At 58.9% G+C, this 57243-nt stretch carries 51 protein-coding genes (2 of these 51 only partly in view); 15 read left to right on the top strand and 36 right to left on the bottom strand.

The window, feature by feature from the left end; translation table 11 throughout:
- Positions 1–1021, bottom strand: the 5' portion of a protein-coding gene (locus tag GJU83_RS08630) for an alpha/beta hydrolase (RefSeq protein ID WP_228715160.1). Its footprint begins 92 nt before the window's first position; 1021 of the gene's 1113 nt are visible here — the first part of the coding sequence; it begins with the start codon at positions 1019–1021; its stop codon lies beyond the left edge, outside the window.
- A 244-nt stretch (positions 1022–1265) separates the two neighbouring features.
- On the opposite strand from GJU83_RS08630, the gene GJU83_RS08625 reads away from it, so the two are divergent.
- Positions 1266–1937, top strand: coding sequence for a haloacid dehalogenase type II (locus GJU83_RS08625; RefSeq protein WP_069182309.1), 672 nt, complete (start codon positions 1266–1268; stop codon positions 1935–1937).
- Positions 1938–2085: 148 nt separating this feature from the next.
- Here the strand turns inward: GJU83_RS08625 and GJU83_RS08620 are convergent, their stop codons facing one another.
- On the bottom strand, positions 2086–3237 hold the full coding sequence (locus GJU83_RS08620) for an alpha/beta fold hydrolase (protein WP_069182308.1): 1152 nt from the start codon (positions 3235–3237) through the stop codon (positions 2086–2088).
- A 219-nt stretch (positions 3238–3456) separates the two neighbouring features.
- Between GJU83_RS08620 and GJU83_RS08615 the strand changes: the two genes are divergently transcribed.
- A complete protein-coding gene (locus tag GJU83_RS08615) occupies positions 3457–4350 on the top strand; it encodes a 1-acylglycerol-3-phosphate O-acyltransferase, YihG family (RefSeq protein WP_069182307.1) in 894 nt (297 codons plus the stop codon).
- On the opposite strand, the gene GJU83_RS08610 is transcribed toward GJU83_RS08615, so the two are convergent.
- The 17 genes from GJU83_RS08610 to folE form a co-directional block, all read right to left on the bottom strand.
- Entirely contained in the window at positions 4344–5204 is an 861-nt protein-coding gene (locus GJU83_RS08610) for a S41 family peptidase (RefSeq protein WP_069182306.1), read from the bottom strand. The genes GJU83_RS08615 and GJU83_RS08610 overlap by 7 nt on opposite strands.
- Positions 5205–5245: 41 nt before the next feature.
- Positions 5246–6058 (bottom strand): hypothetical protein, encoded by an 813-nt coding sequence (locus tag GJU83_RS08605; protein WP_069182305.1) that lies wholly within the window; start codon positions 6056–6058, stop codon positions 5246–5248.
- Positions 6058–6519, bottom strand: coding sequence for a YcfL family putative periplasmic lipoprotein (locus tag GJU83_RS08600; protein WP_069182304.1), 462 nt, complete (start codon positions 6517–6519; stop codon positions 6058–6060). Before GJU83_RS08600 ends, GJU83_RS08605 begins: the two co-directional genes overlap by 1 nt.
- Entirely contained in the window at positions 6516–7760 is a 1245-nt protein-coding gene (locus GJU83_RS08595; RefSeq protein WP_069182303.1) for a COG3014 family protein, read from the bottom strand. The genes GJU83_RS08600 and GJU83_RS08595 overlap by 4 nt, the downstream gene beginning before the upstream one ends.
- Positions 7744–8385 carry an LpoB-related protein gene (locus tag GJU83_RS08590; protein WP_069182302.1) on the bottom strand — a complete coding sequence of 214 codons (642 nt, stop codon included), beginning with the start codon at positions 8383–8385 and terminating at the stop codon, positions 7744–7746. Before GJU83_RS08590 ends, GJU83_RS08595 begins: the two co-directional genes overlap by 17 nt.
- Before the next feature lie 17 nt (positions 8386–8402).
- The gene (locus GJU83_RS08585; protein WP_227514429.1) at positions 8403–9800 is read right to left on the bottom strand and encodes a hypothetical protein; all 1398 of its coding nucleotides are present in this window, start codon (positions 9798–9800) and stop codon (positions 8403–8405) included.
- Between the two features lie 385 nt (positions 9801–10185).
- Positions 10186–10386 (bottom strand): hypothetical protein, encoded by a 201-nt coding sequence (locus GJU83_RS08580; RefSeq protein ID WP_069182301.1) that lies wholly within the window; start codon positions 10384–10386, stop codon positions 10186–10188.
- A gap of 61 nt (positions 10387–10447) precedes the next feature.
- Positions 10448–12433 carry a ribonuclease R family protein gene (locus GJU83_RS08575; protein WP_153634098.1) on the bottom strand — a complete coding sequence of 662 codons (1986 nt, stop codon included), beginning with the start codon at positions 12431–12433 and terminating at the stop codon, positions 10448–10450.
- Positions 12434–12506: 73 nt separating this feature from the next.
- Positions 12507–14225, bottom strand: coding sequence for a GGDEF domain-containing protein (locus tag GJU83_RS08570; protein WP_069182299.1), 1719 nt, complete (start codon positions 14223–14225; stop codon positions 12507–12509).
- A gap of 155 nt (positions 14226–14380) precedes the next feature.
- A complete protein-coding gene (locus tag GJU83_RS08565) occupies positions 14381–14830 on the bottom strand; it encodes a DUF411 domain-containing protein (protein ID WP_069182298.1) in 450 nt (149 codons plus the stop codon).
- Positions 14831–14956: 126 nt separating this feature from the next.
- The gene (locus GJU83_RS08560; RefSeq protein ID WP_069182297.1) at positions 14957–17578 is read right to left on the bottom strand and encodes a heavy metal translocating P-type ATPase; all 2622 of its coding nucleotides are present in this window, start codon (positions 17576–17578) and stop codon (positions 14957–14959) included.
- Positions 17579–17584: 6 nt separating this feature from the next.
- The gene (locus tag GJU83_RS08555) at positions 17585–18028 is read right to left on the bottom strand and encodes a MerR family transcriptional regulator (protein ID WP_069182296.1); all 444 of its coding nucleotides are present in this window, start codon (positions 18026–18028) and stop codon (positions 17585–17587) included.
- Between the two features lie 261 nt (positions 18029–18289).
- The gene (locus tag GJU83_RS08550) at positions 18290–18601 is read right to left on the bottom strand and encodes a hypothetical protein (RefSeq protein ID WP_069182295.1); all 312 of its coding nucleotides are present in this window, start codon (positions 18599–18601) and stop codon (positions 18290–18292) included.
- Positions 18602–18651: 50 nt separating this feature from the next.
- Positions 18652–20919, bottom strand: a complete 2268-nt coding sequence (locus tag GJU83_RS08545) for a putative bifunctional diguanylate cyclase/phosphodiesterase (RefSeq protein ID WP_069182294.1) — start codon at positions 20917–20919, stop codon at positions 18652–18654.
- 267 nt (positions 20920–21186) lie between these two features.
- Positions 21187–21624: a CoA-binding protein gene (locus GJU83_RS08540; protein ID WP_069182293.1), complete on the bottom strand. Its 438-nt coding sequence runs from the start codon at positions 21622–21624 to the stop codon at positions 21187–21189.
- Between the two features lie 23 nt (positions 21625–21647).
- A complete protein-coding gene (gene folX, locus GJU83_RS08535; RefSeq protein WP_064229586.1) occupies positions 21648–22022 on the bottom strand; it encodes a dihydroneopterin triphosphate 2'-epimerase in 375 nt (124 codons plus the stop codon).
- A gap of 24 nt (positions 22023–22046) precedes the next feature.
- Positions 22047–22622, bottom strand: a complete 576-nt coding sequence (folE, locus tag GJU83_RS08530) for a GTP cyclohydrolase I FolE (RefSeq protein WP_227514428.1) — start codon at positions 22620–22622, stop codon at positions 22047–22049.
- A 189-nt stretch (positions 22623–22811) separates the two neighbouring features.
- Between folE and GJU83_RS08525 the strand changes: the two genes are divergently transcribed.
- Positions 22812–23732 (top strand): alpha/beta fold hydrolase, encoded by a 921-nt coding sequence (locus tag GJU83_RS08525; RefSeq protein WP_153634097.1) that lies wholly within the window; start codon positions 22812–22814, stop codon positions 23730–23732.
- A 24-nt stretch (positions 23733–23756) separates the two neighbouring features.
- On the opposite strand, the gene GJU83_RS08520 is transcribed toward GJU83_RS08525, so the two are convergent.
- Positions 23757–24824, bottom strand: a complete 1068-nt coding sequence (locus GJU83_RS08520; protein ID WP_069182291.1) for a GGDEF domain-containing protein — start codon at positions 24822–24824, stop codon at positions 23757–23759.
- 195 nt (positions 24825–25019) lie between these two features.
- Between GJU83_RS08520 and GJU83_RS08515 the strand changes: the two genes are divergently transcribed.
- On the top strand, positions 25020–26102 hold the full coding sequence (locus GJU83_RS08515; RefSeq protein WP_153634096.1) for a patatin-like phospholipase family protein: 1083 nt from the start codon (positions 25020–25022) through the stop codon (positions 26100–26102).
- Positions 26103–26165: 63 nt separating this feature from the next.
- The gene (locus tag GJU83_RS08510) at positions 26166–26414 is read left to right on the top strand and encodes a CDGSH iron-sulfur domain-containing protein (RefSeq protein WP_153634095.1); all 249 of its coding nucleotides are present in this window, start codon (positions 26166–26168) and stop codon (positions 26412–26414) included.
- On the opposite strand, the gene GJU83_RS08505 is transcribed toward GJU83_RS08510, so the two are convergent.
- The 12 genes from GJU83_RS08505 to pilG form a co-directional block, all read right to left on the bottom strand.
- Positions 26411–27418 (bottom strand): PAS domain-containing protein, encoded by a 1008-nt coding sequence (locus GJU83_RS08505; protein WP_153634094.1) that lies wholly within the window; start codon positions 27416–27418, stop codon positions 26411–26413. The genes GJU83_RS08510 and GJU83_RS08505 overlap by 4 nt on opposite strands.
- A gap of 91 nt (positions 27419–27509) precedes the next feature.
- Positions 27510–28322: a metal ABC transporter permease gene (locus GJU83_RS08500; RefSeq protein ID WP_069182287.1), complete on the bottom strand. Its 813-nt coding sequence runs from the start codon at positions 28320–28322 to the stop codon at positions 27510–27512.
- On the bottom strand, positions 28309–29106 hold the full coding sequence (gene znuC, locus GJU83_RS08495) for a zinc ABC transporter ATP-binding protein ZnuC (RefSeq protein WP_153634093.1): 798 nt from the start codon (positions 29104–29106) through the stop codon (positions 28309–28311). Before znuC ends, GJU83_RS08500 begins: the two co-directional genes overlap by 14 nt.
- Positions 29099–29590, bottom strand: coding sequence for a Fur family transcriptional regulator (locus GJU83_RS08490; protein WP_069182285.1), 492 nt, complete (start codon positions 29588–29590; stop codon positions 29099–29101). Before GJU83_RS08490 ends, znuC begins: the two co-directional genes overlap by 8 nt.
- A gap of 80 nt (positions 29591–29670) precedes the next feature.
- Complete coding sequence (locus GJU83_RS08485) at positions 29671–30132, bottom strand: chemotaxis protein CheW (protein WP_153634092.1); 462 nt, start codon at positions 30130–30132, stop codon at positions 29671–29673.
- Between the two features lie 11 nt (positions 30133–30143).
- Complete coding sequence (locus GJU83_RS08480; protein ID WP_153634091.1) at positions 30144–31196, bottom strand: chemotaxis protein CheB; 1053 nt, start codon at positions 31194–31196, stop codon at positions 30144–30146.
- Entirely contained in the window at positions 31196–38791 is a 7596-nt protein-coding gene (locus GJU83_RS08475; RefSeq protein ID WP_153634090.1) for an Hpt domain-containing protein, read from the bottom strand. The genes GJU83_RS08480 and GJU83_RS08475 overlap by 1 nt, the downstream gene beginning before the upstream one ends.
- An 11-nt stretch (positions 38792–38802) precedes the next feature.
- A complete protein-coding gene (locus tag GJU83_RS08470) occupies positions 38803–39702 on the bottom strand; it encodes a CheR family methyltransferase (protein ID WP_069182281.1) in 900 nt (299 codons plus the stop codon).
- 27 nt (positions 39703–39729) lie between these two features.
- Positions 39730–41805 carry a methyl-accepting chemotaxis protein gene (locus tag GJU83_RS08465; RefSeq protein ID WP_167516391.1) on the bottom strand — a complete coding sequence of 692 codons (2076 nt, stop codon included), beginning with the start codon at positions 41803–41805 and terminating at the stop codon, positions 39730–39732.
- Between the two features lie 91 nt (positions 41806–41896).
- The gene (locus GJU83_RS08460) at positions 41897–42442 is read right to left on the bottom strand and encodes a chemotaxis protein CheW (protein ID WP_069182279.1); all 546 of its coding nucleotides are present in this window, start codon (positions 42440–42442) and stop codon (positions 41897–41899) included.
- Positions 42443–42462: 20 nt separating this feature from the next.
- Positions 42463–42825, bottom strand: coding sequence for a twitching motility response regulator PilH (gene pilH / locus GJU83_RS08455; RefSeq protein ID WP_008939836.1), 363 nt, complete (start codon positions 42823–42825; stop codon positions 42463–42465).
- Between the two features lie 32 nt (positions 42826–42857).
- A complete protein-coding gene (gene pilG, locus GJU83_RS08450) occupies positions 42858–43250 on the bottom strand; it encodes a twitching motility response regulator PilG (protein WP_008175635.1) in 393 nt (130 codons plus the stop codon).
- A 297-nt stretch (positions 43251–43547) separates the two neighbouring features.
- Here pilG and gshB point away from each other — a divergent pair, with 297 nt between their 5' ends.
- The 8 genes from gshB (at position 43548) to GJU83_RS08410 (ending at position 50504) form a co-directional block, all read left to right on the top strand.
- On the top strand, positions 43548–44501 hold the full coding sequence (gshB, locus tag GJU83_RS08445; RefSeq protein WP_153634089.1) for a glutathione synthase: 954 nt from the start codon (positions 43548–43550) through the stop codon (positions 44499–44501).
- Positions 44502–44549: 48 nt separating this feature from the next.
- Positions 44550–45416: an energy transducer TonB gene (locus tag GJU83_RS08440; protein ID WP_069182278.1), complete on the top strand. Its 867-nt coding sequence runs from the start codon at positions 44550–44552 to the stop codon at positions 45414–45416.
- Positions 45413–45979: a YqgE/AlgH family protein gene (locus tag GJU83_RS08435; protein WP_174805020.1), complete on the top strand. Its 567-nt coding sequence runs from the start codon at positions 45413–45415 to the stop codon at positions 45977–45979. Before GJU83_RS08440 ends, GJU83_RS08435 begins: the two co-directional genes overlap by 4 nt.
- A complete protein-coding gene (ruvX, locus tag GJU83_RS08430; protein WP_153634088.1) occupies positions 45972–46394 on the top strand; it encodes a Holliday junction resolvase RuvX in 423 nt (140 codons plus the stop codon). The genes GJU83_RS08435 and ruvX overlap by 8 nt, the downstream gene beginning before the upstream one ends.
- 7 nt (positions 46395–46401) lie before the next feature.
- Positions 46402–46911 (top strand): bifunctional pyr operon transcriptional regulator/uracil phosphoribosyltransferase PyrR, encoded by a 510-nt coding sequence (gene pyrR, locus GJU83_RS08425; protein WP_136630896.1) that lies wholly within the window; start codon positions 46402–46404, stop codon positions 46909–46911.
- 27 nt (positions 46912–46938) lie between these two features.
- On the top strand, positions 46939–47952 hold the full coding sequence (locus GJU83_RS08420; RefSeq protein ID WP_069182274.1) for an aspartate carbamoyltransferase catalytic subunit: 1014 nt from the start codon (positions 46939–46941) through the stop codon (positions 47950–47952).
- Positions 47949–49253: a dihydroorotase gene (locus GJU83_RS08415; RefSeq protein ID WP_153634087.1), complete on the top strand. Its 1305-nt coding sequence runs from the start codon at positions 47949–47951 to the stop codon at positions 49251–49253. The genes GJU83_RS08420 and GJU83_RS08415 overlap by 4 nt, the downstream gene beginning before the upstream one ends.
- A 285-nt stretch (positions 49254–49538) precedes the next feature.
- Positions 49539–50504, top strand: coding sequence for a putative solute-binding protein (locus GJU83_RS08410; RefSeq protein WP_370686081.1), 966 nt, complete (start codon positions 49539–49541; stop codon positions 50502–50504).
- A gap of 42 nt (positions 50505–50546) precedes the next feature.
- Here the strand turns inward: GJU83_RS08410 and GJU83_RS08405 are convergent, their stop codons facing one another.
- Complete coding sequence (locus GJU83_RS08405; protein ID WP_064229608.1) at positions 50547–50819, bottom strand: HU family DNA-binding protein; 273 nt, start codon at positions 50817–50819, stop codon at positions 50547–50549.
- Positions 50820–51114: 295 nt separating this feature from the next.
- Between GJU83_RS08405 and GJU83_RS08400 the strand changes: the two genes are divergently transcribed.
- The gene (locus tag GJU83_RS08400; RefSeq protein WP_153634085.1) at positions 51115–52179 is read left to right on the top strand and encodes a hypothetical protein; all 1065 of its coding nucleotides are present in this window, start codon (positions 51115–51117) and stop codon (positions 52177–52179) included.
- A 26-nt stretch (positions 52180–52205) separates the two neighbouring features.
- A complete protein-coding gene (locus GJU83_RS08395; protein ID WP_153634084.1) occupies positions 52206–54269 on the top strand; it encodes a TRAP transporter large permease subunit in 2064 nt (687 codons plus the stop codon).
- A 23-nt stretch (positions 54270–54292) separates the two neighbouring features.
- Here GJU83_RS08395 and GJU83_RS08390 read toward each other — a convergent pair whose 3' ends face one another.
- The 3 genes from GJU83_RS08390 to GJU83_RS08380 all read right to left on the bottom strand — a co-directional run.
- Positions 54293–55327, bottom strand: a complete 1035-nt coding sequence (locus GJU83_RS08390; RefSeq protein ID WP_153634083.1) for a DUF2157 domain-containing protein — start codon at positions 55325–55327, stop codon at positions 54293–54295.
- A gap of 46 nt (positions 55328–55373) precedes the next feature.
- A complete protein-coding gene (locus GJU83_RS08385) occupies positions 55374–55652 on the bottom strand; it encodes a hypothetical protein (protein WP_153634082.1) in 279 nt (92 codons plus the stop codon).
- An 86-nt stretch (positions 55653–55738) separates the two neighbouring features.
- A protein-coding gene (locus GJU83_RS08380; RefSeq protein WP_069182268.1) for a phosphoenolpyruvate carboxykinase crosses the window boundary here: on the bottom strand, positions 55739–57243 show its 3' portion. The gene runs 31 nt beyond the window's last position; 1505 of the gene's 1536 nt are visible here — the last part of the coding sequence; the start codon falls outside the window, past its right edge; it ends in the stop codon at positions 55739–55741.

Genomic DNA, 57243 nt, shown 5'->3' with positions numbered 1-57243 from the left:
TGTATACCGGGCGTTCCGTGTCGTGCCAGGCACTGAACCAGAGGTCTTGCTCCGGCAGCTGGCGGCAACCCTCGAGGGAAATATTGTTCGGTTCCAGGCAGCGTTGCAGCGGCGCCCCCAGACCATAGAGCTCATTGTCAGGCGAGATCAGCAGGGATTGATGAGAGAATTCCAGAATATTGGCATCAGGCAGGTAGCTGTTCATAAACCGGATGCGTTCATCAGCCTGTGCGTCGGGCCAGGGGGTTCGGCTATCCCGAAAAATCATCATGGCGTTCCCGGGCTGGCGGAACCGTTCCCGGAACTGCGTGACCAGATAATCGAGGTTGATCACCGAGTCGGCCTCTGTCGCAGCCAGGAACAACGGCATATCAATATTTTCCTGTTGGACGATGCGGCCCTGAGCTGACGAGATAACATCGCCGATCTGACTGCCGGCGTTAAACGAAAACGACTCGTATTTTACCGGGTTCAGCTCCGGCTCTTTCTCCACAAAGTCACCAAACACGTCGGCAATTGGCGCCAACCAGAGGTAGTCCCGAAGACCGTTGAGCTGCCAGGCGGGTGCGACCGCAACCAGGCCCTCCGGTCTGGGCCCGGTTTTCGAAAGGGCATAATCCGTGGCCAGAGCACCACCCAGTGAAAAGCCCCCAATAAACGCCAGGTCCACCTCCTTCGACAGGGCGACGAAGTGATTGCGCACCTGCTCACGCCACACATCGGCACTGGCCGTCACCATATCGCCGGGCCGTGTACCGTGCCCCTGCAGCAACAGGGTCCGCACCTCAATGCATTCATCAGCCAGGTAACGGCTCAGATCCCGGAACACAAAGGGCGAATCGCTCAGGCCGTGAATCAACAACAGCCCGGTGCGATCGCCCGAACTACAGTTTGCCCCCGGTTTCATCCGGTAGGGCAGATTCCACAGCACCTGCTGCTCCCGATCAAACCCCTCCACCGGAACCAGATTGGTATCGACATAGGCATTGGCAGATTCGACATAGCGGTCGAAATCGGACATGGGTTCGGCTCCCAATGTTGAGGGCCCGGGGGTATAGAATTGAGTGCTGGTGGCACAGGCCGCGGTGGTGCCCAGCACCAGTAAAACGAGCAGATTCCTGAGGATAGTCATAGCTGCCGAGTCAGATTCGCTCTTTTCGTTTAAACCGTCGTCATTGCTGGCTGTGTTGAGTGATCGTTCAAATCCCGATACTGTGACCTCAGTATACGACCCCGAACCCCCTTCCGGATGAGGAGCCCCACTGATGAGCATGACCCTCGCTTTCGACGTTTACGGAACCCTGGTCGACCCCATGGGCATGTCCCGCCTCCTGGCGGAGGACGCCGGCGACAGGGCAGAAGCCGTAGCCGCACTGTGGCGGGAGAAACAGCTGGAATTCTCATTCCGAAAGGGCCTGATGAAAGTCTACGAAGACTTCGGTGTCTGCACCCGCCAAGCCCTGCGCTACGCGATGGCAACCCACAAACTGACCCTGTCCGAAGAACGCGAAAACGCCCTGATGGCAGCATACCTCTCCCTGCCCGCCTTCGACGACGCGTTACCGGCATTGAAGAGCCTGAAAGGGCAGTATCCGCTGTTCGCGTTTTCCAATGGAAGTTATCCGGCGCTGGAAAAGGTCCTGGGACATAACGAACTGCTGGAGCAGTTCGAAGGTCTGGTATCGGTAGACGATATCAAGAGTTTCAAACCTGATCCTGCCGTTTACACCTATGCGCGGCGTGCAACCGGTTCCTGGGAAAAGCCCCTGTGCCTTGTCTCCAGTAACGCCTGGGATGTAATTGGTGCCCGGGCAGCAGGATTGCTCGCAATCTGGGTAAAGAGGGATCCGGAAAAGGTTTTTGAAGACTGGGATATTCAGCCGTCAGCAGTGATCAAAAGTCTTTCAGAACTGGAGGCAACTCTGAAAAACCTCTGAAGCCAAAGGAGGCAGGTGTTGAGGTAGGCTTTCCAAAACTGTCTGTCGCCATGGATGGCGACAGTCAAGCGTCACATGGACGTGCCGCAAGGAGCGCGTTTTGGAAAGCCTACCTCAACACCTGCCGGCAAACTTCAAATCAAGACAATCAGTCTGACCGAGAAGCAAGCCACTCCGCCAACTCCAGCCAACTCTGACGAGGCGCCTTGCTCCCCGCAAGAATGCCCATATGCCCACCCGGAACGACCCTGAACGTCTTGTCCGTAGAGCTCACATGATCCATCACCCGCTTGGCCGCACCCGGCGTCACGAGCGTATCGTCGCCACCTGCGATAGCCAGTAAGTTGGCACTTACATTTTCCAGCCTGGCGATATCCTCCCCAATCTGGATCTCACCTTTCGACAGCTGATTGTCTATCCACACCCGCACCACCGTGTCCTGAATGATCCCGCCGGGATAGGCCACCATGCGGTCCAGAAACGCCGACGTGGTCGCGTGACTGGTGACAAACTCACGGTCACCCAGGCGGATAATCAGCTCCCAGTAGCTCATTACGCTGGCAATCGGATTGGTCAGCTTGAATCCGATGGTGTTCGCCCAGCCCGGGGTATGAAACCAGTGCGGTTTCACATCGTGAAGACGGAACCCGGTGCGCTTGCGGACAAAGCCGGCCACATCCGCCATACGCTGGTTCAAAAGCCCTAGAATCCCCGACGCGTGACTGTCAATCGGCGATCCCAGCACAATGGCGTTGCGCACGTGCTGATCGTTGCTGAGCGCCGAATAGAACAACGTAAACATGCCACCCATGCTCCAGCCATGCAGCGACAGCTCCTGCTCACTGCTGTGCTCCCGAACCCGGTTAAGGTACGCCGGTAACAGCTCCGCCACATAGGTATGCAGGTTGTAATGACTGTGCTCCCGCGTTGGTATGCCCCAGTCAATCAGATAGACCTCGAACCCTTTGGCGCGAAGAAATCGGATCAGACTGCGCTGGGGAAACAGATCGTAAATCAGCATGTTTACCGCCAGTGGCGGCACGATCACAATCGGGGTCTTGTGGGCTGTCCGCTCCACCGCAATGGTTTCACCGTCCAGCTCGATGAAATCCTCGGCCAGCGGCGGATAGTAGCGCAGGCTGACCAGGCCATCGGTATGGAGCGTCTCAAACGGCGTCTGTCCGGCCTGGACCAGACTGGCGGCTCGGAAGATACGGTCGAAGGCATTGCCGGCATAGAGGGCCGTTTGCCGGGTAACGCCCGCCGCGCGGTCAGCAGCTGATTTGAAGAGATTGGGCATGGGGGTGTCCATGGAGAATTTGAAGCACACTTTACTGATTTCTGAAGACCTGGTCTTGCAGGTTGCAAACCGGGATTATCCATGGTGAGGCGGAAATCACCATGGCAGAAGTGTCCAAAGCGAAGGGCAAACCGGTCACTTCAGGCCACTGCCCAAGGGGCCCCGGGGTTGCTATCATTAGCTCCCATTTGCAAAGAATAACCAGAAAACAGGATCGCCATGCTCAGCTTTCTACCCGCCCCCGTGATTGGTGTCATCAATTCCATCCTGCTGGGAATCAACACCCTGTTCTGGTGCATCCTGCTTTACATCCCGGCCATCCTGAAACTGATTATTCCTATCACCGGCTTCCGGGTGTTGTGCACCAAGGTGATTATCTGGATTGCCGAGGCCTGGGTGGCCTGCAACACCGGTTGGATGAAGCTGACCCATGGCACGAAATGGGATGTGAAAGGCGCGGAGAATCTCAAGCGGGAAAGCTGGTATTTGGTGCTGGCCAACCACCAGAGCTGGGTGGATATCTTTGCCATGCAGCGGGTGTTCAACCACCGGGCGCCGTTTCTCAAATTTTTCCTCAAGCAGCAGCTAATCTGGGTACCGGTAATCGGTCTTGCCTGGTGGGGCCTCGATTTCCCCTTCATGAAGCGCTACACCCGGGAATATCTGATCAAGCACCCGGAGAAGCGGGGCGAGGACCTTCGTTCAACCCGCCGGGCCTGTGAGAAGTTCCGCTATACCCCGGTGAGCGTCATGAACTTCGTGGAAGGCACACGGTTCACCCAGGCCAAACACGACAAGCAAAAGTCGCCCTACAAGCACCTGCTGATACCCAAGGCCGGCGGTGCCGCCTTCGTACTCGACGCCATGGGGGAATCTATCCAGACCCTGGTGGATGTGACCATCGCCTATCCGGGTGGCGCACCCACCTTCTGGGAGTTTATCTGTGGCCGGGTGAAGGAAGTGAAACTGGAAATCCACACCGTTGATATCCCGGACCACCTGAAAGGCCGGGATTACTCAACGGATGCGGAGCACCGCCGAAACGTGAAGAACTGGCTCGGAGAGATCTGGACGGCAAAGGATGAACGTCTATCCGCAATGCTGCGTCAATAATTGGCGAGCGCGTCTGATAATTCTGGATAAACCTGCGCTGCGGCCGCCATTGCCTCGTTAAAAGTGGGCTCATTGCCGTGAGTCAGTTTCAGATAGCGGGCCATGTCCGCCAGAGAGCGAAAGCTCTGATCGGAGGTCGAACGAATGTAATCCCAGCCTCCCGAAGCTTCGATGGCTGCCTCGCGACCGACCGACTTGCCAAGGCTTGACCCGATCATGCCGCCAATGAATCCACCGAATGGGACAGAATCGAGTGCTTGCTCGGCGGCATAGGCGCCGGCTGCGGCGCCAACGCCTGATCCAACGGTTGAGCCGATGTTCGCGTTAATCGCCTTGTTGACCCATTCTGCGGTGACGCCATCACTGGTATAGGGGCTCATAAAGTTCCCGCTGGTGCCTTCTATCACCAAAGATCCGGCGGTCAGCTGCGCTTCGGCCCTTTGCTGCATTGCGGGCTGGGCCGTTTCCCGGGAGCCAAATCGCGCCCGTGTGATTGTCACCTTCCGGGTGATCTCGCTGTTGGCTGGTTTGATCACCAGATCGACGGCCGTGCCCGGTTCTCCCGTAATTCTGGAGGCCAGCTCGTTGAGCGACATACCGTTTACCGGTTGCGGCTCATCCCTCAATTCGGCAACCGCGACCAAAAGGTCCCCTTCGCTTAATTGACCTGTTCGATAGACAGCGCCGTTCTCAATCACCTTGGCGACAAACCACTGACCACCTCTATCTTCCAAATGTATACCGATTCGTCCATCACCGATCTGAGGTCCGAACGAGGCGCAACCCAGAAGCATCAGTGTGCAGACTGAAATGAGATTGAACGGCAGAAAATGCTTGAAAACGCGGTTTATCATGTGAGTCCCTACGGTGGTTGCGCAGTTACGGGCCAGGGTTTTTACAGCGCCTCAAGGGTTTGAAGCGCCAGCTCCTGGCCTACATCCTTCAACGATACGCGCCTCTCACGCTTCTCAAAGCCGCGGTCGGTGGCGACCCAGCGGCGATCTTCCTCGGTTTCGGGCGGCATGCCATTGGAGCTGACCAGAGCGGCCACCGAGCCGTCTTTGACGCTGAGTACGCGAATCTGGAACTGATCAGCGGCCACTTCGCTGAGCACCAGAAGATAATCGGCGTGCTGATCCAGCGCGCGCATTTCGAGGCGGGCCTGGTCCGGTGACAGTCGTTCGAAGGTGCCGTCTTCGAGCGCGTTATCGGTGATGCGCATGATCGCGTTTCGGTCGACGACTCTGACGCCTGCGCGGCTCAACTGGGAGACGAAGCCGCTTTGCAAATCAAAGGCTGGTGCAGCAGGCCCCGAGCTGCGCCCGGAGCGGGTTTCACTTTGCACCGCCGCGCGGGATTCGCCGTCCAGGTTCAGATCCCCCTCCGGTACTTCGCCACGCACGCTGCCGGTGCCGGATACCACCACCCGGCGGCGGCTAGCCCAGTCACTGACCTGGTCGTTGAACGCCCGGTTCCAGAAGATGGCAATTCGGGGGTTGGTCTGTCCCAGGCCCGCAGTGAAACGGTCGAGGATCGTTTTGGCCGATTCCGAACGTTGAGGCGCGTTCGCCTCATTGACGAGATCGTCCGCGGTCAACGGCTTCTGGGCCGGCGCCATCATCGGCGCAGCCTCATGGGTCTGGCCGGCGGCCAGGGCAAAACCTGGCGCCAGCAAAGGCACGCAGAGTGCCAGGGCAAATCGCTTCATCAGTTGAGCTCCCGGACTTCCACGCGGTATTGCAGAGGTTGCGTGGTGGTAGACAGTTCACGATAGGTAGCGATGCTGTTGGCCGGGATGGTCGAGCGCTGCCAGGTCGGTTTCACATCGGTGGGTACGCCGTCCTGATCGAAGAACTGGGTGCGGGCTTCGATCCGGTAATCGTAATCCGTGTGGTTGCGCAGGACCACGTAGACCTCTGTGGTTCCGGTTGCCGTCGGCCGCTGGCCGTGCTGGACCAATGACAGTCGATAGCGTTCGCCGTCCTCCAGTTGGCCAAAACCGCGGGTGTAGGTGCGCTTCAGGTTGTAGTCGGTGAATGCCACGGAGTTCATGGTGATGGGCGCGGTGCGCTCAATCAGGTCCGTGCTGCTGGCGGATTTAGCGGCACAGCCAGACAGCAGACCAAGACAGATCGCCGCTGTGGCCATGGATTTAATCAGTGTTTTCATTGGGTTCCTCCGGAATCCGGACGGCGGGACGTGGCAAAGGCCAGGCCGGCCCCGCGACCATCAAATTTGAATTCGGTAGTGTCGGCAAGGCCTGGCACAGGCTGACCGTTTTTATCCAGGAAGCGGACAGTGACCGGATCGCCCTCGGCGGCCGTCACGGGCAACAGGTGTATGGTGTCGGGCAGGCCCTCCCAGTACCGGATGTCTGCCCGGGTGTTGGCGGACGCTGACATACCCTCGGCCGCGACGCTGATCAGACTGATGGCAGCGTATCCGGCGCCAACGGCACCGCCGGCCGCACTACTGAAGCCGGCGAGCATGCTGTCCTGGCTGACGCTGCTGAGGGTTGAACCGACGGCCCGGGTGTTTTCCTTGAACTGGATCTGGCCCTCTACAATCCGATCGATAGCCCGGCCCCCGCGAGTGGAGGCCTGGAAGAAGATGTCTTCCATGGGGTACAGGGCGGACCATTCTTCACCGTTGCGGACTTCGGCAGCCACATCCTGGAAGTTCTTGCCACGCCGATAGACCAGTTGGTAGTGCCCGACACCGTCACCCAGTTTCCTGGGGGACTTGCCGGTTTCCACGATCAAAAGCGCGTTGTCGTCGGCTTCCGGGATGGGGGCGTCCGGCCGATAGAGTTTCAGCTCTTCGAAATGCTCCCGTGCGAGCTGGTCACTGCCCATCTGCATGGCGGACCAGCCAGCCAGGTACAGCAGCAGTGCGAAGTCGGTACTGTTCTGCTCCTCCTCGGCAAACGCGTCTTGCAGCAATCCAGCCAGGAAGCTGGCTCGTGCGTTGCCGTAGTCGCCTTCTTCCAGGTAAATCAGGCCCAGATACAGGTAGACCATGGCGCGCTCATAGGGCTCGCCCTTGAAGTCCTTTTCGGCTTCTTCGTACCAGATGCTTCGCGCCTTGCGCGCGGCGTCACTGTCAGCATAAACATTCTCGATCTCCAGGCGTGCCTGGGTCAGCGTGTTCTTTGCTTCCTGTCGATAGCCGGCACGGTATGCCTTGACCCCGATCTCCATCAGGTTCAGGACCTTGTTCCGTTGGCCTTCCTCGAAGAGGTTCTGGAAGTCGGCCTGAAGAACCGCGGGTTTGCTCTCTATCAGCGATTGTTCGGCCGGTGCCAGTGCTGCCCGATCGTAGACTTTCGGGCCGCTGGCGCAGCCGGCCAGTGTGCCGGCAATCGCTGTCGCCAGCACCGGCTTTAGCCAGGTTTTATCGGTAAACCACATTGTCACGGGCCGCCTTTCTCATTTCATAGAGTCCGCTCCAGACGATGGTGCCCAGCTCAAGATCGACCATCTCGAAGGTGACCTGGCTGTACCGGGACTGGGTTCCGGTGTTTCGATCGATGGCATCCAGTGACGAGATGCGGCCCCCAAGGCGGAAATCAGCACCTGCCTGGGCCGCAGTCTGACGAATGGTGCCGCCATCGACCGCGCCATCCCGCTTGAGATCCCGCTCTTTCTGGACCATGTCGGAGAAGTGACGACCCACGAAGATCATCCGACCGTTGGCGGCGCGATTCAGTTCGATGCGCAGGCGATCAGTCAGCATGTTGGTGTTGATCACGGAGGTGCTTTCGTTCTTGATGTATTCGTTATCGATAATGATCCGGGGAGGTGTTGAGCGGCCGGTGAGCATCGGGTTGGCCAGCATGTCGCGCATCATCTGGTCGGTCATCGCGACCACGTCCTGGCTCTCGATACCGACGCCGCCCACGCTGCCTGTGGTGGATACGTCCTCATAGACGCTGGGCTTGCCCTGTACGTTTTCGATCTTGCTGGCACAGCCGGAAAGGACCAGGGAAGTCAGTACCAGAGCGCAGGCCGGTTTAAAGGTGTTTTTGCTGAACATGTATATCTCCAATTAGGTTAGTAGGCACGCGCGAGGGCTTCTGCCAATTCCGGGTAGATCTGTCGTGTGGCTTTCATGGCATCGGCAAAGTTGCCGGTGTGGCCGTATTTTGCCTTCAGGTAGCGAGCCATGGAATGAATGTCATCAAAGCTGCGGTCTGAGGAGGCGCGAATGGCTTCCCAGCCACCTGAGGCGCTGATCGCCGTTTCCCGGCCAACAGACTTGCCGATTTCAGCCCCCACGGCACCGCCCAGGAAGCCACCAACGAAAGGTATTTGCTCCAGGGCTTTCTCTCCTGCATAGGCGCCTGCCGCAGCTCCGAGTCCTGTGCCAACCGTTGCGCCAATGTTGGCATTGATTGCGGAGTTCACCCACTCAGCCAGAACATCATCGCTGGTATAAGGGCTCATGTATTTGCCGAGATTGTCCTGGCGCACCAGCTGTTCAAGCAGTTCTTCTTCGGTGGGAATCCGGATGTTGCCATCCTTGTCGCGAAGTTTACCGGTTTTCGCGGCGGCCAACAGCTGGGCGGAGGGCGCTTCATTGGTCATGCGATCGACGAGTCCGTCGGGCAGGCCCGCTTCTTTCAGCAACTCCCGATGCGCCCGGGTCATGCCGGTGTAATAACCGGACTGAATGTCGCCAGTCTGTTCCGGATAGGCATTAAGCATGCGTACCAGAAGTTGATCGGCATCGACACCGTTGGCGAGTTGTGTCTTCAAATCAATGCCGCGCAGACCCTCCGGACCAATCAACCAGGCCTGGTAGCGGGCAGGCAGCAGCTCGACGTAGCCCGGTACCTGGCTGTTTGCGGCGTGGTAGGAAAGCGTGTCGGTTTCAGGGGCCAGTTCAATCAACCTGAGGACAGCCGAGGGGCGATAGACTGAATTGGCTCCTCCCGCCTTCAGATAGGCCGCAATGTCGGCGGCAGTTTGCGGGTTTGCCTGCTCGAAGTCCCTGCGTTGCTGATCGATCGTTGCCAGGACGCTGTCCTTGTGGTGATCGGTGATGAAGTCTCGTGCCACCGCCTGTTCGGCCGCTTCATCATTCAGTGACCCCATGAACATCATGGGCGTCGGGAAATACAGGGACAGGTAGGAGTCAATGGAATAGGTCACCCGGCTTTCCAGCAAGGTCTCACCTTGCCAGCTCAGTGCGTAGACGTCCTCGTACTGCACCTCATCGTAGTAGGGAATCAGTGACAGGGTGACCATGTAGCCGAGGAAGCTGGCGCCATTGAAGCCCGTCGATCCCTTGGTTTCTGTGGTCCGGCTGACGACTACCTGGGGAGCTGTGGGGGATTCCGGAACAAGCCAGTCAGGACGCTCATCTCCGACAATGGTGAAAGGGACTGTCCCTGTATCGTAGGAGCCTGTGCTGTTGGCGCTCACGCTGCTCCGGTCAAACTGGTACACCTGACATCCTGCCAGTAAAAAGACCGTCGCAAGGCTGACAAGCGCTTTCCCGACGGCGGAGGCCGCTATGGCTTTTTTCAGTAAGGTTTGAAAACGACTGAACTTCATTTTGATACCCAAATTCCACTGGTTGTAATGAGTCCGGTACAGCGACACTCCGGAATTCGGGTAAATGTATAAACAATTTTTAATGACCCCGTCTTGCCTCAGACGCACCATCATGAGGCATGGGCCACTGTGGAATGGTTCGGGCAGGAAGGTGTTTTTTCTAACTAAATGAAATGTATAAGATTCTTTGGGGTTTTCCGGAAATATAGAGAAATGAAAAACAATGCAAAAATTTGTTAACCACGCCAGAAACAGGCGTTGCTGAGGCGTTTATCGTTCACTGATCATCGTCTTCAACCTCATCCGGATGCTCCCGCTTGTAGCGTTCCCACTCTTCCCAGTCATGAGGCGTTCCTGCATGGGGCCGGCGGAGGTGTTTGGCGTGCTCCATGGCGTTGTGGCGGAGGCTGTGGTCCCGTTCTTCCTCCTCCTTGTCGAAACCGTACTTTCTGAGAAATTCGTCAGGGCTGATGGGCATGGCGCACCTCCATCAAAGGAACATGTCCTGAGTGATACGATGCGCCCGCCGGCGTGGTTTTTCAACCGTCTTTGGAACTGGATCCGGTGGCTATCTCCTGCGCTTCCACCAGCTTGAAATTAATCTGCCTGCGTTCTTCGTCTACCCCGGCAAAGCTAACCGTCACCGGCTGCTCCAGCTGGAAGATGCGCCCGTTCTTGTTATGGATCAGGCGCAGGGTGACCGGATCGAAGCTGTATTTGCCGTCCAGGTCCTTGCAGCTGACAAACCCTTCCAGCCCGTTGGCGTCCAGCCGCACAAAGAAACCGGCGGGCACCGTGCGGCTGATCACCCCGGTCATGGGTTCTTCGCTCAGTGTCTTGGCAAAGTCGCTCTTGAGCCAGGCTTCCAGGCTGTTTGCCGCCTGACGGGCGCGGATCTGGGCGGCTTGCAGGGCTTCAAGCTGATCCTCGGTCAGGGGTTTCATGGGAGTATCCCACAGCGCCGACTTGATCAGCCGGTGCACGTAAAAGTCCGAGAACTTGCGCAGTGGCGAGGTAAACGTGGTGTAGGCATCCAGGCCCATTCCCTGGTGAGGAGCCGGCTTGAAGCTCAGCTCGGCCCGGGCAAGCTGGCGGGACAGTATGGCCTTGACCGGTACCTCGGCCTCCAGGGCGTCGGTTTCTTTCATCAGTTTGCGGAAGCCCTCGGCCTGATGGGCATCAACCCCGGACAGGTGTGGGGCGTGGCTGTCGAGCAGCGCCCGGATGTTATCGGCGCGATCATCCCGAAGCCCGGGGTGCTGGATAAACAAGCCCGCTGTCTGGTTGGCAAGAAAATCCGCGGCGCAGCGGTTGGCAGCAACCATACACTCTTCCACCAGGCGGTGGGCTTCGTTCTGAATAGACGGCTCGATCAGCCGGATACGCTTGTTTTCATCCAGGCGGAGCCGGAATTCCGGCCGGTCGCCGCTCAGCAACGCATGCTCGCTGCGCCATTTCCTGAGCGCTGTCGCTGCCTGGTGCAATTGATCCAGGCTGTTGGCAACGGCGTCCGGGAGCGCCTTGATCTCATCGTCTTCCCGGCCTTCAATCAGGTTGGAGACCAACTCGTAGCTGAGCTTGCCCTTGGACCGGATAACCGCCTGGTGAAAGCTGTAATCGCCCAGGCTGCCATCGTTGTTGACCTGCAGATCACACACCAGGGCCAGGCGTTTCATATCCGGCATCAATGAGCACAGTCGGGTGCTGATGCTGTCCGGCAGCATGGGCAGGGGCTCGCCCGGGAAGTAAATGGCGGTGGCGCGATTGAACGCTTCCTGCTCCGCCGGGCTGTCGGTCTCGATCACGGCGGTCGGGTCGGCAATGGCAATCGACAGGGTCCAGCCGGTGGCGTTGGGTTCGGCCAGCAGGGCGTCGTCCATGTCTTGGGTGCCCGGGCTATCGATGGTCACATAGGGTCGGTCCGTGCGATCTTCCCGCCCGGCTTCCCGGGATTCAATGTCGCTGTCACTGAGGCTGTCGGCCTGCGCGCGCACCGCATCGGGCCAGGTGTCTGCCAGATCAAACGTCGCCAGGGTGAAGGAACGTTCGATACCGGGTTCCCCGGCCTTGCCGATCACCCGCAGGACCCTGGCCTGGCCTTTGCCGTCCTTGATCGGATGCCGGTGAATCTGGCAGTAAATGTAATCGTCCTGCTGGGCGTTCATCCGTTCCTTGGGGGGAATGAAGATCCAGCGGTTGATACCCGGCGTCTCGGGTACCACGAAATGCCCTTTGCCCTTGATCAGATAGCGCCCGACAAACGTGTTCAGGCGGGTTTCCAGCAATTCGTCCACCACGCCCTGGGTTTTGCCTTTCTCAACTTCCTGCTCGGTGACATTCACCCGGTCCCCGGGCAGCACTTTCTGCATTTCCTCAGGTGGCAGAAAGACGTCCCGGCCCTCGTCGAGCGCAACGAATCCGAAGCGGCCATTGGTGGCTTTGACCGTCCCGGGAAACACCACCTTATTGTCCTTGATATCCGATTTCAGCTGGCGCAACTGGCTGAGGGCGTCGGCATTGAGCATGAAGTAACCTGGCTGGTAGAAAAATGAATGATGGGGCGGAGTATAACGGTTATGGCGGTATGAGTCAGACCTGTTACGCCGGGTTAATCTCCGGGTCTTCCGAGACGGTGATACAGACCCGATTGCGCCCCTCATGCTTGGCCTGATAGAGGGCCCGATCCGCGTGACGAAGAATGGTGTCACTGTTATCGCCGGGCAGGGCGAAGTAACCACCAACACTCACAGTGACGGCAGTCCCGGTTTTGCGGCTTTCCTGTTCCACGGATTCGCGGATACGACGGGCGATACGGCCCAGGGTCTCCGGGTCGCAGGGTGAGAGCAGAACCACGAATTCGTCGCCGCCCCAGCGTCCGGGATGATCGTAGGGGCGAACGCCGGCTTTCAGCCAGAGGGCAACGCGGCACAGGATCTGATCACCGGCCTGGTGGCCAAGGTTGTCGTTGATGCTCTTGAAATGGTCGATGTCCAGCCAGATCACGCCAAAGCCGGACTCCTGGCGGCGGGCCCGCTGGATTTCCTCATCCAGAACCTCGTCCAGGCCCCGACGGTTTTTCAGACCGGTGAGGGGGTCAACCCGGGCCAGTCGATTCAACTCGTCGGTTCGCTGTGCGACTTTTTCCTCAAGTTCCCGGGTGGAGTGACCCAGGCTCTGGGTCATTTTCTCGAAGTGATCGGCCAGCCAGCCGATCTCATTATCCGGCTTATCCAGCCGTGGCAGATCAAAGCTGCCTTCCCGGACTTTTTCCACGGCGTGCTCCAGACTCATGATGGGCTTGAGAATCCGGGTCTGGATAATCAGGTGGAACAGTACCAGGGTGATCAGCAAGGTGCCCAGGAACACGGCTACCAGCGGCCACAGATAGCTGGTTGGCAGGAGGGTGTTGAGGTCGAGCAGGGTGATCTCAAACCAGCCAATGGCCGGGAGGAAGGCAACGCCGGCCAGATGCTTTCGGCCATCTACGGTCACAAAGCCACTCTCCACCTGGCCTGCCTGGTCACTCCGCTTCTTGAGCAGCTGCAGCATACCGAGGATCTGCTGCTTGTCCTGGGGATCATCGAACAGCAGATCGACGGTGTTCTTCTGGCCTTCGGGTTTGATGATACTGGCGAAGTCGATGTAGTTCCGGTCGCGGTACAGCTGGATGGCGCCGTTGTAATCCACGAACAGGGTCGTGATGCCATCCTGACCGATATCGACAATATCCTGCAGGAAAGCGTCCAGGCTAAGGCCGGTGCCGACCATGCCGACGATCTGGCCAGCCTCATCGCGCATCAGCACATCGATCCAGAGTTTGGTGACACCCAGCTCCGTATCCGGGTTTACGTTGAGGTGAAAGTCGCGACCTTCTTCAATGAGTTGGAAGAACCAGGCGTCATCGGGTTTTTCTTCATCGAGAACATACCGGAACTGGTTGCCAGCGTATTCGTTCTCTTCGTTGTTGTAGTAATAGTGACCATTCTGGACGAGGGCAACGAAGTAGTTGTTGTCCCTGAAATTGGAGCGAAAGCTTTCCATCTGGCGGATGGCTTCCGCTTTGAGCGCGGCGTCATCCGGATTGGCGGCCCAGTTGATCAGGGCGGACGAGCTTGCCATTTGTTTGGCCAAGCCGATTTCCCGCTCCAGGGATTGCAGCAGGCGGGCGCTGTCGTAGCGCACCTGTATTTCCGCGACCTGTTGGCCCCAGCGTTCGATGATGCTCTCGGACAGCTCCCGATAGGCCAGCCACGAAGCCGCAGAAGCCACGATGATGAGAGTGGCAGCCAGACCAAGGATGCGGGTTTTAAGACTCAACGAGTATCCCTCTCGGATTTTCCGGGTTTCTGGGCGCCAATGATAGAACACTGGTTAACCAGAGTGTAGGAAAAACAGACAGGGAAAGGTGTAAACCGGAAGGAAAAAGCGGTAGCAAGGGCCGGTAAATGCCGTCCCTTGCCTGGTGATTCCCGTTAATTGTGCTGGGAAAAGATTCGGGTCTGTCCGGCCTCGTTGAACAGGATGACCTTGTAATGATCTTTCCGTTCGCCCATCTCCATGCCGGGTGAACCAATGGGCATCCCGGGTACGCTCAGGCCGGTGGCCTGGGGTGCTTCGCTGATCAGGCGCTTGATGTCGTCGGCCGGCACGTGACCTTCGATGACGTAATCACCGACGAATGCCGTATGACAACTGCCAAGACCGGCGAGCAGACCTGCGTCGGCTTTGATCCTGCCCATATCGTTGGTGTTGGTCGCCTCCACCTCGAAGCCATTGGCTTCCAGGTGATCGATCCAGTCTTCACAGCAGCCGCACGTGGGGGATTTGTAGACGTGGATACTCTGGGCAGCGCCGGCCGCCACCGTGGTGGTGCTGAATCCCAGGGCAGCCATCAGGCCAAAAGCCAGGGTGTGTTTTTTCATGGCAAGTACCTCAGTGGTGATGTTGATGTTCACTTGAGCCTGTGTCGTCAGAACCGGAAAGCCAGAACCACCAGACGATGGCTGCCATCAGGGCAAGACCTCCGACGTTGACCAGTAGTGTTTCCATCAGTTCCGCTCCTGTTGCTGTTTTGGATCACTGTCGCTGTCGCTCCGTTCCGGGCGGTGACTGGTCCGGAACAATCTCAGGCGGTTGGCGTTCGAGACTACGGTGACCGAAGACAGGGACATGGCAGCGCCGGCCAGTATCGGGCTCATCAGTATTCCCCAGACAGGGTAGAGCAGGCCGGCGGCAACCGGAATACCCATTGTGTTGTATACGAATGCGCCGAACAGATTCTGGTGAATGTTCTTCACAGTGGCGCGGGAAATCTCGATGGCATCGGGAACGCCGTGGAGCGAACCTCGCATCAGAGTGATACCGGCGCTCTCAATGGCGACATCCGTGCCGGTGCCGATGGCAAAGCCGACGTCTGCCGCCGCCAGGGCCGGCGCATCATTGATGCCGTCGCCGACCATAGCGACTGTGTGGCCCTTGCCGCGCATTTCACTGACCACCTCGGCCTTGTCTTTAGGCAGCACCTCGGCACGATAATCATCGATCCCGGCTTTTTTCGCGATGGCTTTGGCGGTGGCGTCGACATCGCCGGTCACCATCATCACCCTGATGCCGGCGTCGTGAAGACGCTGGATGGCCGCCTTGGAGTCCGGTTTGATGGCATCGGCCACTCCAATGACGCCCAGAGCCTCATTGCCCAATGCCAGGAACAGGGGCGTGCCGGCTTCTTCGGTAATCGAGCGGGCAGCACCTGCAAGGTCGGCAAGTTCCACACCCTCGCTTTCCAGCCACCGCCGGTTGCCCAGGCGCAGTGGCTTGCTTTCGAATTCGCCTTGTACGCCCTTGCCGTTCAGGGCTTTAAAATCGGTTACCTTCTCGGGATCAGCCTGCTTCTCTTTGGCCTTCGCCAGGATGGCTTCGGCCAGAGGGTGTTCTGAGTGCTGTTCCAGCCCGGCCGCCAGGGTCAGCAGGCGCTTCTCGTCACCGTCGCTGGCGTGAAGCCGCGTAACCGCCGGATGGCCCTCGGTAATGGTGCCGGTCTTATCCAGAATGACCAGATCCAGCTTGCCCGCGGTTTGCAGGGCATCACCCTGGCGGATCAGCGCGCCGTATTCAGCGGCCTTGCCAACGCCGACCATCACCGACATGGGTGTCGCCAGGCCCAGAGCGCAGGGGCAGGCAATGATCAGCACCGTGGTGGCGGCCACCATCATATGAACCACCGCCGGTTCTGGTCCGACGTTGTACCAGACCAGCGCCGCCACGACAGCAATCAGCATGACCGTCGGCACGAATACCGAGGAAATCTTGTCCGCAAGACGTCCGATAGCGGGCTTTGAACCCTGGGCTTTTTTCACCAGCTTGATGATCTGGGCCAGCGCGGTTTCACTGCCCACCCGAGTGGCCTCATAGACGATGGAACCGTGTGTGTTCAGCGTGCCGGCGGACACCTCATCGCCTTCCGACTTGCTGACCGGCATCGGCTCGCCAGTGAGCATGCTCTCGTCAATGCGGGTCGAGCCTTCGGCGATCAGGCCATCCACCGGCAGTTTTTCCCCGGGCCGGACCCGGATATGATCGCCCTTGCGGACCTCCTCGACCGGAATGTCCTGCTCTTCCCCGTTGCGAATCACCCGGGCGGTTTTCGCCCGCAGATCCAGTAACCGGCGCACCGCCTCCGAGGTTTTGCCTTTGGCCCGAAGCTCCAGCGCCTGGCCCAGATTGATCAGGCCGATGATCATGGCCGAGGCCTCGAAGTACACATGACTGGCCATCTCCGGCAACGCGGTCGGAACACTGGCCACCACGATGGAATAGAGCCAGGCGGTTCCGGTACCCAGGGCAATCAGGGTATCCATATTGGCATTGTGGTGCCGGAACGCCTTCCACGCGCCGGTATAGAAATGCCCGCCGGTGGCTGCCATCACGATCAATGTCAGCACACCCAGGCCGAGCCAGGTACCCTGATTGGCGTCGGTCACCATCATGGTGCCGAAGCCCATACCCCAGACCATCAGCCCAAGCCCCAGGCCCAGACTCACCGCCATCTTCACCAGCAGAGACCTGTATTGCTTGCGGTCTTCCTCCTGCTTCCGGTCGTCGGCTTCGTCCTCGTCTTCGATGACGCTGGCGCCATAGCCGGCACTTTCCACTGCTTTCACCAGTGCCTGAGGGTCGGCATCACCCGTGGCCGTGGCGGTATTGTCTGCCAGGTTCATATGGGCATGGTGAATACCCGAGACGGACATCAGGGCTTTTTCAATCGTGTTAACGCAGGAGGCACAAGTGGCACCGGTCACCGAGAGATGAACCTGCCCGTCGGCCGCTGTTGCCGATTCAGGGCTCGACTGAACCGATTCTTCGGTCACTGCATGGTCTTCGGAATTGTCGCCGGCAAGGTTCTTGCTCTTGTTCCAGGAAGCACAGCAACTGGCTGGCTGGGCATCTTCCTCGAAAGGCTCAGCGGGATAGCCGGTCTCGGTAACAATACGCGCCGCCTCAGCGGCATCCACTCCCTCCGGCAAGGCCACCGTCTGGTTTTCCAGGTCCACTTCAACCAGCTCGATATCGCCGGTCAACGGCTCGAGCGCATTGCGAATCTTCTTGGCGCAGCCCTGGCAGGAAGCCCCGGAAATGCTCAGCATGGTTTGCAAAACAGGTGTGTCAGTCATCCAGAATCACTCCTCGTTCTGTTCGCTTGCCCCGCAACAGGGCGCCGGATCATCCCAGTGTTCTATCAACCGGCAAATGGTATGGCCATCGGGCGTGCCATCCGGCATGTCTTGCCAGGCAGCTAGCGCGGCGGTCATCCGCTTGCGCAACTGCTGCAGCTCCCGAATCTCCCGCTCAACTTCCGCCAACCGGTGCTGGAATACATCCCGAACCATCGGACAGGGCGAATGATGATCGTCGGCCTGATCCAGAATCTGTCGAATCTCCGGCAAGGAAAATCCCAGTTGCCGTGCTTTCCGGGCAAATCGAAGCCGCCGGAGATCCTCGGCATCAAACTGCTGGTAGTTATTCTCAGGGTTACGGGTCGGTTTCAGCAGGTTCTCGCGGGTGTAGAACCGAACCGTATCCGGGTTAACGCCGGCGGCTTCTGCAATCTCTTTTACTTTCATCGTCTTGTTCTCAACGTGCCAAAAATAGTGGCTTCAGGAACCAAAGACTGAAGTCAGCGGAGTGTTGAGGTGGGTACGGCTTCCGAAAATGCTCTGAACCAGGGAAGGTTCAGAGCAAGCGTACAGGGACGTATTCACAGCGGTTTTCGGAAGCCGTACCCACCTCAACACGGCAAACTCCAAACCAGTAAGATTAGACTAAAACCTGTGAGCAACTCACAGGTCAAAGGTTTTCTTCGGAGGAAAATCGAGGAAGGGTTATTAATCCCGGGAGCGCAAAAACGTCCCGCAGGTCTTGCACTGATCCGGCGCCATCAGCTTCGCCTGCCAGCCAATTTTTTGGCCGCAGGCCGGACAGGCCAGCTTCAGCTGCAGAACAATGATCGGCGTGATCAGGGCAGCGATCAGAACGCCCAGAGGGCCCCAGCTTTCACCACTGGACAACCCCAATTGACTGCTGAACACCAGAATGATGGTCAGCGCCACAAACGCAAAAATGAAATAGTTCCGGTTCCAGCGTTCCCACTGGCGGATCTTCTCGTCCTGTTCGGGAGTCAGGTATTGGGCAGCCATAGAATTTCACCAGAATGATTTACCCGTATCTTGGGGACGGGCCGCAGCAATTACAATCCGGAATCGGCCGTAATATCTGCCACTAGAACGCCCGAGGCCAGCGCCTTTTCAAGGTCTGAAACCGGAATCGGTCGGCTGATCAGGTAACCCTGGGCAAAGTTACAACGGTAGCTCTTGAGGAAATTCAGCTGTTCCTCGGTTTCAACCCCCTCGGCCACCACCTCAATACCCAGGTTATGAGCCAGGTTGATGACTGCCCTGGTGATCACTGCGTCGTCATGGCGCTCCGTGACTTCCGTGATAAACGACCGGTCGATTTTCAGCAGATCGACCGGGAAATCTCGCAGGTAACCCAGGGACGAATAGCCCACACCGAAGTCATCGATAGCAAGGTGCACTCCCAACTGGTGCAGACGGGACAGCTGATTCAGGTTGTGCTCGATATTCTGGATGAAAATCTCCTCGGTAAGCTCAACCTCCAGACGATCGGCCGGCACATTCTCCGCCGCCAGGGCTTCCCGAATGTGGTCGACCAGATCTTCGTCGTCCAGCTCCCGGCCGGAAAGATTGACCGCAATGCGCAAGTTCTCCTGCGGCGTGCCTCTCCACGCTGCCAGCTGCCGACAGGCTGCGAGGACCACCCAGCGGCCAATATCGGTGATACGCCCACTCTCCTCCGCCAGCGGGATGAATTCCACCGGCGGCAGAAGCCCGCGGCGGGGATGGCGCCAGCGGATGAGCGCCTCGACGCTCTGGATTTCACCGGTGTCAAGGTTCAGCTGAGGCTGGTAGAAGAGCACGAATTCATTGTTGGCCAGGGCCTGGCTCAGATCCTTGTCCAGCTCAAGGCGCATGACCTCACGCTCCTGCATGCCCTCGGTATAGAACTGGTAGGTATTTCGGCCCTGTTCCTTGGCGCGGTAGAGGGCTATGTCTGCATTTCGCAACAGTGTATCCGCGTCCAGGCCGCTTTGTGGGTACACCGCAATACCCATGGTTGCGGTAATGCTGTGGGACTGGCCCTGAACCTCGAAGGGCTGATCAAAGCACTGTTTGATCTGACCCAGCAAGTGGATGATGTCATCAATGTCGTCCACCTGTTGCTGACAGAACATGAACTCATCGCCCCCGGAGTAGGCCACCAGCAGGCGTTCGTTGCTGAGACGGTTCAGGCGCTCGGACACTTTGATGAGCAGTTCATCCCCGAACTGGTGGCCGAGGGAGTCGTTGAGCGTCTGGAAACGGTCCAGATCCAGCATCACCAGGGCAACCTGGCGCATCTGGCGGTCGGCAATGTTCAGGGTGTGGGACAGGTCCTCCATAAAAAACCGACGGTTGGCCAGCCCGGTGAGAGTATCGGTGGATTCCAGCCTCGCCAGATCCTTCTGAATGGCCGTGCGCTGCTCGATTTCCTGGTCCAGCTCCCGGCGGGTCTTCAACAGGGCCCGGTTGCGTTTCAGTATGAGTTGCACCAGCAGTGTGGTCAGGCTGGTCAGCAGGCCCATTAACAGAAACGTGGTAAAGGTCAGCGCTGGCCAGTGGCTGTACTGGCTTTCCACCCATTCGGTGGACGGGCGCAGGGTCAGGGTCCAGTCCAGTGTTGGCAGATCAACCGCTTGTTCTCGAGAGAAATCGCCACTGACCGGCTGCGACGCGTTCAGCTCATAGCTCACTTGTCCGGCTTCGAGGATTTCGATCCGGAAAGACTCCAGCACCCGTTCGGTGAGAAGCTGGCGGGCCAGCACTTCCATTCGGAATACCCCCGCCATGAAGCCGTTGTTCTCGGGGCCGGCACCCACCGGCGCATAGATGACCATGCCCTTGCCGCCCTGGCGCAAATTGATCACACCGGAAAGATCCCAGGTGCCGGACTGCTTTGCCCGCTCCAGTGCCTGGCGTCGCTCCTCGTTGAAGGCGACGTTGTAGCCAATGACCTCTTCATTGTCGGTGACTGGCTCCAGCCAGCGAATGATGAAATCGGAGTCAATCCACTCGATGGCCTGGTAGACGCCGAAATCGTCGAGGTAGTTGCGGGCATCCCGTCGCCATTCCTGTTCGGTTTTGGAAGGGTCTGTCTCCAGGCGTTTGGCCATGCGCCGGATTGCTTCGGCGTGTATAAGGAATTCCCGTTCAAGGTGATTGGCCATGGCCCTGGCTTCGTTGGCAAGGTTTGCCTCAACCTGATTCCTGTCCTGTTGTACCAGGCCATAGCGCAGGCCGGCTGCGAGGCCGAGGAAAACCAGGAAAATCACCACCGGAAACGCCGGGCTCAATAGGCCCGAAACCACAGCTTTGGGGGGTGATGCAGGTTGATCCACACATTACTCCGTGACTTGAACGGGTGTTGCTAACTGATGGGCTACACCCTCGCAATTATGAGGCATATCGACTGATAAACGCCATCAATTGAAGTGCTGGCAAGGGCGCACAGCGCCGATCGGAGTTCGGTGCAGTCGGCTGGATTTACGTCGGAACCACATGGCTCTACCAGTCTTCTGTTTATGTCCGGTGATTATGTCAGACCTGACAGACCGGTTACAGAAGAGTGCCGGAAGTGTGACGTAGTTCCTGATTCAGATCAGGTTTCAGGGCTGTTCGGCAACCCTGCGAATACCCAGACGGGGGATTTCCTGCTTCGGGCAGCGATCCATTACAACCTTCAGCCCCGCAGCCTCTGCCCGGGCTGCACCCTCGTCATTGATCACACCAATCTGCAGCCACACCACCGGGATGTTGAGTTCGATGGCCTGGTCGATGACGGCGTCGGTGCGTTCCGGTGCCAGGAAAAGATCAACCATGTCTACAGGTTCCGGCAGACCGTGAAGGTCGGCGTACACGGTTTCACCGAGTAGCGTCTTGCCTGCCAGACGGGGATTCACCGGGAGGATCCGGTAACCCTGGTTCTGAAGGAACTCCATAACTTCGTGAGAGGGGCGGCTGGTCTTCTCACTGGCGCCAACCAGGGCAATGGTTTTGACCGTCGTCAGGATGTCGCGAATCTGGTCCGGGGTGTTGCTGGGCATGTTGCTGGCAGAGCCTCTTTGAATTAACGGTGTGCCTGAAGACATACAGACACGGACTCCGCGTAGCGTAGCGCGTGAGGCTTGTCGATTTCCACTTCGGCCCACTGCACCGCCTCATGCTCCATAACGATGGTCAGAACCTCGTGGGTCAGGCGTTCGAGAAGGGCAAACCGGTTGCCATCCACATGATGGATGATCTGCTTGGTGATGGTGCGATAGTTCAGGGCGGCCGAGATTTCGTTCCGATTCACCGCCTCAGAGGCATCGTACGTCAGCGCAACGTTGATCAATACGTCCTGCTGATTGTTGATTTCCTCTTCCTTGATGCCGATGTAGGCTCTCAAAAGAAGATCCTTGATGCGGACCTTTGCGAGATGATTCCCGTGAACGTCTGTCATGCGGCCTCCCAGTGGTCAGGTGCTTCAGCGGTTGTTACTGATCAGGGTCAGAAACTCGGTGCGAGTTGCCTGGGATTTACGGAACTGCCCCAGCATCATCGACGTCTTCATGCGGGAATTCTGTTTCTCCACGCCCCTCATCATCATGCACATGTGCTGTGCCTCGATAACCACCGCCACACCCTTCGCGCCGGTTACGCTCTCGACGGCTTCGGCAATCTGCCGGGTCAGGTTTTCCTGGATCTGCAGGCGACGGGCGTACATATCGACGATGCGAGCGAATTTGGAAAGTCCCAGCACCTTGCCAGCGGGCAGGTAGGCGATGTGACACTTACCGATGAACGGCAACATGTGGTGCTCGCACATGCTGTACAACTCGATGTCCTGTACCACGACCATTTCGTCCATGGCCGACTCGAATACCGCATCGTTCACCAGGTCGCCCAGATCCTGATTGTAACCGCAGGTGAGGAACTGCATGGCCTTGGCGGCGCGCATTGGAGTGTCTTGCAGACCCTCGCGGTCCGGGTCTTCGCCCAGGCCATCAATAATGGCACGAAAGTGTCCGGAGAGGTCGTCAAGGAGTTTGCTCATAGTCATTTCCGGTTAGCAGTGTCTTACGAGGGCCAAAGCTTAAGGCAATTTGCCCACCATCTCTACGTTTACGAAGTCATTGCAGGAAAAGACCACTCTGGCTGACCCGTCCGGCGGTCTGGGCAGTACGGCTATGGCAGTGGGGGCTGCTTTGTTCTACAGTTTCAGGCTGTAAATGTTCGCCGGGGACAATACATGGAAGAGGTGATGCCCACCGTCGGTGGGGGTTCCGCCGCAGCGCGCGTGGAAGGCACCCTTGAAGGGTGGCAACAGGGAGGTAAGTGGTTCAGTTTTGAGGGACATGCCATTTTCAGTCGGATGGCGGGCTCGGGGGAACCGCTGGTGCTGATCCATGGCTTTCCTACCGCCAGCTGGGACTGGAACCGTGTCTGGCCGATGCTGGTGCAGCACAACAACGTTTTGACGCTGGACATGCTGGGCTTCGGCTTTTCGGACAAGCCCTCCAACTACGACTACAGTATTGAAGACCAGGCCGATCTGTTTCAGGGCTGGATCGAGGGGCTTGGCCTCCCGTCGGTGCATCTGCTGGTTCACGATTACGGTTGCAGTGTGGCCCAGGAGCTATTGGCGCGGGAGCAGGAAGACGGACTGCCTTTCCGGATTGCCGGTGTCTGCTTTCTCAATGGTGCCCTTTTCCCGGAAGTTCATAATCCGTTGCTGATTCAGAAGCTATTGAGAAGCCCCTTTGGCGGCTTGATCAGCCGTGGTCTGACCCGGCGCAGTTTCGAGCGCAACTTTCGCCGCCTGTTCGGCAGCCAGAATCCGCCGGATCGTCAGGACATGGAAGACTTCTGGCACCTGCTGACCTACAACAATGGTCGGGGCATCCTGCACCAGCTGATACAGTTTATGGAGGAACGTCGATGTCATCGGAATCGTTGGGTTGGCGCTCTGCAGAAGGCGACGCAACCGATGCGGCTGATCTCAGGTACGGCCGACCCCGTCTCTGGCGCCGGCATGGCGCGTCGGTATCGCGAACTGATACCGGAGGGCGATGTGGTCACCCTGAGGAACATCGGGCATTACCCTCATTTTGAGTGCCCCTGGGAGGTTTTCAGCGCCTACCGGGAATTTCGTAAACGCTGCGATCAGTAAAGGCGAAACGGTAGGTGCTGTGCTTCAGCCCGATGCTGAATCGGGCATGTCCTCGGCGCCCCGACCCACAACCGGAAGCGGTCGAGCGGCATTGACTACCTGGTTGCGACCCCGGGATTTCGCTTCGTAAAGGGCCTGATCAGCCCGGTTCAGCCAGATCGACCAGGTCTCGCCCTTGCTGACTTCAGCGACACTGGCACTGGCAGTCACCTTGATATCGTCAAGGAATGGCCGGGCACTGATGCTGGTCAGAAGCTGGTGGGCCAGGGCATCTGCGTCTTTCTGCCGGGTTTCCGGTAGCACGATCATGAATTCCTCTCCCCCGATCCGGAACAGCTGATCGCTTTCCCGAAGTCGTTTGCGCAAACGCAGAGCCATTTCGGTGAGAACCTTGTCACCGGCCAGGTGGCCCCACTGATCGTTGATGGTCTTGAAGTAATCCAGATCCAGCAAAATCAGGCTGGATACCCGCTCATACCGTTCCCGCATTTGAATCTGGCCGTTGAGAATATCGGCAAGTTGCGACCGGTTCAGGCAGCCGGTCAATGGGTCGGTGGTGGCCAGTCGTGTGAGTTCTTGCTGAAGTTTGCCCACCAGAAACGCAAAAATCATGGCAAACAGGCAAGTCAGGCCGAGGGAGAAGGTGATTCTCCAAAAGTCGGCTTCGGGAAAGCGGAGGAACGACACGACCGCCATCACAACCACAAAGACGATGTTACTGCCGATGGCTTCCCTCAGCGGCAGCAGGAAAAACAGGGCCGTAGCGGCAGGGTAGGCCCAGTAAAGGCCAGCGTGGCCATTTATATGTGTCGAATAGGCGGCACTAACCACCGCGAGCAGAGGGAATAATCGGCCTTTGAGGAAATAGGTGCCGCGCAACCGCAGAAACGCGATCACCAGAAGGGCATTGACGCAAAAAAGCACCAGTACGGAAGACAGCAGGTAGTGGGATTGCTGCCATTGCACCATGACCAGCGGCGCTACCGCGATGAACGCCCAGAAGTGCAGGTGGTAGACCAGTTGGCGTTTGAAGCCGAGCACCGCGAGCGTCGGATTGCTTGCAAGGGTAGAGGGTGGTACCGAAAAATTCACAGCATACTCCTGCTGTCAGAGTCGTATCCGCCCGCGTCCTGTGTCGGGAGTGTAGTGAAGTCTAGCATGGCCATTGGTTTAATTAAGCAGATAGTGCTGTTTATGACCACCATTAGTTTTGTTCAGTTGGCCGGGCATCGTCCACTTCGCTAAACTCCGCCAGATTACTTCAGGGACACGCCCAGGGATCACCCAATGACTGCTATTCACACCCGAGAACCGGCCTTGACCATCCGGGCCGGTCGTCGCGCGATGCAACGACTCAAGGAAAAGCCGCTGTCACCGGAAGACGTGCACGTGATTCCGGGCGCTGCCGGTGGTCCCAAGGCTCTGGGAATCAGCGGCCTGGATAAAGCGATATTTGGTGACTGGCTGCCGCAGGTTCCACAGGAGCGATCGCTGATCGGCTCGTCGATTGGCAGCTGGCGGTTTGCCGCCGTGGCCTCGTCCGATGACCCGAAAGAGCAGCTTGGTCGGCTGGCTGAACTCTATACCGCCCAGCGGTTTGCCAAGGGCGTCAGCAGTGCTGAAGTAAGCCGCAAGAGCGTGCTGTTCCTGGAAGAATTACTGGGTGGCCGGGAAGACGCCATTCTGAATCACCCCTGGTACCGGCTGAACGTTGTGGTGGTTCGCAGTCTTGGCATGCTGGCGGAGGATGCGCGAGGCCGCCTGGGGCTGGGCCTCATGGGTGCGATCAGCGCCAACATGGTCAGTCGCCGGCATCTGGGGCGTTTCATGGAGCGGGGCATCATCCACGACGCCCGTCTGAAAACGCCCGTGGCGAAGCTGGTGGATTTCCCCAGCCACGAGGTCGCCTTTACCCGGGAGAACCTGCTGCCGGCCCTCCTGGCTTCTGCGTCTATCCCCCTGGTGATGTCCGGTGTCCGCAACATACCCGGTGCTCCAGAAGGCATCTATCGTGACGGTGGGCTTCTGGATTATCACCTGGATCTGCCCTACCAGCAGCCGGGCATCGTGCTATACCCACACTTCACCGACAAGGTGGTGCCCGGCTGGTTCGATAAGTCCTTGCCCTGGCGGCGGGGTGACGCCACCCGGTTGCAGGATGTACTGTTGATTGCACCGTCAAAGGAGTATCTGGAATCCCTGCCTGACCGCAAACTACCGGACCGTAAGGATTTTGAGCGCTATGTGGGTGATGATGCTGGCCGAGAACGGGCCTGGCGGGCGGCGATCGCGGAAAGTGACCGTCTGGGCGACGAGTTTATGGAGCTTATCGAGACCGGGCGCCTTGCGGATATCGTCAGGCCGCTCTGAGCGCAGTGTTTCTCCATGAGTGGCTATACTGGTTGACTACAGTCATGACTCGAGGAACAGATTATGTCCGATGAGAAACCGTTGATCGCCAGTAAGACGCCTTACTCCGTCATGGTGGAGGCAGGAAAGAACTACCTCTGGTGTGCCTGTGGCCGCAGTAACAGCCAGCCATTCTGTGACGGTTCCCACAAGGGTACCGGTATAACGCCGGTCAAGTATGAGGCGGAAAAGAAAGAGTGGGTCTGGTTCTGCGGATGCAAGCAAACAGGCAATGCCCCCCTGTGCGACGGCACCCACAAGACCCTCGATTAGTGGGTCATACGTTGCAGGGTACTTATCCGGAAACCTGACAGTCCGTGGACCGGATCTTTCAAAGCCCGGACCCTGAGCACGACTGGCACCTCTGCTTCCTGGTCCCGGTGAAGGAGAGGAAGATCAATCCGCTCAATGGAGCTGTCACTGCGAGCGGCCGCGAGGGCCCGCCTGAAATTGTCTTGAAAGGCCGGCGCAACCAGTTCTTCCAGTGGCTGTCCCACCAGGTCAGCGGGCGCCCGATCCAGAAGTTCGGCGATTTGCGTTGAAACAAAGCCGATTCTGCCATTTTCATCCAGTTCCCAGATCACGGCCCCAGACAGGGCTACCAGATCGCGACTTCGCTGTTCACTGTCATTCAGTGCCTGGCGCAATATCGACTTCTCGACCTGAAAGTTGGCGATCTGATGGTCAGCGCCGATTTCCCGCTGTTCCAGGCCACGGATATGGAGCTCCTGAAGATGAAGCCGGCGGTTGAGTAACAGAGCAAGCGAGGCAGCGAACACGGACAGCGCGAAACCGGCGAGCCAGACGGTCTGCGAGGCAGCCCGGGCGACCTCTTCCAGGCCTTTGGGTGAGGGCACGGTGGTGAGTATCCAGTGATGGTCCAGCGGTGACACTTCGGTGCGCAATGCCCGTGTAGGGTCCACCGAACCGTTGGCTCGTATCTCCAGCAGTGGCGTCTTGGTGTGTCGTTCGAGTGTATCGATACGCAGGCCGAGGGAATCAGGCAGGGTGTCGCTGAACAGAGCCTGGAGCCAGGCCGAGACCGGTTGGCTGCTGTCGCCCGCGCCCGGACGATTCGGCACGTTGGCCAGCAGGTGATTGACCAGGGCCTGATGCTGGGCGTAGTAGCGCGCTTCAGCCAGAGCCATGGCCCGGCGTCCTTCGATATTTGCCGTGATTCCGGTTACCAGCAGCCCGGCTGCGACCAGAAGCAGTGGGATCCAGACCCCTGGCCAAAGTACCGGTCTGCGGAACCGGCCTGGAACTGAGCTTTCCATGCCGGGCGTCCTGTGCGGCGAGGCCATTACCTGTGGGTCAGGCCGTCTGTACCCCTATACTCTAGTCCAGCTCGTGAATAGAGGGAAATGCTCAACTGCGGACTTTTCCGGCAGCACCGTAAACCAGCAGGAAAACGGCAAAAGCGGTCACCACAACGGATGGGCCAGCAGGCGTGTCCAGATGCCATGACAGGCTCAGGCCTCCGCTTACCGCAACAAAGCCGAAACCGATTGCCATGGCCACCATGATCTCCGGATTGTGGGCCAGGCGCCGGGCGGTGGCCGCGGGAATGATGAGCAGGGCGGTAATCAGCAGCACGCCGACGATTTTCATGGCCACCGCGATCACCAGAGAGAACATCAGCATCAGAACCAGACGGAGGCGTTCGACGGCAACGCCTTCCACCCGGGCCAGCTCCTCGTGAATCGTGCTCATCAGCAATCCGCGCCAGAGTACCGACAACAGGAACAGGATCAGTGCCGCGCCGCCATAGATCCAAAGCAGGTCCTCGCGACTCATGGCTAGCAGATCGCCGAACAGCAGACCGGTCAGGTCGACGCGAACATCCGGCATGAAACTCAGGGTCACCAGGCCGATGGCCAGGGCACTGTGGGCGAGAATCCCGAGCAGCGTATCCGTTGCCAGGGCTCTCGTTCGGGATAACAACACCAGGGCCATGGCCAGGACCACGCAGGTTATGATCACACCAAGGTTCAGCGGCACGCTGATCAGAAAGCTCAGGGCAATGCCCAGCAGCGCCGAATGTGCCAGGGTATCGCCAAAATAGGCCATGCGACGCCAGACCACGAAACAGCCCAGGGGGCCCGCCACGAGGGCAACGCCGAGGCCGCCAATCAAGGCACGCCAGAAGAAATCGTCCAGAACGGCATTAATGATGGGCATGATTACATTCCGTGTGTCCGCCGTGTCCGGAGGAGGCGTTCTGAGACTCGCTGTCCACCACGTTCCCGTGTAGATCATGACTGTGGTTGTGGTGATGGTGGTAAACCGCCAGGGATTCTGCCACCGGGCGGCCAAATGTCTCGATGAACGCCGGGTCATGGGAAATGTCTTCGGGATAACCGCTGCAGCAGACATGCTGGTTCAGACAGATAACCTTGTCCGTGGCTGCCATCACCAGGTGCAGGTCGTGGGAGATCATGATCACACCGCAGTTCAGGTCGTCCCGAAGCTGGCGAATGAGTTCATACAGCGACGCCTGGCCATTGATATCGACCCCCTGGGCAGGTTCATCGAGCACAAGAAGATCCGGTTTTCGGGCCAGGGCCCTGGCCAGTAACAGCCGCTGTTTTTCACCACCGGACAAATGGTGTACCGAGGCGTGCAGCAGGTGGCCAACACCGGTGCGGGCAAGCGCGGTCTGACATTCGCCGAGCGACCGGCCGCTGAGCAGCATGAAACGTTTGACGCTGAGGGGAAGCGTGGCCTCGAGAGTCAGATGCTGGGGAACGTAGCCGATGACCAGGTTCTTCTTGATCGACACCTGTCCTGAGGACACCTTCTGAATGCCCAGGACTGCCTTGATCAGCGTGGTTTTGCCGGCACCGTTGGGCCCGATAATGGTGATGATATCGCCTCGATGGATCTTGAGGTTGACCCGGTCGACCACGGGCCGTGAGTCGAACTGGACGGTGAGATTCTCAAGGCTGACCAGAGGTTCACTCATGCTCCGGCTCCGCCTGGCAACCGGGGCAAAGCCCGGCTATCTCGAGGGTAGTGTTCTCGGCCAGGAAGCCTTGGCCGGACGCGGCCCTGCGCACTTCTGTTGACACCTCGGGAGCGGTAAGTTCGAGAACATTGCCGCAGGCGCGACAGATCAGAAACATGCCGGTGTGGCTTTCACCCGCGTGGGTACAGCCGATAAAGGCGTTGAGCGACGCGATGCGGTGCACAAGCCCATGCTGCTGAAGGAAATCCAGTGCGCGGTAAACGGTGGGCGGAGCAGCGTTATGACCATCGGAAGAAAGCTCGGCCAGCACATCGTAGGCGCCCAGCGGCTTGTGGGACTGCCAGATCAGTTCCAGCACCCGTTCCCGAATCGGCGTCAGACGGGCATTCTGACGCTGGCAAATGGCCCGTGCGTCAGTCAGGGCCTGGCTGACACAGGCGTCGTGGTTGTGTGGCCGATAGGGAATGGCTCGGGCGGACATGGTCAAGATCCTGCAAAATTTGAAACATTATAACATTTGCAGGGATGTCTGCCATGCCCGGCAGCAGACCGGATAACCGGTCAGTGTCTGGATTTCAGTACCAGGGATTCGAGATATTCCAGGTTCGGGATCCAGGCGTTCTCACCCTCTACATCAACCAGCATCAGATCTGCCGGGCCTGGCTCACCCTCCAGTTTCCTGACCTGTTCCTCGCTCAAACGGGCCTGGCTGGGAATGCCCTGGGTTACCAGGGCCATAAAGGGAATTTCCTTGTGATGGTCTCCGATGGTGTTGAGCACAACAATCCGGCCACGGTTGTCACCAGGGACGGTGAGGACGCCGCCGTTGGCCGCATCGTAGGAAATCACCGGGAGCTGGAGGCCCCGCCAGTCCAGGTAGCCAACCAGCCATTCGGGTGTGTTGGCGCCCGCGTCAGAGCTGGCGTAGTCGACCACTTCCGCAATCGAGACGTTTGGCAGCAACAGTTGCCGTCCGCTCATGGGAATCATGACGCAGGAGAGGGATTGGCTGTTGTCATTCATTGCTTGTTACCTCAGGCGGAGTCCCGTTTCTGCCGGCTCTTGAGCAGGCAGGATTCTTCAATGGTTTTTACCAGTTCCCGGGCCAGCTGCTCCGGGGTGCCGCAAAAACCGGAACAACCGGTTGCGGCCACGGATTCGGGCATGGAGCTGTTGCCGCAGCTTGTGCTCTCCTGCACCCAGATCCGGCTACCGTAAGCTTTCAGTAACGGCGCCGCAATGGCGCCATCATTACCCATGCCGGAAAAAAGAATAGCATGGCAGCGCTGGCCGTAATGATCAGCGACGTTCAGCAAAACCTGATCAATAGAGGGCCCGTAGGGACCCGGCCAGGCAGTGCTGGTCTCCGTCAGGGTACCCTGTTCACTCACTTTCCATTCGTGCTCCACCGGCATCAGCACGACGTCACCATTCTTGACCTGGTAGCCCTCTTCCGCCCGCTTGAGCTGATAGTGGGCGTGACGCCCGAGCACCCGGGTCAGAACCTCGGTAAAGTTGCCATCGATGTGCTGGGCATAGATAAAGCCAACGGGCAGATTCGGAGGCAGGTGATCCAGAAACGTCTTGACCGCCGCGGGCCCGCCCAGCGAGGCGCCGAGAATCCATACTTCCTCAGCGACCGATCCGGGGGCAGCCGGAGGAATCCAGTGTGGCAGGTCCGGTGATGGAGTCGCCGCCGGCGTGTCCTGCTCCAGCTCTGCCAGTGTGGCTTCCGAATCCAGCTCTTCCAGGTGCCCCAGTTGCTGTTCCAGCTTGCCCAGCAGCCGTCGCTCCCACCGGAAGTACTCTGTGCTCCCCGGCTTGGGTGCTTCGTCCAGCCCGAACAGCACCGGCGCTTCCGTGTTTTCAAGCAGGTGATCGAACAGTAACGGGTGGTCGGCCTCGTCCTCCAGGGTTACCAGCCAGAGGCTGGCATCGGGAAACTCGGGATAACCCAGCAACCGGTCCGGATCCCCGGAAAAGCGCACCTCGAGACCAAACTTGGATGTGGCGGCCTGCAGCCGGTGACGCTGCAGGACCACATCCGAGACGATCCCGACCTTTGGCCGGCCACATTGGCCGGTCATCACTGCCTTCCGGTCAGCCGCTCAATGGTCTCAAGCAGCTCGGTTTCCTGGAACGGCTTGCCGAGATACTCGTTGACACCAATGGCCAGCGCACGTTCGCGGTGTTTCTCGCCGGTCCGGGAAGTGATCATGCAGATCGGTGTTTCACGCAGGTTGTCGTCGTGGCGCACAAAGCTGGCAACTTCGAAACCGTCCATCCGCGGCATCTCGATATCCAGCAGGATAATGTCCGGTTTGTGGTCCTGCAGCTGTGCCACCGCATCGAGCCCGTCTTTCGCGGTAATGACTTCCATGCCGTTTCGCTCCAGTAGCCGCGAGGTGACCTTCCGCACAGTAACCGAGTCGTCCACCACCATGACCACGGTGGCCTGTTCCTCGTACCGGGCGGACTCGCGAGCCTTCTCGAGATCGGCCAGGCGCTGGCGTTCGGACAGGATGTCGGAACGGATCATGGCCGGCAGGTCGAGAATCACAACCACGTTACCGTCACCCAGGATGGTGGCACCGGACACGCCGCGAACGGAGCTGAACTGGGGCCCGAGGGATTTAACAACAATCTCCCGGCTGCCCATCAGGTTGTCCACCTGCAGGGCCATGGGTTGCTCGGCACCGCGCACCAGAATTACCGGCAGCGGCAGAGCCTGTCCCTGCAGCTTCGGATGGTGGTCACTGTTCAGTAGGCTGCCCAGGTACTGGAGCCGGTATTCCTGGCCGGCGTATTCATACAGCGGCGCATCCGGCTTGTAATATTCCTCAAGCTCGTAAGTGCTGACCCGGACGATACCCTCAATGGTGTTCAGCGGGATCGCGTAGAAATCCTCGCCCGTGGAAACCATCAAGGCCCGGTTCACAGACACCGTGAACGGCAGGCGCACGGTGAAGGTGGTGCCGCGGCCCACGGCGGAATCGATATCCAAGCTGCCGCCGAGTTGCTTGATTTCACTGGCAACCACGTCCATGCCCACGCCCCGGCCGGAAATCTGGGTGACCTGCTGGGCGGTGGAGAAGCCTGGCTGCAGGATAAACTGCAGGATTTCCCGTTCGGACAGGTCTTCATCTTCGCGCAGCATGCCCTGACGGATGGCCTTGTCGCGGATCACCGAAGAGGGAATACCGGCGCCATCATCGATCATGCGCAGGACCACATCGCCGCCTTCACGGGTCAGTGACAGGGTCACCTCGCCGGTCTCCGGCTTGCCCGCTTTCTTCCGGTCGGCCGGGCTCTCGATACCATGGTCCAGGGCGTTCCGGAGCATGTGTTCCAGGGGCGCGATCATGCGCTCGAGGATGTTCCGGTCCATCTCGCCTTCGGCGTTGCGGACATCGAAATCCACCTTCTTGCCCAGCTCGCCGCTGATCTGGCGAACAATGCGGCGCAGACGTGGCACCATGGAGGCAAACGGAATCATCCGGGTCTTCATCAGACCTTCCTGGAGTTCCGTGTTGATCCGGGACTGCTGTACCAGCAGGGTTTCAGTGTCGCGAACCCGGTCAGACAGGGTCTCACGAAGATCGGCCAGATCCGACGAGGATTCGGTCAATGCGCGGGACAGCTGCTGGATGGACGAGTAACGGTCCATTTCCAGCGGGTCGAAGTCGTCACCGTAATCCGGACCGTGTTCTTTCTCGGCACTGAACAGGATCTGCGCTTCGGTCTCGATTTCCATCCGGCGCAGCTGCTCACGCAGACGTTCGATGGTGGCGGCCATTTCGTCCAGGGTGTGGCCGAAATCACTGGTTTGCTGCTCCAGTCGGCCACGGGTGATACTGGTTTCACCCGCCAGGTTGACCAGGTCATCCAGCAGCGGTGCGGAGACCCGGATGGTTTCCTGGGCAGCGCGCTGCGCTTCGGCCGCCTGCTTGCGGGCCTTGGCCGGAGATTTTCCGGGCTTCGGCGCCGGTGCCACCGGCTTTTCCGCCTTGGCGGGCGGTGTCGGCTCTTCGGGCCTCTTGGGTTCCGGTGCGACAGGTGCCGGTGTTTCGGCCTTCGCCGGTGCAGGCACGCCCGAGCCGGACTCATAGCCCTTACGGATATCTGCGACCAGGGCAATGATGGCGTCGTGATCTTCGGTGATCGACTGCCACTGTGATTCATCCGGGGCGTTGCCGCCCAGATCAATCAAACGGGTTTCAAAGGCGTGTGCCTTGTCGCCAAGCTCGGTCAGCTGGGACAGACGGGCGCCGCCCTTGAGGGTGTGGAGTGCCCGCTGGGCTTCCTGATTGAAGTTGTGGTTTGCCGGTTCCTTGCGCCAGTCATCAAGCAGCTGCTCGAGCTGATCCATGATTTCGCCGGCTTCCTCCAGAAAGATCTCCAGTACTTCCGGGTCAATGGCCTCGTGCTCGGACTCTTCACGGGGCGCAGCCGTTTCTTCGGTTGCCACCTCGTGGGCGGCCCGGAAGTCTTCAATAAGCCCGGTATCCGGTTCCGGCTTGTTGCCTTCCTCCAGGGTGTTGAGCATGGCCTTGAGGCTGATCAGGGCGCGATCACTGAGGCTGAGCAACGTCTTCTGGTTGTTTGAACCGGAAATCAGGGGGTCGAGAGCGTCTGACCAGGCCTCCGCCAGGTTGGCAATCGGATCAACGTCGGAAAGCCGTGCGCCGCCCTTGAGGGTGTGCAGTTCCTGCTGCAGCTCGGTCAGGCCGGTCAGTTCTTCCGGCTCGTCGCGCCACTGGTCGAGACATTCGCTGATGGCGTCAAAGATTTCCAGACCTTCGTCCAGGAAGATGCCAATCAGATCGTCGTCACTGGCCTGGGTCAGAGTCTCGCTGAGGCTGGCGGCTTCCGGCACTTCCTCGGCCGGTGATACAGTTTGCTCAGTCTCTGCCGGTTGTTCCGGCTCCTCGTCGCGGGCATCTGAAGGCATTGCCTCGCCCCGCAAGATGGACTGGACCCGGGCGACCAGCTCATTGGCCGGCGGGCACGGCTTCTGGGTAGCCACCTGTTCGACCATCTGCGCCAACCGGTCATGGCAGGCAAACAGCAGGTCGTTCATGGACTCGCTGGCCTCCAGCTGACCTTCCGCAACCTTTTCGAACAGGTCTTCCAGCACATGTGTCAGGTCGCCGATGGCCTCTACTCCGGCCATCCGGGCGCCGCCTTTTAGGGTGTGAACATCCCGTTGGAGTTCTGCGGCAATGCTTCGATCCGAGGGATCTTCGGTCCAGGTATGCAGCGCGCTGCCCGTGGAGTTGATCAGATCGTAGGCTTCTTCCAGGAAAATGCCGACCAGCTCCGGATCCAGGTGAGAGAGATCGGCAACGCCTTCCTCCGACTCGGCACCTTCATCGGTTCCGGCAACATCACTATCTTCCGGTTCTTCCACGTCAGGGAGCGGCGCCTGTTCTTCTGCCGTTTCAGCCGGAGCAGATTCTTCATCGGGGCTGGCTACGCTGGTAACCGGCCGCGTTCCGGTGGCGTTGTCCATGTAGGCCTGGATTTCAGCGATCAGATCCGGCGCAGGACGCGGAAGCTCCTTGGCTTCCAGGTTTTCGACCATGCCTGCCAGACGATCGTGGCAGCGGAACAGCAAGTCCGAGAGTTCGTCGTTGATCGACAACCGCTGTTCAGTCAGCCCCTCAAACAGGTTTTCCAGTTCGTGAGAGAGATCACCGACGGCCGGGATGTCTGCCAGCCGTGCACCGCCCTTGAGGGTATGCAAGTCCCGCTGAAGCAGGCGCAGGATATCAAGGTTGGCCGTATTCTCGCTCCAGTTCTGGAGCGCTTCGGCTGTGCTGTCGATGAGGTCGCGGGCTTCTTCCAGGAAGATTTCCGCCAGTTCCTCATCCATTTCGTCGTCGGATTCAGTGGTTTCCGGGAGCGGCGGTTGCTCTGCGGTTTGGGAGTCTTCACTGGCTGGTGTCTCGGTCTCATCCATCTCAAGACTGAGATCGATCTCCTCGAGGTCGCCGGTGAATTCCTGGTCGAAGGCGTCCGGTTCCTGATTTTCCGGGATCTGGACCTGCTTCAGGCCTTCGAGGGCGGCGACCATATCCTCGCTGGATTCGGTGGCAAGACCGGCTGCCACCTGGTCCATCATGTTGATCAGCTGTTCATGAGCGGCGCGGACAGTTTCAAAGAAAGTCTGGTCCGGCGCCTGGTCGCGCCGTGCAGCCTCGTCATAGGTTTCCTTCAATGCACCCGAGAGCGCGGCGACTTCGCCGAGACCGGCTTCGGAAGCGCCAGAGGTTAGCTGTTCCAGTTCGGAGCGTAGTGGATTCAACGATGCCATTTCGCCGGGGTTTTCAGCCCAGTGATCCAGGATCCGGTCGGCATCAAGAACAATGTCGAGACCCTCGTTCAGGAACAGCTGGACCAGCTGCGAAGGTGCCTGCTCCGGATGCTGGCTTGGCGCCTCCTCGCTGTGGCTGCGGAGCGTTTCCTCCGTCAGTTGATCCAGCTTCCCAAGGAACGCTTCGGTGCCTGGAAGCGAGGCCTGCGGGTTTTCACGAATCTGGGCAAGTCCCTGGGTCAGGAAGTCGCAGGCGGATTCGATCAGTGAGAGCACGTCACGATTGGCACGCTTGTTCTGAGCCCGGGATTCCTTGACGAATCGTTCCAGAGGCGTGATCACCGCTGCGATCGGGCCGATGCCGGCGGTATGTGCGCTGCCCTTGAGCGTGTGCAGGGCCCTGGAAAGATCATCGGTATAGGCAACCGTGGTTTTGTCACCTGCTGCCGACAGGAAGTCCTTCAGTGTTTGCAGGTGGGTCTCGGTTTCGCTTTCAAAAATATCCAGCAATACCGGGTCGACCGCATCTTCGTCTGTGCTCCCGGCCTCTTCCTCAGCCGCTGCGTATTCGCTTTCAGCCATGGCTTCCGAGCCATCGGACTCCGCCACCGGCATCATGCTGGCATCGGGAATTTCGCCGTTGGCCAGGGCGTTGGCACGGGCTTCGAGGTTGGACGTGTCGACCGACGGCGCACGGCGTTTTTCAAAATCTTCGACCAGGGCCGGCAGGTTGGCGGTGACATCTTCCAGCAGGCTGGCAATGTCATCGTTCATGAAAATGCTGCCGTCGATCACGCGGTTCAGCATGTTTTCAACGGACCAAGCCAATTCGCCGACAACCAATGCGCCGACCATGCGGCCACTGCCTTTCAGCGTGTGGAAGGCACGGCGAACTTCCGACAGGGCGCTGCGGTCATCGTGCTGACGCAGAAGCATCGGCAGGTATTCGCGGATGGTTTCCAGCACCTCGCCGGCTTCTTCAACAAAAATTTCGAGTATTTCATCGTCGATCAGGTCGTCTTCATCGAAAGACGTTTCAGGTGCGGCCTCGGCGGTGTCGTTTTTCTCGACGGACGACTCTGTTTCCAGGGTCTCTTCTTGCGCATCGACCGCTGTGTCTTCCACCTCAGCAACTTCCTGTGTCTCGACGGCTTCATCGTCGGTGCGGCGGGTTGTCGCCATGGCCTCGGCGCGGCTGATGAGTGTTTCAACGTCGCCAGCGGTCTGGCCTTCCTTGAACTCACGGATCAGCGAGGGAATGCGGGCATTGACCTCGTCCACCAGGGTAAACATGTCGTCGGTGGGTCGAATGGTCTGGTCAATCACACGATTCAACAGGTTTTCAACAGACCATGCCAGTTCGCCAATACTGGTGGCGCCAACCAGTCGGCCGCTCCCCTTGAGCGTGTGGAAGGCACGACGAACCTCGGTCAGCGCTTCACGGTCATCGTGGTTCTGGCGCAGCCGGGGATAGAATTCGTGGATGGTTTCGAGAACTTCTTCGGCTTCCTCAACGAAAATGCCGAGAATCTCATCGTCCAGAAGCTCCGAATCCGAGCTCTTGGTTTCTTCTGGGGCAGCCGTAACGGTGGTTTCCGGTTGCTCTTCAGCCGGTTCAACAACCGGCACGTCCTCTGCGGCAGTTTCGGTCCAGGTGGGCTCTGCGCCGACCGGGAACCCGAGGGATGCGAGGCTGTCCTCGGCAACTCTGAGAATCGAGTCGTTTTCGCCAATACCCTCGGCCAGACGTTCAAGGTAATACTCGATGCTGGTGACGGCATCGGCCAGAATATCCAGCTGTTTCCAGTCCGGAACCTGTTTGCTGCCCAACAACACGTCAGTGATGTAGCGCTCTGCCGAGGCCAGCATGCCGGCAACCCGATCCAGCGGGATCAGGCTGAGGCCGCCGCGAATGCTGTGCAGCAGGCCCGGGACGTGTTCAATTTCCCGGGTATCCCATTGCGAGGCAATGAAATTCACGATGGCGGACTTAACCTGCTCCAGGGTGTTGCGGGATTCGCGGAGCAGCGCGCCACTGGCTTCACCCAGCTCACGTGAGCCAAGGTTCACCGGAGCATCGGAGGCCTCCTCTGTGGACGACTCCTGTTGTCCGTCACTGTCCAGGCCAGCGAGACTGGCTTCGACGTAAAGCAGTGCGCCGGCGATGTCCATCAGGGTGCCGTCATCAACCTGTTCGGACTGGGCGCTCAGGTTTTCTACCAGTTCGACCTGCTCGGTCACCACTTTTCGCGGTATCCCCAGACCCAGCACGGCCAGGGTATTGGCCACCTGGCGCAAACCTGGGAGCAGGTCCTCAAGCTCACTGTTCTGGCGCAGCTCTGAGCGAACAAACAAGTCCAGCTGGTCCTTGAGCTTGGCCAGCTCTTCGTTGAGCGCACCCACCACCGAATGGATGGCGTCCCGGCCCGGACCAGATACCCGGGTTCGGGCGGCATCAACATCGTCTTCCGATGGCAGTGCCTGGTTCAGCTGGTAGGCCTCCCGCAGGGCGCTGACCTGAGGCGAATCCAGATCCCGGGCACGGGCAACGTAATAGAGCAGGTGTTTTAGCAGCGCTTCCGGTACCGGTTGCTGGAGGATATCCGCATGCTCGTCGGTAAGCCGGCGGATTTCACTGTCCAGTTCCCTGAGCAGGGATTTCACTGCTGCGTTCACCGGATTGACGTGTGCCTGCAGTGTTTCCACGAACGCACTGGCCGCTTTCCAGAGCTCACCCCGGGGCGTTTTCTGGCACAAACGGATCAGCCGCTGGATCACCTTCTGCATGTACTCGAAATGGGCATCGAGATCCGCTTCCCGGATGACGCCGGCCAGCGCAAACTGGTACATCTGGCGCAGCTTGCGGATGTGGCCCAGAACGGTGGGGTCTTGCAGGCGCTGCGATACCTTGCCGGTTACTGTGATTCGTGAGGGCGCCAGATCCGGTTTGAACAATGAAGTATCAGACAGCAGGGATTCGCCACGGGCGGCCCGAAGGTCGTTAAGCAGTGGCAGCAGCACCATCGGAAAATCGTCCTGACTGCTGGCCAGATGCTCAAGGTATTGGGGCAGCTGCAGGATGGCCTGCATCAGGACCTCAACCGCCTCGTCGGTATTGGCAACGGTTTCGTTGAGTACGGCCTGGGTGAGCTTTTCCATCTCCTCGGTGAGCAGGGCTGCACCGTAGAGCTCGACCATTTGCAAGGTGCCGTGTACCTGATGGAGATAATTCAGGCAGAAGCGCAGGCGCGCGGTGTCGTCACGATTCTCGACATACGCTTCCAGTGCATGCTGACCCTGGGTCAGCGTGTCCTGTATCTCTCCCCGAACCCAGTCGAGGGCGATGCTGTCATGGTGATTGCCCATAACCACTCCGGTTATTCTTCGTCAGTCTGGCGTTTGATCCACGCCAGCACATGTTCCGAGGGGACTCTCTGTAACCCGGGAGGCTGCCAATCGGTCAGCTCTCCCTGGCCCAGAACCAGCAACCCCCCGGGCGCCAGCCGCTCTGCAAGTCGCTTGACAATCTCCCGCCGGCGCCAGCGACGGAAATAAATCAGCAGATTCTGGCAGAAGATGATGTTCATCCCGTGCATGGGCGCTTTATCAAGATCCAGAACATTCAGTCTGGTAAAGCACACCCTGTCACGGATGCTGTTCACAATTTCTACGGTATTCCGCTCGGCCGGGCGGAAATACCGGGCTTTCATGTCTTCATCCATTCCCAGCAGTTTGCGGGGATTGAACTGACCGTTCCGGGCTTTCTCGATCACCGGCTTGCTGATATCAGAGCCGGTGACACCGAACAGCGGCTGCAACGCCAGCTGGCTCATGCATTCATTCAGCACCATGGCCAGAGTGTACGGTTCCTCTCCGGTGCTACATCCGACACTCCAGGCCTCCAGGGGGCGCTTTTTCAGCTGCTCCCGAGGCCGGGTCAGGACGTAGTCGGAAACCAGCCGGAAGGCGTCGGGGTCGCGGAAAAACCGGGTTTCCTGAACCGTGAGCCGATCGACCAGTGTTGACCATTCCCGGATTGCATCGGGCCCGGATACGATTTTTTCGTAATAGGCCTGATAGCTGCTGCAGCCGATCTCCCGCATTCGGATGCCAAGGTTCGTTTCCAGAAACGAACGGCGTTCCGCGGACAGGGTTATGCCGGTTCGGTGTTCCAGCAGGGTTTGCCACTGGCTGAACTGCGCCTCGTCCATATCCGGGAGTCGGCGCAGTGACCAGATGCCCTCGGCAGGTGACAGGTTGTTATGCATTTGCGCCATAAACCGTCAACAGCCCTGGAACGGAAATCAGCCCACCACCGGAACGTCGCTGTCTTCCTCTTCTTCCTGTTCCGCCACGTCTTCTTCCGGCAGGGTGAAGCCGGCAACGGAAGACCGCAGCTCGGACGCCATTTCTGCCAGGTTACCGATGGACTTCGCGGTCGCATTGGTACCCGAGGAGGTCTGGGACGTGATTTCCTGGATAACGTTCATGGTGTTGGAAATGTGCGCGGCCGACGACGACTGCTGACGCGCGGCGTTGGAGATGTTCTGGATCAGTTCCGCCAGAGACATGGATACGTTCTCGATTTCCTCGAGTGCGATACCCGCGTCCTGGGCCAGACGGGCACCACGGACCACCTCGGCGGTGGTGTGTTCCATGGAGATAACCGCTTCGTTGGTATCCGACTGGATCGTCTTAACCAGCGCTTCAATCTGCTTGGTAGCCGCGGAGGAACGTTCCGCCAGTCGCTGAACTTCGTCCGCAACCACCGCGAAGCCCCGGCCCGCGTCACCGGCCATGGAGGCCTGGATCGCGGCGTTCAGGGACAGGATGTTGGTCTGGTCGGCGATGTCGTTGATCAGGGATACGATGTCACCGATTTCCTGGGAAGACTCACCCAGGCGCTTGATCCGCTTGGACGTTTCCTGGATCTGCTCACGGATGTTGTCCATGCCGCGGATGGTGTTCTGTACCACTTCCGCGCCTTTCTTCGCGATCGCAACCGACCGCTCCGCAACCGCAGAGGATTCGGCAGCGTTCGAGGATACCTGGTCGATGGACACAGCCATCTCGTTAACCGCGGCGGAGGCGCCGGCAATTTCCTGGGCCTGGTGCTCGGAAGCATCGGCAAGGTGCATGGCCGTAGCCTGGGTTTCCTGGGCCGCTGACGCTACCCGTACCGCAGTACCACGAATGGCCTGTACCAATCCGCGCATTTGGTCGATCGCGTAGTTGATGGAGTCGGCGATGGCGCCGGTGAAGTCCTCGGTAACCGTGGCCTCGGTGGTCAGGTCACCATCAGCGAGGTCGGCCAGTTCGTCCAGCAGTCGCAGGATCGCGTTCTGGTTCTGCTCGTTCTGCTCCTGGGTGGCAGCCAGTCGGGCCTGGGCTTCGCGGTACAGGGCCAGACCGATGAAGACAACGATCGCCACCATGGCGGCCAGGATGGCGAAGGCCAGGGTCGGGCTGACCAGTCCTGAGCCGGACTGGGTCCGGAAGTTTTCAGCCAGTACCGAGAGTTCGGAAAGGAGGATCTCTGAATTCTGGAAGATGTCGCTGGCGGCAGTACGAACCTTGAAGAGGTCGGGAGAGGCCTCAAGGATCGCGTCTACGTTCTGGGAAACGAACTGGAACAGTTCATCGACCGCTTCGAGGCCGTAGATGGCGTCTTCGTCATTAACCTGAGAGATACCCATCGCCGGGTTGCCGTTCAGCTGGCCCTCGAGCACTCGACCGAACAGGCTTGCGTCGCGACCGAAACGGTCAGCGGCAATAACCGCGTCTTCGTCACCGGAGAGTACGTTGTTGACCGAGCGAACAATCCGCTCCGCCAGCAGCGACTGACGCTGGGCCAGTGCGATCTGTTCGGCAGGCGCGTCATTGTCGAGCAGGATCTGTACGATATCGTCGTACTCAACCTGCAGCTGCGGGATGGTTTCGTTCAGGGTCCGGGCTACCTCGTGCAGGCCGAGTACCGCATCCTGGGTGGAGAGGATGCTGTCGGCGTTTTCCCGCACGGTGTTCCAGTTTTCCTGAACGCCACTCTGCTGGGCCAGTTCACTCGGCGGCAGACCGGTTTCCGGATTACCCTCGGTTACGTTGGTCCAGAGCTGCTGGAATTCGTCACGGGAGCGGCGCAGCTGGTTGAAGGCCTCGGCGGTACCGCCGGCAGCCTCGGTCGCGTTCTTCGCGATCTCCTGAGAGAGTACCCTCAGCTCGGCGGTGTTGGCGATGTACTCCTGATCGTTCTGGCTGTCCTGATTGATAATGAACAGCACGACAACGAGCAGGATGGTGAGTGCGATCAGCGCGGCGATCAGGCCGGCAACCAGCTTGTTGCCTCCCTGTCCCATACTGAGTCTTCCGGCTCTGTTCTTCATTTTCTGGCTCCCGGCCTCTTCAAGAAATTGGCAAGTTTGTTTTTTCGGGTTTCAGGCGGTCAGGGTGATGTTCCTGCCATTGTCACCACCCTTACCACTGTGCGACGTCCAGAAATCGTTCGTCCTCGAGCAGGTCGACGGCCGAAAACACTTTCCAGACTTCCTCGTTGCGTTCATATCCGCCTGAGACAAACGGTTGAACGTTTTCAGGTACGCCCTCGGGCGAATCCTTGAAACTGTCAGTTGCGAAGTACTGCATACCCAGGACACTGTCGACTACCAGCCCGCTGAAAATATCGCCCTGCTCAACAACCAGCACTCGCCGCTCCCGCTGGCTGCGGGAAGAGCGGGGAATATCGAAAAAGCCGGCGAGATCAACCAGAGGCAGGAGGCGGCCACGAACATTGGCGGCGCCAAGCAAAAACGGGCGAACCCCAGGTATGTGGGTGAACCTGGGGACATGTAGGATTTCAGTGACTTCGCCCATGGGGGCAACGTAGCGTTCACCTGCGAGAACAAAACCGATGCCGTTCCAGAGTTCAACGGCTTCCTGTTGCTCCGGCAGGCCGGCAGCCAGAGACCGGCTGCGCTCGGCGATATCCGTCAGAACGGCAAAAGGGGCGGCCTGGGCGGACATGCGTACTCCACGGTTGGGGATCAGGCAATCAGACTGTTGATTGTTTTGATCAGGTCGTCTTCGTTAACCGGCTTGACCAGGTAACCCTTGGCGCCCTGGCGGGTGCCCCATACGCGATCAGTTTCCTGATCCTTGGTGGTTACGATGACCACCGGGATGGAGGCGGTTTCCGGTGCGCGGGTCAGTTGGCGGGTTGCCTGGAAGCCATTCAGGCCGGGCATAACCACATCCATCAGAACCAGATCCGGGGTTTCGGCACGGGCCTTGGCAACACCGTCGGCACCGTTATCGGCGGTCAGCACTTCGTGCTGGTGTTTTTCCAGGATCGTGGAAATTTTCTTAACCTCGGTAGGGGAATCGTCAACAATCAGAATGCGGGCCATGGTTTCCTCGAAAGTTCTTGGGGTCAGCAGGTTTACTGTTCCGCCTGTGGAACATACTGGCGGATGGTATTGAGTAGCTCATCCTTACTGAACGGCTTGGTCAGATACTGGTCCGAGCCGACGATCCGGCCCTTGGCCTTGTCGAACAGCCCGTCCTTGCTGGAGAGCATGATAACCGGCGTCTTTTTGAAGGAGGAATTGTTCTTGATAAGTGCGCAGGTCTGGTAGCCGTCCAGGCGGGGCATCATGATATCGACAAAAATGATGTCCGGCTGGGAATCGGCAATCTTTGCAAGAGCGTCAAAGCCGTCAGTCGCGGTGATGACCTCACAGCCGACCTTTTTCAGAAGGGTTTCTGCGGTGCGACGTATGGTTTTACTGTCGTCGATCACCATGATCTTCAAATTCTCGAAGTTGTCATCCATTGTCCAACTGCCTTGCGCTCAGCGACTGTCGTTATTTTAAAACGGGGGTTTTAACACAAACCTTAAGGTTCTTCTATAAACCCCGCTCATTTATAGATTATCAATGGCCGGATAAAAAGTATTAGTTTGTGACCAAATGTACTTCTGCCCGCAACGTCACGTAACTGACTGAGGATTTCTCCGGATGCATTTGCAGCTCGGGTACAATACCATCTGATTTCACAGCATAGCACTTAATGCCCGGTCCGCTCTGCAGACCGGTTCGTGTTTTTAACCCTCAGGACTGCAGGAACGCTCATGACCGTCAGACTCGGGATCGTGATGGATCCGATTGAAGATATCCACTTCAAGAAAGACAGCTCACTGGCCATGTTGCTGGCTGCCCAGAAACGTGGCTGGGAAATCGAATACATGGAACTGCCGGATATGTATCTCGATGGCGGCACGGCCATGGCGCACACCCGCGACCTGACCGTCCACATGGATCCCGAGAACTGGTACAGCTTCGGGCCCAGCCAGGACCGGGCGCTGGGGGACCTGGATGTCATCCTGATGCGCAAGGATCCGCCGGTGGACCGTGAGTTCCTGATGGCCACCTATATATTGGAGGCGGCGGAGCAGCAGGGTGCCCTGGTGGTCAACCCGGCATCCACGCTTCGCGACTGCAACGAGAAACTGTTTGCCACGCAGTTTGAGGACCTGACGCCACCTCTGTTGGTCTCGCGTTCGGCAACCCGTTTCCGCGAGTTCTATGCCAAGCACGGCGATGTCATCATGAAGCCGGTGGATGGCATGGGCGGTCATTCGATCTTCAGGATCCGCGAAAACGATTTCAACCTCGGGGTCATTATCGAAACCCTCACCAACTATGGCACTCACCAGGCCATGGCCCAGAAGTACATTCCGGAAATCAGCGATGGTGACAAACGTATCCTGTTGATCGACGGTGAGCCGGTACCCTATTCCCTTGCGAGAATCCCATCCCAAGGGGAGAATCGGGGCAATCTTGCCGCCGGCGGCCGCGGCGAAGGTCGGGAACTGACCGCCCGGGATCGGGAGATCTGCGAGCGCGTTGCGCCGGTGATTAAAGAGAAGGGCCTCGTATTTGTCGGCCTGGACGTGATCGGTGATTATCTTACCGAAATCAATGTCACCAGCCCGACCTGCATCCGGGAACTCGATGCCGCCTTCGGGATCGATATTGGTGGTCTGTTGATGGATGCAATCGCAAAACGCCTGGGCCAGGCTTAATCCGGTAGTGGTCACCGGGCAGGTTTAACGACAGGATCCGTATCAGGAATGGCAGTTCAGGTAAGCGACTTCGACCGGTTTTCCTTCACCCTTTTCATGGCGTTGGCAGTGCACGCCATTGTGGTGTTGGGTATCACCTTTGCGCCTGAGTCGCCCCGTTCCTCGGCTCAGACCATGGAGATCACCCTGTCCCAGTTCGACGACGAAGAAGCTCCCGAGAAAGCGGATTTTCTGGCCCAGACCAGTCAGAAGGGCAGCGGTACCCAGGAAGAGGTTCGGGAAATGACCACGCCCCAGCCGGCGGAGGTCAGTCAGCCTGAAGTGGCTCAGGTTCAGCCCGAGCCGCCGTCCCAGACCCAGCCGCAGCCGCGCCAGGAAAAACAGGTGGTGCAGACCGAGAGCGCGTCCAGTCAGAAGGTTCAGGCGCCTGAGGAACGCACCACGCCCGAAGAAGAGCCCCTGCCCGTGCGGGAGAAAAAGAGCCTGATGGAGCGTAGCCTTGAAATTGCCAGCCTGGAGGCCCGCTTCGATGCCCAGCAGCAGGCCTATGCCCGCAAACCCAGGGTGATGCGTGTTACCGCTGCCTCCACGCTCAAGTCTACCAACGCCTGGTATGTCCAGAACTGGGTCAGCAAGGTAACCCGGGTGGGCAACATCAATTACCCCACCGAGGCGCGCAATGCCGGAATCTATGGCACACTGAGGTTGCTGGTGTCGCTGAAGAAAGACGGCACCATTAAAGAGGTGGCTATCCTTCAGTCTTCCGGCAGCACCGTGCTGGATGATGCAGCAATACGCATTGTCAGGATGGCCGCGCCGTTTGCACCGTTTCCGGACGAAATGCGGAAAGAGGTGGATGAACTCGAAATCATACGTACCTGGTCCTTCCAGCGTCGGGGGCTGACATCCGGATGACAGCATCAAAGCACTCTCCCCACAGCTTGCGGCACCATTTTCTGGTGGCATCACCCTATCTCGCGGATCCGCGTTTCCATGGCGGCGTTATTTATATCTGTGAGCATTCTGACGACGGTGCACTGGGCTTGATGATCAATCACCCGCTGGACATTCATCTGGGCGAAATCCTGGAGCAGCTGGACCTGCCAGGGGGCGAACTGGATCTGCCGGTATTCAGCGGTGGTCCGGTGCAGCCGGAGCGGGGCTTTGTGCTGCATCCCCCCGGAACCAGTTGGCAGAATACGGCAAAGGTCACCGAGGATGTTCTGCTGACCACATCCCGCGACATACTGGCAGGGATTGGCCGTAGTGAGGGCCCCGAGGAATATCTGGTGGCCCTGGGCTACTCCGGCTGGAGCGAGGGGCAGCTGGAAGAGGAGCTGGGCAGTAACGCATGGCTCACTTGCCCGGCCACCACAGAGATCCTGTTCCGTACCCCCTGGGAAGAGCGTTACAAGGCCGTACTCAAACTGATCGGCATAGATCTCAACCAGCTCAGTGAATCGGTCGGCCATGCCTGAAACAAACAGTCGCCGGATCATGGCGTTTGATTTTGGTACCCGCCGGATTGGCGTTGCCGTCGGCCAGGAATTGCTTGGGTCCGGCCAGCCAGTGGCGCTGGTTCCCGCTCGCGACGGTATTCCGGACTGGCAACAGATTGAATCCCTGCTTGAGGAGTGGCGCCCGGACCTGGTGGTGGTTGGCCTGCCTCTGAACATGGACGACACCGAAAACGATATGTGTGCCCGGGCGCGCAAGTTCGGCAAGCGCCTGCACGGGCGTTACCACGTGCCGGTCGAGATGGTGGACGAGCGGCTCACCAGCTTCGAAGCCAAGGGCGAAGTGATGGCCGCCGGGGGCAGTCGTGATTTTGGACGTCACGGAGTCGACGACCGGGCCGCGGTGCTGATCCTCGAAACCTTTTTTCAACAGTGAGGACCGAATGACGGCATTGCTTGATATTGATCAGTTGCTTGACCAGATGGAGTCAGGGCTGCGTCAGACGCTGGAGCAAAGGGGCGTGGAATCGCCGGTTCTGATCGGTATCCGTACCGGTGGCGTCTGGCTGGCGGATGTGCTCAGCAAGCGCCTGGGTATCGATGAGCCGTTCGGCGAACTGGACATTTCCTTCTACCGCGACGATTTCAGCCGCATTGGCCTGAATCCCCGGGTCAAACCCTCAAGCCTGCCCTTCGATACCGAGGGTCGGGACATCATCCTGATTGACGATGTCATTATGAGCGGCCGGACCATCCGCGCCGCGATGAATGAGATCTTCGATTATGGCCGCCCAGCCAGTATCATATTGGCCACCCTGATTGACCTCGGCGCCAGGGAACTGCCCATCCAGCCCGACGTGGCTGGCAAGACGATGGCGCTGGAATCCCATCAGCGAGTCAAACTGCGTGGCCCCGACCCGCTCCGCATCGAGCTCCAGGAAGCCGGACAATAAACCTCCGAATCAGATAACAGGCGACCCATGACCGCGAACGACTCTTCCCCGCACCACTTGCAGCTGACCCGGGATGGTCAGTTGCGGCACTTCCTGACTCTCGACGGCCTGGATCGCGCCTTGCTGACCGACATCCTCGACACGGCGGATTCCTTTATCGAGGTGGGGGAGCGCACCATCAAGAAAGTGCCGCTGCTCCGGGGCCGGACCGTGGTGAACCTGTTTTTTGAATCCAGTACCCGCACCCGCAGTACCTTTGAGCTGGCGGCCAAGCGACTGTCTGCGGATGTGCTTAACCTGGACATCAGTACCTCGGCCACCTCCAAGGGCGAATCCCTGTCTGACACGCTGCTCAATCTGGAAGCCATGGCCAGCGACATGTTCGTGGTCCGCCACTCCCAGAGTGGTGCGCCGCATTTTATCGCCGAGAGCGTGACCCCCGGCGTCGCCATTATCAACGCCGGTGATGGCCGTCACGCCCACCCGACCCAGGCCATGCTGGATATGTTGACGATCCGCCAGCACAAGGGGCGGTTCGAGGGCCTGAAAGTCGCTATCGTCGGTGACGTCCTGCACTCCCGGGTGGCCCGTTCCCAGATCAGGGCCCTCAACGAGCTGGGTGCCGAAGAGGTACGGGTCATTGCGCCTGGGACGCTGCTTCCCAAAGACGTGGAAAGTCTTGGCTGCACGGTTGAATACGATATGAACCGGGGCATGAGGGACCTGGATGTGGTGATCATGCTGCGGCTTCAGAAAGAGCGGATGGAAGGCGCTTTGCTGCCCAGCGAGCGGGAGTTTTACCGGCTGTACGGACTGAACCAGCAGAAACTGGCGCTGGCGCATCCGGAATGCATCGTCATGCATCCGGGGCCCATCAACCGCGGAGTTGAAATTGAGTCGGCGGTGGCCGACGGGCCGCAATCGGTGATTCTGAACCAGGTCACTAACGGCATTGCCATCCGGATGGCGGTCATGTCCATGGCCATGGGCGGTCAGGTCGCCGAGCGCCAGCAGAAACTGAGTGAGAGGGGCCAGGCATGAGCAGTGTCAATACATCCGGAAGCAGTCTGAAAATCACCGGAGGCCGCCTGTTCGATGGCCAGGGCGCAGAGCAGGAGAATACCGCACTGTTGATAAGGGATGGCCGTATTGTTGCGATGGGCGAAGCCGCCGCCCGGGAGACAGCCGACGAGACCATCAGCGCAGACAACGGCATAATCACACCGGGGTTTGTCGATCTTTGCTGTAATGTCCGTGAGCCGGGCAACGGTCAGAAAGGTAACATCGCTTCGGAGACCCTTGCCGCGGCCCACGGCGGATTTACCACCGTGTGCGCCTCGCCGGAAACCTCGCCGGTAAACGATTCCAGTGCCGTCACCCACCTGATCCGTGATGGTGCTGCCAGCCGTTCGCCCATCCGGGTTTTGCCCATTGGCGCTATCACCCGGGGCCTAGAGGGCGATCTGCTCAGTGATATGGCTGGCCTGGCCGCAGCCGGCTGTGTTGCCGTGGGTAATGGTTCCCGGGGCGTGCGCAATGCCCGCATATTGCGCCGGTGTATGGCCTACGCCCAGACGTTTGGTTTGACGGTGATGTTCAGCCCCGAGAACCAGGTCCTGGCCGCCGACGGCTACGCCCATGATGGCCTGGTGACCTCGCGGTTGGGCCTGCTTGGTATTCCGGAAGTGGCGGAAACCGCTGCGGTGATGGAGATGCTGTTACTGGCCGAGGAAACCGGGGTACGTTTGCACCTCAGCCAGCTTTCCTGCGGTCGCAGTGTTGAAATGCTGGCCGATGCCCGCCGCCGGGGTATTGCGGTCACCGCCGATGTGGCCATGCATCAGTTGGTGTTCACGGAGGAGGCGCTTGCCGGTTTTGACAGCCGCTTCCACGTCCGCCCGCCACTGCGTGGCGAGAGCGATCGCAAGGCGCTGATAGCCGGTGTCCGGGAAGGGGTAATTGATGCTATCGTCAGCCAGCATCAGCCTCATGATACCGCTGCAAAGCAGGCGCCCATGGCTGCTACCGAGCCGGGGCTGTCCAGCATCGAGAGCGTGCTGTCGCTGGGTCTGGAGCTGGTGGAAATGAATGAGCTGGCGTTGCCCGACCTGATCCGGGCTCTGACTGCCGGTCCGGCCTCCGTGCTTGGCCGGACTGCGCGTCTGGCGGAGGGCGAAGTCGCCGATATTTGCCTGTTCGATCCCGATGCCTTCTGGACGCCCAGCGCGAAAACTCTGGTATCGGCAGGCCGTCACGCGCCGGTGACGGACCGCGAACTGCCAGGTGTGATCAGGCTCACCCTGAGTGAGGGTCGAAAGGCCTGGCCCCAGCCGGTGATCTGATCCCGGCGAACTGTCTGAAAGTGCGGCAGAGGTTGCGAAACCTCTGTCGACACCATCACAGAATCTCCCCCTGTTGCTGAAAAACCCTTGATGGCAGGCACCTGTGCCAACGTATTCTTGTAGCCGTCGCCCTATGGTCGACCAAGGAAAGCGTGGCCTGGCCGGTCCAGAAACCCAGACCGGCGCCCGACAATAATAACCAGGAGTCATCCCGTGAAATCAGCAAACTTCCCCCAGCGGGTAGCCATGGCGGCTGCCCTCTGTGCCAGTCTGGTCTTTCCCTCAATGGGCCAGGCGCAGGCACAGAATGAGCCTCTGGAACGCAGTTTTTGCGTTTTTGACCCGGTTGGTGCCAATGGCCCCCTGTTTGCCATCACCAAGACCTTTCAGCCGGTTGCCCTTAAAAATGGCATCAAGCTGGATCTTCGCGCCTATACCGATGAAAAGGTGGCTGCCGAGGACTTCAAGGCGGGGCAGTGCGATGCTGTTCTGCTTACCGGCACCCGTGCCCGTGAATTCAACAAGTTCACCGGCAGCCTTGAAGCCATGGGCGCCGTGCCTGGCGAAGAAGAAATGCGCCTGCTGTACAACACCCTGAGCCAGCCCAAGGCCCGGCCGTTCCTGATTGACGGCCCCTACGAAGTGGCAGGCGTGTTCCCTGGCGGCGCCATTTACCTTCACACCCGGGACCGCAGTATCGATTCGGTCGAAAAGCTTCAGGGCAAACGGATTGCCACCCTGGACTACGATCAGGCATCGGTCCGGATGGTTCGCCATGTCGGCGCCTCCGTGGTGGGGTCCAATTCCGCGAACTTTGCCGGTAAGTTCAATAACGGCAGCGTTGACCTGGCTTACGCCCCGGCCGTCGCCTATACCCCGCTGGAGTTATACAAGGGCGTCCAGCCCAACGGGGCCGTGGTCAAATATGCCCTGGGCTACATGAACTTCCAGGTGATCATCCACCGCGACCGGTTCCCCGATTCCGCCGGCCAGATGGTCCGGGACCAGGCGATCAAGCGCATTGATGAGGCGTATGAAATCATTGCCCAGGCAGAGGCGGAGATTCCTGAAGACGTGTGGATGGAGTTGCCGCGGGAAGATACCGCCGAATACGACAAGATGCTGCGCAAGGTGCGGCTGTCGTTACTGGAAGACGGTGTTTACGATGAGCGGGCCATCAAGCTGATGAAGGCGATTCGGTGCCGGGTAGATGCCACCCGTTCCGAGTGTGCCTCCGTCGCCGGTACCTGACACTGGAGTGAATCAGGCCCGCATGAGCGGGCCTGCGGCTGACTAGCGGATTTCGTCTTTCAGTGCCTTCCCGGCCTTGAAGCCCACGGTTTTACTGGCAGGGATGCGAATGGTCTCGCCGGTTTGAGGGTTGCGTCCGTCCCGCGCCTCACGACTGCGGATATTGAAGGTTCCAAAGCCGATCAGGGTGACATCTTCGCCCCGGGAGGCAGCGGCCGACACCTGGTCGGTGAACGCGGTAATCACTTCGCTGGCCTTGTCCCGGGTGAGGCCGGTTCGGTCGGCAATGGCCGCGGCGAGTTCAGGTTTGCGCATCGGATACTCCTTTTATTGTATTTCTGCTGTTTCAGTCTCTGTCCTGGCCGGAATCACAACGATTCACGGTTGCTGCAATCTATAGTGGCTTCCGTCCCATTGTGCAAACCTCCGGGCGGCATCGGTGTGTTTAATTTAGCCTCATTTGCGGCATCGGTCGCATAAAAGCCGGGACTCCTGGGCCATAATGCCCACCTGGTTACAGTCTGTAACAAACCGGTTCATCCGACGGAGTCTGGCCCGCGGGATCGGCGCAGAACTGCATCAGAACAAAAACGCAAAAGGTGAAGAAGGTATGACCCATTTCCGGAATCCCTCCCAAAAGGCGCTTTTGACGGCGCGCCGTGTCCGCAATCTCGTGGCAGCGTTCACGGCCAGCGTCGTTCTGAGCGGCTGTAGTATGGTCAATCACATGATGTACAAGACCACCGGTGATGTGATGCAGGGCTTCTCGCGGAGTCACACGGTACCCTTCCTGATGGAGAGTAACGACCTGGCCATGGGGTGCGCCATGAGCGAGGCGACCGCGCCATTGTTGATGTCCTTTGGCCGAGTCACCAATGAGCCGGACCAGCTTGCGGTGATGCTCTACCTCTCTGCCGGCGGCTGTGCCGAGGAAGAGGCCCGGGAACATGAGCTTGCTGCCCTTGCGGCTCTGCACGCCATGAACGGGAATGCCGCGGAAGATGCCATGATCCGTCAGAAGCGGGCCCATACCCTCGCCGCTCGGCGCTATTACACGGCCTGGCAACACCACAATGCCCATTACGGAAATCCTGCAGATGGCGAATGCCCGGATTTCGATGACGACATGGATGAGTTTATCTACATGGCCGGCCTGCTTTCCGGTCTTCAGGCTCTCAACGCCCAGATTCAGTCCACCTCCTCCATCGGCGTGCCGGCAAACGTGGGTTCCATTGCTGCCCGTGCTACCAGCTGCCTTGATAACGAGAAATGGTGGGGTGCGCCCATGGCTCTGAGGGCAACGGTCTGGGCCATGATTCCCGGTGCCCAGCCAGACGGTGAGGATGCCTTTGAACGGCTGGCCATTGCCGACGAGCAGGGTGAAGCTGCGGGCGTTCGCCTGCCTCATGTTTTCCATGCTATCGCAGCCCTGAACAAGGGGGACGAGGCGATGGTTCGGGAGGTAATCAGGGAACACGCAGAATCCGTCGAGAATACTCCGCCCAACGACGACTGGCGATTCGTGGATGCGATGGCCACCGATATGATCGTCGCGGTGTCTGATCGTCTGTGGGTTGAGAATACCGGGCATCGCACGCCTATGGGTCAGCTCGGTACCTTCTGGGATGACCAGCAGGAAGAGGTTGAAACCATGGACCTGGACGATCTGCTGTAATCACTTCCTACCCAGAGTAATCAGTTATGTCGAAGGGCGGTTTTCATCGGAGCGGGCTGGAGTGGTTTTCATCGCTACCGGCCTGTCTGCTGTTGCTTGCGGTGGTCATCTTCTCCACAAGCAGTGATATCCATAACCAGATGTTGCGCGGAGGCGAGCAGCTCTGGAGTGGCTACTACAAGTTGCGGATGGACCCGGTTCAACCGACCTGTGACCCAAACCGTGATATTGAGGCAGCGGTCGCGGCCGAAATGGCCGCCGATGATTCCGTGGACGACCCCATGGCAGCGTTGCTGGGGGCCGAGGAGAAAGATCCGGACGATGTCCGAATCGCCATCGAACGGGCGGTTGCGGATTGCCGTGAAGCCCACCGGAATTTTGAGAACCTCAGGGACCAACTGACACCGGGAGTGAAAGCCTATCGGGCCGTTGAACTCTTTATTGCCGACCTGATTGCCTTCGGTCTGGAGTCCCAGCGCTTCATTCTGGTCATCCTGGTCATGTTGTGTGCGGTAACAGCCACCCTGACCCGGCATCATATCGCCATGCGCGCCATGGAGACACGGCTGGATTACACCGTCTCTCATACCCTGCAAACCATTGCCAACGCCATGTTGCTGGGTTCGAGTGCGATCTTCCGACAATCCAGCCTTGGCTCGGACACGGCGGTCTCATCGGAAGAGCTGTTGCTGCACAATTTCTGGATTATCGGTTTCGCCTGCCTGACCCTGGCCAGCCTGTACCGGCTGTTCCGGGTTCCCGATGACCTTCAGGAGGGCGGCAGCCTGAACAAGGCTTTCCTGGCTGTTCCCCTGTATACCGTGATGTGCCTGATCTCTGGCACCTATTTCGCTCTGATTGGACACGCCTCCGGGATTGGTATCTATCTCGGCAAGATGATGGAACTGTCCGACATGTTCCTGAATGTCGGCCTGTACGTCTGGGTGGGCATGATGCTGAAGCAGACCCGTCTTGCCACCCTGGTGTTCAATGTCTTCCGGCCCTGGCGCATGCCGCCGGAGATGCTGGCGGTTGTGGCGGTTCTGGTTGCCGCTGTGCCCACGGCCTACACCGGTGCGTCCGGCATCTTTGTGATCGCGGCGGGCGCGGTTATCTACAGCGAGCTGCGCGCGGCCGGTGCCCGACGGCATCTGGCTCTGGCAGCCACCGCTATGTCCGGCTCTTTGGGCGTGGTGTTGCGCCCCTGTCTGCTGGTGGTGGTCATCGCCTACCTGAACCGGGAAGTCACCACCGACGAACTATTCGGCTGGGGGATCTGGGTGTTTGTGCTGACGGCCACCATGTTTGCGATTGTGGCCCTGAGTGTGAATCGCCAGAGCCAGTTCAACCTGGCGCCCTCTGCCGAGGCCCTCCCGGCCATGATACAGGCTCTCAGGCCTTTGATTCCCTATGTCCTGGTGATTGCTGCCGTGGTGTTGTTCTACCGACTGGCACTGGACGTGAGCATGGATGAATTCTCGGCGCCCAGGCTGCTGCCCGTGATCATGCTGGCCATCCTTGTCTACGAACATGTGAGTCTGAAAAACCGCAAAGGCAAAGCCTCAGGGGAGATCAACCACCAGGGACTGGAGAGAAGCCTCCGTGGCGCCACCAACGACACCACGGCGGAAATTGGCGCGTTACTGCTGTTGCTTGGTCTGTCGGTCAGCATCGGTGGGGTGATTGAACGGGCGCACCTGATGGAGGCCTTCCCGCAGTCGTTTGACAGTGCCTGGTCGGCGATGCTGCTGATGGTTGTGATACTGGTAATCCTCGGCATGATCATGGACGCCTTCGGTGCGGTAATCCTGGTGACCGCTACCGTTGCCACGATCGCCTACTCCAGCGGCATTCATCCAATCCATTTCTGGATGGTGACCCTGGTGGCCTTCGAGCTGGGCTACCTGAGTCCGCCGGTCGCCCTGAACCACCTGCTTACGCGCCAGGTGGTCGGAGAAGCAGAGGTGCTGGCGGCGCAACAGGAAACGGGGACCTTTTATCAGCGCCACGAGCGTATCATCATGCCGCTGATTGCCATGGGGATCTCGCTGTTGCTGGTGGCCTTTGTGCCCCTGATGTTTTACGTCTGAGGTTTTTGGTGAAATCCCTCAGACTAATGGCGGCGCGCGATCAGTTCCCTGAGCGGTGCGGGCAATAGGCTTCGTAACCGTTCTGAAACCCGCTGCTCGTGCCGCTGCCAAAGAATACCCAGCCACACGATCGCGAGCCCGATCAACGTAAGCGCGATTGGGAACAGAAGGCTGTCCTCGAAGACCTCATAAGCAAGATGGCCAAGGTAACCCGCGACGCCCAGCCCGCCGAACACAACGAATACCCGCCGGCCCAGAATGGCGCCGGCCATGATCATCACCAGATTTATCAGGCAGTAGAACAGCTTGCTCCATTCACTCTCAGACTCCATCAGGGAAAGTCCGCTCCAGAACGCCGTGACACCAAAAATGTATAACCAGAACGCAAAATCGCGGGTGCTCTGGTTTCGGATATCCACCCAGAAAGCCAGCAGGACTATCAGAAGACCGAACCACAGCGAAACCCATTTCCTGAGTTCCCAGGAAACGTACTCCGCGCCAAACAGGAAGGGAGCCAGATCCATACTCATGTACCAGAACGTGACGGCCACCGGCATGACCAGAAAGGGCAACCGGTAGCGCCAGAGCATGACTGCGCCTGAAGCCAGAGTTGCCAGTTCCATGAATAACCAGCTCCAGTCGATGTAGCGGTGGTAGTCCCGGTATTCATGGCCGCCCGACCACCAGCCCATGCCGGCCTGAAACCCGAAAACGGCGAGGGGAGTGAGGACGACGACAAACGTTGCAGTGATTCCTGCAGGAATCTTCTGGTCCAGCCGCTTCAGAAAAAACTCGGTGAGCCACAGGCCGGCACCGGCGTAGACCAGGGCAATCAGTAGCAGACCCCATCCGCCAAGGCTTTCCCATGAGAGGGTCATGAACAGGCTCATGGCCCCGATTGCAATCAGGCCGCCGAAGTAATAGAGGATGTGGGTGAAGCGGAAAGAAGGGGTTTGTTGCTGCTGTTCCGATAAGAACGTCCAGAGCCGCTCAGCCTGTTCGTCCGTGATGATCTGCTTGCTTGCGGCTTGATCGAGAAGACTGCGCTTCAGCTCCATGAGAGTTTCCCCCTCGAAACATTCTTTTTGTCGGAAGCAGTTCAGATCACCGATTGCCCCACATTTTTGAAACCGCGGCATCGGATCCCAGGGTTCCAACGATCAACGAAACACCACCAATCCCGAAGAAAACAAGCACCGGAATCAGGGCACCCAGCTTACCGGTGTAAACCAGCGCGGTTGCTGACACCGTCGACAGAACGAGGAACAGAGCGCCCACCACGTTAAGCACGGTGCGGTGTGATTCCTTGTAGCTGGGCCCAACCTGTCCGGATTCCAGTGGTTTGAGAATAAACGAGAAGAGCTGGCGCAGACGCTGTTTCATGAAGCCGTTTCCTTGAATGTGTTGCCCCATCATACAAAAAAAGCGCCGTGCTTTCGCAGGGCGCTTTTTTACGTTCAGGAATCGACTTAGCTCAGCTTCGGGCCGGCCTCGACGATGGAATCCGCCACGTCGAACTTCTTGAAGTTTTCGACGAACTGCGCGATCAGTTCCTGGGCCTTGCCATCGTAGTAGTCCGGGCTCACCCAGGTGTTGCGCGGGTTCAGCAGCTCGGTATCCACGCCTGGCACATGCTTGGGCACATCCAGGTTCAGGGTTGGCAGGTGCTCGGTTTCGACATCGTCCAGGTCACCGTTCTGGATCGCGGCGATGATGGCGCGGGTGGTCGGAATGCTGAAACGCTGTCCTTCGCCGTAAGGACCACCGGTCCAGCCAGTGTTCACCAAAAAGACCTTGCTGCCAAACTCGTCCATGCGCTTCATCAGAAGCTCGGCGTAAACGCCGGCCGGGCGCGGGAAAAAGGGCGCACCAAAGCAGGTGGAGAAGGTGGACTTCAGCTTCGAGGAAGACCCCATCTCGGTGGAGCCAACCAGTGCGGTGTAGCCACTCAGGAAGTGATAAGCGGCACCTTCGCGGCTGAGGATGGACACAGGTGGCAGCACGCCAGTCATGTCGCAGGTCAGGAATACGATGTGAGAGGGCTCTCCGGCACGGTTCTCGAGCACGCGCTTTTCAACGTGGTCCAGCGGGTAGGCGCAACGGGAGTTTTCGGTCAGCGATACATCGGTGTAATCTGGCTCGCGGGTTTCCGGGTCGATCACCACGTTTTCGACAATGGCGCCAAAACGGATGGCATCCCAGATGATCGGCTCGTTCTTGCGGGACAGGTCGATGCACTTGGCGTAGCAACCGCCCTCGACGTTGAACACGGTGCCCGGGCCCCAGCCGTGCTCGTCATCGCCGATCAGGTAGCGGTGCGGATCGGCAGAGAGAGTGGTCTTGCCGGTGCCGGAAAGACCGAAGAACAGGCAGGTCTCGCCGTCTTCACCCACGTTCGCGGAACAGTGCATGGGCAGCACGTCCTTCTCTGGCAGCAGGAAGTTCTGCACCGAGAACATGGCCTTCTTCATTTCACCGGCGTAGTGCATGCCGGCCAGCAGAACCTTGCGCTTGGCAAAGTTGATCATCACGCAGCCATTGCTGTTGGTGCCGTCGCGCTCGGGCACGCACTCGAAGTTGGCGGCGTTCAGGATCTGCCACTCCTGCTTGTCGGCCGGGTTATAGCTTTCCGGTCGGATAAACAGGTTGCGGCCGAACAGGTTCTGCCACGCGGTCTCGGTGGTCATTTTGACCGGCAGGTAGTGCTCGGGGTCGGAGCCGACATGAACGTGAGACACGAACTGGTCTTTTTCGGCGATGTAGGCTTCAACACGGTCCCAGAGGGCGTCGAACTTTTCGGCGTCGAAAGGACGGTTGATCGGACCCCAGTGGATATCGTCCGAGGTGCTGGGCTCCTCGACAATATAGCGGTCCATGGGAGACCGGCCTGTACGGTCACCGGTCTTTACAACCAGGGAACCGTTGGATGCCAGCTGGCCTTCTTCACGTGCCAGTGCAACCTCAACCAGTCGTG

It is taken from the genome of Marinobacter salsuginis (assembly GCF_009617755.1).
Lineage (GTDB): Bacteria > Pseudomonadota > Gammaproteobacteria > Pseudomonadales > Oleiphilaceae > Marinobacter > Marinobacter salsuginis.
The sequence above is the reverse complement of the archived record's forward strand: the minus strand, read 5'-3'. Positions and strand labels throughout refer to the sequence as shown.

What these genes read in the sequence shown, in the direction of transcription:
- GJU83_RS08625 (WP_069182309.1), top strand. Translation starts at nt 1,266, where the DNA reads ATGAGCATGACCCTCGCTTTCGACGTTTACGGAACCCTGGTCGACCCC.
- GJU83_RS08465 (WP_167516391.1), bottom strand. Translation starts at nt 41,805, where the DNA reads ATGAAGAACAGAGCCGGAAGACTCAGTATGGGACAGGGAGGCAACAAG.
- GJU83_RS08605 (WP_069182305.1), bottom strand. Translation starts at nt 6,058, where the DNA reads ATGAAGCGATTTGCCCTGGCACTCTGCGTGCCTTTGCTGGCGCCAGGT.
- GJU83_RS08485 (WP_153634092.1), bottom strand. Translation starts at nt 30,132, where the DNA reads ATGAATGACAACAGCCAATCCCTCTCCTGCGTCATGATTCCCATGAGC.
- GJU83_RS08385 (WP_153634082.1), bottom strand. Translation starts at nt 55,652, where the DNA reads ATGAAACAGCGTCTGCGCCAGCTCTTCTCGTTTATTCTCAAACCACTG.
- GJU83_RS08595 (WP_069182303.1), bottom strand. Translation starts at nt 7,760, where the DNA reads ATGTGGTTTACCGATAAAACCTGGCTAAAGCCGGTGCTGGCGACAGCG.
- GJU83_RS08440 (WP_069182278.1), top strand. Translation starts at nt 44,550, where the DNA reads ATGGCAGTTCAGGTAAGCGACTTCGACCGGTTTTCCTTCACCCTTTTC.
- GJU83_RS08390 (WP_153634083.1), bottom strand. Translation starts at nt 55,327, where the DNA reads ATGGAGCTGAAGCGCAGTCTTCTCGATCAAGCCGCAAGCAAGCAGATC.
- GJU83_RS08515 (WP_153634096.1), top strand. Translation starts at nt 25,020, where the DNA reads ATGACTGCTATTCACACCCGAGAACCGGCCTTGACCATCCGGGCCGGT.
- GJU83_RS08590 (WP_069182302.1), bottom strand. Translation starts at nt 8,385, where the DNA reads ATGTTCAGCAAAAACACCTTTAAACCGGCCTGCGCTCTGGTACTGACT.
- GJU83_RS08470 (WP_069182281.1), bottom strand. Translation starts at nt 39,702, where the DNA reads ATGGCGCAAATGCATAACAACCTGTCACCTGCCGAGGGCATCTGGTCA.
- GJU83_RS08615 (WP_069182307.1), top strand. Translation starts at nt 3,457, where the DNA reads ATGCTCAGCTTTCTACCCGCCCCCGTGATTGGTGTCATCAATTCCATC.
- GJU83_RS08405 (WP_064229608.1), bottom strand. Translation starts at nt 50,819, where the DNA reads ATGCGCAAACCTGAACTCGCCGCGGCCATTGCCGACCGAACCGGCCTC.
- GJU83_RS08420 (WP_069182274.1), top strand. Translation starts at nt 46,939, where the DNA reads ATGACCGCGAACGACTCTTCCCCGCACCACTTGCAGCTGACCCGGGAT.
- GJU83_RS08600 (WP_069182304.1), bottom strand. Translation starts at nt 6,519, where the DNA reads ATGAAAACACTGATTAAATCCATGGCCACAGCGGCGATCTGTCTTGGT.
- GJU83_RS08500 (WP_069182287.1), bottom strand. Translation starts at nt 28,322, where the DNA reads ATGCCCATCATTAATGCCGTTCTGGACGATTTCTTCTGGCGTGCCTTG.
- GJU83_RS08560 (WP_069182297.1), bottom strand. Translation starts at nt 17,578, where the DNA reads ATGACTGACACACCTGTTTTGCAAACCATGCTGAGCATTTCCGGGGCT.
- GJU83_RS08550 (WP_069182295.1), bottom strand. Translation starts at nt 18,601, where the DNA reads ATGGCTGCCCAATACCTGACTCCCGAACAGGACGAGAAGATCCGCCAG.
- GJU83_RS08565 (WP_069182298.1), bottom strand. Translation starts at nt 14,830, where the DNA reads ATGAAAAAACACACCCTGGCTTTTGGCCTGATGGCTGCCCTGGGATTC.
- pyrR (WP_136630896.1), top strand. Translation starts at nt 46,402, where the DNA reads ATGACGGCATTGCTTGATATTGATCAGTTGCTTGACCAGATGGAGTCA.
- GJU83_RS08395 (WP_153634084.1), top strand. Translation starts at nt 52,206, where the DNA reads ATGTCGAAGGGCGGTTTTCATCGGAGCGGGCTGGAGTGGTTTTCATCG.
- folX (WP_064229586.1), bottom strand. Translation starts at nt 22,022, where the DNA reads ATGACAGACGTTCACGGGAATCATCTCGCAAAGGTCCGCATCAAGGAT.
- GJU83_RS08580 (WP_069182301.1), bottom strand. Translation starts at nt 10,386, where the DNA reads ATGCCCATCAGCCCTGACGAATTTCTCAGAAAGTACGGTTTCGACAAG.
- GJU83_RS08610 (WP_069182306.1), bottom strand. Translation starts at nt 5,204, where the DNA reads ATGATAAACCGCGTTTTCAAGCATTTTCTGCCGTTCAATCTCATTTCA.
- pilG (WP_008175635.1), bottom strand. Translation starts at nt 43,250, where the DNA reads ATGGATGACAACTTCGAGAATTTGAAGATCATGGTGATCGACGACAGT.
- gshB (WP_153634089.1), top strand. Translation starts at nt 43,548, where the DNA reads ATGACCGTCAGACTCGGGATCGTGATGGATCCGATTGAAGATATCCAC.
- GJU83_RS08460 (WP_069182279.1), bottom strand. Translation starts at nt 42,442, where the DNA reads ATGTCCGCCCAGGCCGCCCCTTTTGCCGTTCTGACGGATATCGCCGAG.
- GJU83_RS08490 (WP_069182285.1), bottom strand. Translation starts at nt 29,590, where the DNA reads ATGTCCGCCCGAGCCATTCCCTATCGGCCACACAACCACGACGCCTGT.
- GJU83_RS08415 (WP_153634087.1), top strand. Translation starts at nt 47,949, where the DNA reads ATGAGCAGTGTCAATACATCCGGAAGCAGTCTGAAAATCACCGGAGGC.
- GJU83_RS08510 (WP_153634095.1), top strand. Translation starts at nt 26,166, where the DNA reads ATGTCCGATGAGAAACCGTTGATCGCCAGTAAGACGCCTTACTCCGTC.
- GJU83_RS08480 (WP_153634091.1), bottom strand. Translation starts at nt 31,196, where the DNA reads ATGACCGGCCAATGTGGCCGGCCAAAGGTCGGGATCGTCTCGGATGTG.
- GJU83_RS08525 (WP_153634097.1), top strand. Translation starts at nt 22,812, where the DNA reads ATGGAAGAGGTGATGCCCACCGTCGGTGGGGGTTCCGCCGCAGCGCGC.
- GJU83_RS08575 (WP_153634098.1), bottom strand. Translation starts at nt 12,433, where the DNA reads ATGCTCAATGCCGACGCCCTCAGCCAGTTGCGCCAGCTGAAATCGGAT.
- znuC (WP_153634093.1), bottom strand. Translation starts at nt 29,106, where the DNA reads ATGAGTGAACCTCTGGTCAGCCTTGAGAATCTCACCGTCCAGTTCGAC.
- GJU83_RS08540 (WP_069182293.1), bottom strand. Translation starts at nt 21,624, where the DNA reads ATGCCCAGCAACACCCCGGACCAGATTCGCGACATCCTGACGACGGTC.
- GJU83_RS08620 (WP_069182308.1), bottom strand. Translation starts at nt 3,237, where the DNA reads ATGCCCAATCTCTTCAAATCAGCTGCTGACCGCGCGGCGGGCGTTACC.
- GJU83_RS08410 (WP_370686081.1), top strand. Translation starts at nt 49,539, where the DNA reads ATGGGCCAGGCGCAGGCACAGAATGAGCCTCTGGAACGCAGTTTTTGC.
- GJU83_RS08400 (WP_153634085.1), top strand. Translation starts at nt 51,115, where the DNA reads ATGACCCATTTCCGGAATCCCTCCCAAAAGGCGCTTTTGACGGCGCGC.
- GJU83_RS08505 (WP_153634094.1), bottom strand. Translation starts at nt 27,418, where the DNA reads ATGGAAAGCTCAGTTCCAGGCCGGTTCCGCAGACCGGTACTTTGGCCA.
- GJU83_RS08475 (WP_153634090.1), bottom strand. Translation starts at nt 38,791, where the DNA reads ATGGGCAATCACCATGACAGCATCGCCCTCGACTGGGTTCGGGGAGAG.
- folE (WP_227514428.1), bottom strand. Translation starts at nt 22,622, where the DNA reads ATGACTATGAGCAAACTCCTTGACGACCTCTCCGGACACTTTCGTGCC.
- GJU83_RS08555 (WP_069182296.1), bottom strand. Translation starts at nt 18,028, where the DNA reads ATGAAAGTAAAAGAGATTGCAGAAGCCGCCGGCGTTAACCCGGATACG.
- ruvX (WP_153634088.1), top strand. Translation starts at nt 45,972, where the DNA reads ATGCCTGAAACAAACAGTCGCCGGATCATGGCGTTTGATTTTGGTACC.
- GJU83_RS08435 (WP_174805020.1), top strand. Translation starts at nt 45,413, where the DNA reads ATGACAGCATCAAAGCACTCTCCCCACAGCTTGCGGCACCATTTTCTG.
- pilH (WP_008939836.1), bottom strand. Translation starts at nt 42,825, where the DNA reads ATGGCCCGCATTCTGATTGTTGACGATTCCCCTACCGAGGTTAAGAAA.